The 56,813-nt window shown below is 64.7% G+C and carries 56 protein-coding genes and 1 tRNA gene (1 of these 57 running past the window's edge); 39 read left to right on the top strand and 18 right to left on the bottom strand.

Features of this window, described 5'->3' with window-relative positions:
- The 5 genes in view from MUN23_RS02870 to MUN23_RS02850 are tightly spaced (at most 37 nt apart) and all read left to right on the top strand, a layout consistent with a single transcriptional unit that may run on beyond the window.
- Positions 1-146 carry the final stretch of a hypothetical protein gene (locus MUN23_RS02870; protein WP_248762010.1) on the top strand. Its footprint begins 418 nt before the window's first position, so only the last 146 of its 564 coding nucleotides appear in the window; the start codon falls outside the window, past its left edge; the stop codon is at positions 144-146.
- A gap of 10 nt (positions 147-156) precedes the next feature.
- Positions 157-990 carry an exodeoxyribonuclease III gene (locus MUN23_RS02865; protein ID WP_248762009.1) on the top strand — a complete coding sequence of 278 codons (834 nt, stop codon included), beginning with the start codon at positions 157-159 and terminating at the stop codon, positions 988-990.
- Between the two features lie 20 nt (positions 991-1,010).
- Complete coding sequence (gene trpS, locus MUN23_RS02860; protein ID WP_248762008.1) at positions 1,011-2,054, top strand: tryptophan--tRNA ligase; 1,044 nt, start codon at positions 1,011-1,013, stop codon at positions 2,052-2,054.
- Positions 2,055-2,058: 4 nt separating this feature from the next.
- Positions 2,059-2,655 carry a 2'-5' RNA ligase family protein gene (locus tag MUN23_RS02855; protein ID WP_248762006.1) on the top strand — a complete coding sequence of 199 codons (597 nt, stop codon included), beginning with the start codon at positions 2,059-2,061 and terminating at the stop codon, positions 2,653-2,655.
- 37 nt (positions 2,656-2,692) lie between these two features.
- Entirely contained in the window at positions 2,693-3,775 is a 1,083-nt protein-coding gene (locus MUN23_RS02850; RefSeq protein WP_248763972.1) for a YihY/virulence factor BrkB family protein, read from the top strand.
- Here the strand turns inward: MUN23_RS02850 and MUN23_RS02845 are convergent.
- The 5 genes from MUN23_RS02845 to sdhC form a co-directional block, all read right to left on the bottom strand.
- A complete protein-coding gene (locus MUN23_RS02845) occupies positions 3,732-4,502 on the bottom strand; it encodes a S9 family peptidase (RefSeq protein ID WP_248762004.1) in 771 nt (256 codons plus the stop codon). The two genes, MUN23_RS02850 and MUN23_RS02845, sit on opposite strands and share 44 nt — an antisense overlap.
- A 94-nt stretch (positions 4,503-4,596) precedes the next feature.
- Positions 4,597-5,379, bottom strand: coding sequence for a succinate dehydrogenase iron-sulfur subunit (locus tag MUN23_RS02840; protein WP_058929685.1), 783 nt, complete (start codon positions 5,377-5,379; stop codon positions 4,597-4,599).
- 1 nt (position 5,380) lies between these two features.
- Positions 5,381-7,180 carry a succinate dehydrogenase flavoprotein subunit gene (gene sdhA / locus MUN23_RS02835; protein WP_248762003.1) on the bottom strand — a complete coding sequence of 600 codons (1,800 nt, stop codon included), beginning with the start codon at positions 7,178-7,180 and terminating at the stop codon, positions 5,381-5,383.
- Between the two features lie 104 nt (positions 7,181-7,284).
- Positions 7,285-7,761 (bottom strand): succinate dehydrogenase hydrophobic membrane anchor subunit, encoded by a 477-nt coding sequence (locus tag MUN23_RS02830; RefSeq protein WP_248762002.1) that lies wholly within the window; start codon positions 7,759-7,761, stop codon positions 7,285-7,287.
- Positions 7,762-7,764: 3 nt separating this feature from the next.
- On the bottom strand, positions 7,765-8,145 hold the full coding sequence (gene sdhC, locus MUN23_RS02825) for a succinate dehydrogenase, cytochrome b556 subunit (RefSeq protein WP_082576094.1): 381 nt from the start codon (positions 8,143-8,145) through the stop codon (positions 7,765-7,767).
- A gap of 255 nt (positions 8,146-8,400) precedes the next feature.
- Here sdhC and MUN23_RS02820 point away from each other — a divergent pair, with 255 nt between their 5' ends.
- The 24 genes from MUN23_RS02820 (at position 8,401) to MUN23_RS02705 (ending at position 33,398) form a co-directional block, all read left to right on the top strand.
- Complete coding sequence (locus MUN23_RS02820) at positions 8,401-9,534, top strand: mannose-1-phosphate guanylyltransferase (protein WP_248762001.1); 1,134 nt, start codon at positions 8,401-8,403, stop codon at positions 9,532-9,534.
- Between the two features lie 87 nt (positions 9,535-9,621).
- Positions 9,622-10,821: an amidohydrolase gene (locus MUN23_RS02815; RefSeq protein WP_248762000.1), complete on the top strand. Its 1,200-nt coding sequence runs from the start codon at positions 9,622-9,624 to the stop codon at positions 10,819-10,821.
- A 195-nt stretch (positions 10,822-11,016) separates the two neighbouring features.
- Positions 11,017-11,451, top strand: coding sequence for a MarR family winged helix-turn-helix transcriptional regulator (locus tag MUN23_RS02810; RefSeq protein ID WP_248761999.1), 435 nt, complete (start codon positions 11,017-11,019; stop codon positions 11,449-11,451).
- Positions 11,452-11,496: 45 nt separating this feature from the next.
- Positions 11,497-11,928, top strand: a complete 432-nt coding sequence (locus MUN23_RS02805) for an organic hydroperoxide resistance protein (RefSeq protein ID WP_248761998.1) — start codon at positions 11,497-11,499, stop codon at positions 11,926-11,928.
- A complete protein-coding gene (locus MUN23_RS02800; RefSeq protein WP_248761997.1) occupies positions 11,925-12,947 on the top strand; it encodes an NADP-dependent oxidoreductase in 1,023 nt (340 codons plus the stop codon). Before MUN23_RS02805 ends, MUN23_RS02800 begins: the two co-directional genes overlap by 4 nt.
- A 292-nt stretch (positions 12,948-13,239) precedes the next feature.
- A complete protein-coding gene (locus MUN23_RS02795) occupies positions 13,240-14,346 on the top strand; it encodes a BMP family protein (protein ID WP_248761996.1) in 1,107 nt (368 codons plus the stop codon).
- 177 nt (positions 14,347-14,523) lie between these two features.
- A complete protein-coding gene (locus MUN23_RS02790; protein WP_248761995.1) occupies positions 14,524-16,182 on the top strand; it encodes an ABC transporter ATP-binding protein in 1,659 nt (552 codons plus the stop codon).
- A complete protein-coding gene (locus MUN23_RS02785; RefSeq protein WP_248761994.1) occupies positions 16,175-17,542 on the top strand; it encodes an ABC transporter permease in 1,368 nt (455 codons plus the stop codon). The genes MUN23_RS02790 and MUN23_RS02785 overlap by 8 nt, the downstream gene beginning before the upstream one ends.
- Positions 17,539-18,864, top strand: coding sequence for an ABC transporter permease (locus tag MUN23_RS02780; RefSeq protein ID WP_248761993.1), 1,326 nt, complete (start codon positions 17,539-17,541; stop codon positions 18,862-18,864). Before MUN23_RS02785 ends, MUN23_RS02780 begins: the two co-directional genes overlap by 4 nt.
- A gap of 5 nt (positions 18,865-18,869) precedes the next feature.
- Positions 18,870-19,274: a cytidine deaminase gene (locus MUN23_RS02775; protein ID WP_248761992.1), complete on the top strand. Its 405-nt coding sequence runs from the start codon at positions 18,870-18,872 to the stop codon at positions 19,272-19,274.
- Positions 19,271-20,584, top strand: coding sequence for a thymidine phosphorylase (locus MUN23_RS02770; protein WP_248761991.1), 1,314 nt, complete (start codon positions 19,271-19,273; stop codon positions 20,582-20,584). The genes MUN23_RS02775 and MUN23_RS02770 overlap by 4 nt, the downstream gene beginning before the upstream one ends.
- Positions 20,585-20,589: 5 nt before the next feature.
- The gene (locus MUN23_RS02765) at positions 20,590-21,219 is read left to right on the top strand and encodes a DedA family protein (RefSeq protein ID WP_248761990.1); all 630 of its coding nucleotides are present in this window, start codon (positions 20,590-20,592) and stop codon (positions 21,217-21,219) included.
- A 105-nt stretch (positions 21,220-21,324) separates the two neighbouring features.
- Entirely contained in the window at positions 21,325-22,053 is a 729-nt protein-coding gene (locus MUN23_RS02760; RefSeq protein ID WP_248761989.1) for a DedA family protein, read from the top strand.
- A 39-nt stretch (positions 22,054-22,092) separates the two neighbouring features.
- Positions 22,093-23,238 (top strand): adenosine deaminase, encoded by a 1,146-nt coding sequence (locus MUN23_RS02755; RefSeq protein ID WP_248763971.1) that lies wholly within the window; start codon positions 22,093-22,095, stop codon positions 23,236-23,238.
- On the top strand, positions 23,213-23,878 hold the full coding sequence (locus tag MUN23_RS02750; protein ID WP_371875967.1) for a MazG nucleotide pyrophosphohydrolase domain-containing protein: 666 nt from the start codon (positions 23,213-23,215) through the stop codon (positions 23,876-23,878). The genes MUN23_RS02755 and MUN23_RS02750 overlap by 26 nt, the downstream gene beginning before the upstream one ends.
- 131 nt (positions 23,879-24,009) lie before the next feature.
- Complete coding sequence (gene eno, locus MUN23_RS02745; protein WP_056343550.1) at positions 24,010-25,290, top strand: phosphopyruvate hydratase; 1,281 nt, start codon at positions 24,010-24,012, stop codon at positions 25,288-25,290.
- A 134-nt stretch (positions 25,291-25,424) separates the two neighbouring features.
- The gene (locus MUN23_RS02740) at positions 25,425-26,090 is read left to right on the top strand and encodes a septum formation initiator family protein (protein ID WP_248761988.1); all 666 of its coding nucleotides are present in this window, start codon (positions 25,425-25,427) and stop codon (positions 26,088-26,090) included.
- Positions 26,091-26,118: 28 nt separating this feature from the next.
- Entirely contained in the window at positions 26,119-26,790 is a 672-nt protein-coding gene (locus MUN23_RS02735) for a DUF501 domain-containing protein (RefSeq protein WP_248761987.1), read from the top strand.
- Positions 26,787-27,734 (top strand): Ppx/GppA phosphatase family protein, encoded by a 948-nt coding sequence (locus MUN23_RS02730; protein ID WP_248761986.1) that lies wholly within the window; start codon positions 26,787-26,789, stop codon positions 27,732-27,734. Before MUN23_RS02735 ends, MUN23_RS02730 begins: the two co-directional genes overlap by 4 nt.
- Positions 27,735-27,768: 34 nt before the next feature.
- Positions 27,769-29,145 carry a S8 family serine peptidase gene (locus MUN23_RS02725; RefSeq protein WP_248761985.1) on the top strand — a complete coding sequence of 459 codons (1,377 nt, stop codon included), beginning with the start codon at positions 27,769-27,771 and terminating at the stop codon, positions 29,143-29,145.
- 38 nt (positions 29,146-29,183) lie between these two features.
- A complete protein-coding gene (locus MUN23_RS02720) occupies positions 29,184-30,683 on the top strand; it encodes an NAD(P)/FAD-dependent oxidoreductase (protein WP_248761984.1) in 1,500 nt (499 codons plus the stop codon).
- Between the two features lie 107 nt (positions 30,684-30,790).
- A complete protein-coding gene (locus MUN23_RS02715) occupies positions 30,791-31,735 on the top strand; it encodes an N-acetyltransferase (protein ID WP_248761982.1) in 945 nt (314 codons plus the stop codon).
- 20 nt (positions 31,736-31,755) lie between these two features.
- Positions 31,756-31,829 (top strand) — tRNA-Leu (locus tag MUN23_RS02710).
- 225 nt (positions 31,830-32,054) lie between these two features.
- Positions 32,055-33,398: an ABC transporter substrate-binding protein gene (locus MUN23_RS02705; RefSeq protein WP_248761981.1), complete on the top strand. Its 1,344-nt coding sequence runs from the start codon at positions 32,055-32,057 to the stop codon at positions 33,396-33,398.
- Positions 33,399-33,503: 105 nt separating this feature from the next.
- On the opposite strand, the gene MUN23_RS02700 is transcribed toward MUN23_RS02705, so the two are convergent.
- From MUN23_RS02700 to MUN23_RS02685, 4 genes are read right to left on the bottom strand one after another with little or no spacing between them, the layout of a single operon-like run.
- The gene (locus MUN23_RS02700) at positions 33,504-34,277 is read right to left on the bottom strand and encodes an ABC transporter ATP-binding protein (protein WP_248761980.1); all 774 of its coding nucleotides are present in this window, start codon (positions 34,275-34,277) and stop codon (positions 33,504-33,506) included.
- Positions 34,274-35,266: an ABC transporter ATP-binding protein gene (locus tag MUN23_RS02695; RefSeq protein WP_248761979.1), complete on the bottom strand. Its 993-nt coding sequence runs from the start codon at positions 35,264-35,266 to the stop codon at positions 34,274-34,276. Before MUN23_RS02695 ends, MUN23_RS02700 begins: the two co-directional genes overlap by 4 nt.
- Positions 35,263-36,234, bottom strand: a complete 972-nt coding sequence (locus tag MUN23_RS02690) for a branched-chain amino acid ABC transporter permease (protein ID WP_248761978.1) — start codon at positions 36,232-36,234, stop codon at positions 35,263-35,265. Before MUN23_RS02690 ends, MUN23_RS02695 begins: the two co-directional genes overlap by 4 nt.
- A 12-nt stretch (positions 36,235-36,246) precedes the next feature.
- On the bottom strand, positions 36,247-37,500 hold the full coding sequence (locus MUN23_RS02685) for a branched-chain amino acid ABC transporter permease (RefSeq protein WP_248761977.1): 1,254 nt from the start codon (positions 37,498-37,500) through the stop codon (positions 36,247-36,249).
- 526 nt (positions 37,501-38,026) lie between these two features.
- Between MUN23_RS02685 and MUN23_RS02680 the strand changes: the two genes are divergently transcribed.
- A complete protein-coding gene (locus MUN23_RS02680) occupies positions 38,027-38,911 on the top strand; it encodes a Bax inhibitor-1/YccA family protein (RefSeq protein WP_058929661.1) in 885 nt (294 codons plus the stop codon).
- Between the two features lie 99 nt (positions 38,912-39,010).
- Here the strand turns inward: MUN23_RS02680 and galK are convergent, their stop codons facing one another.
- Together galK and galT are read right to left on the bottom strand one after the other, a co-directional pair.
- The gene (gene galK / locus MUN23_RS02675) at positions 39,011-40,174 is read right to left on the bottom strand and encodes a galactokinase (RefSeq protein WP_371876028.1); all 1,164 of its coding nucleotides are present in this window, start codon (positions 40,172-40,174) and stop codon (positions 39,011-39,013) included.
- A gap of 68 nt (positions 40,175-40,242) precedes the next feature.
- Entirely contained in the window at positions 40,243-41,415 is a 1,173-nt protein-coding gene (galT, locus tag MUN23_RS02670; protein ID WP_248761976.1) for a galactose-1-phosphate uridylyltransferase, read from the bottom strand.
- 151 nt (positions 41,416-41,566) lie between these two features.
- Between galT and MUN23_RS02665 the strand changes: the two genes are divergently transcribed.
- Genes MUN23_RS02665 through MUN23_RS02650 form a run of 4 tightly spaced genes read left to right on the top strand, consistent with a single transcriptional unit; the run spans position 41,567 to position 45,794 of the window.
- Entirely contained in the window at positions 41,567-42,526 is a 960-nt protein-coding gene (locus MUN23_RS02665; RefSeq protein ID WP_248761975.1) for an aldose 1-epimerase family protein, read from the top strand.
- A 40-nt stretch (positions 42,527-42,566) separates the two neighbouring features.
- A complete protein-coding gene (locus tag MUN23_RS02660; protein ID WP_248761974.1) occupies positions 42,567-43,880 on the top strand; it encodes an AI-2E family transporter in 1,314 nt (437 codons plus the stop codon).
- 49 nt (positions 43,881-43,929) lie between these two features.
- Positions 43,930-45,168, top strand: coding sequence for a threonine ammonia-lyase (gene ilvA / locus MUN23_RS02655; RefSeq protein WP_104060985.1), 1,239 nt, complete (start codon positions 43,930-43,932; stop codon positions 45,166-45,168).
- 8 nt (positions 45,169-45,176) lie between these two features.
- Positions 45,177-45,794 (top strand): rhomboid family intramembrane serine protease, encoded by a 618-nt coding sequence (locus tag MUN23_RS02650; RefSeq protein WP_058929658.1) that lies wholly within the window; start codon positions 45,177-45,179, stop codon positions 45,792-45,794.
- A gap of 52 nt (positions 45,795-45,846) precedes the next feature.
- Here MUN23_RS02650 and greA read toward each other — a convergent pair whose 3' ends face one another.
- Positions 45,847-46,341, bottom strand: a complete 495-nt coding sequence (gene greA / locus MUN23_RS02645) for a transcription elongation factor GreA (RefSeq protein ID WP_056343498.1) — start codon at positions 46,339-46,341, stop codon at positions 45,847-45,849.
- A 152-nt stretch (positions 46,342-46,493) separates the two neighbouring features.
- A complete protein-coding gene (locus MUN23_RS02640; RefSeq protein WP_248761972.1) occupies positions 46,494-46,952 on the bottom strand; it encodes a DUF4307 domain-containing protein in 459 nt (152 codons plus the stop codon).
- 144 nt (positions 46,953-47,096) lie between these two features.
- Between MUN23_RS02640 and mca the strand changes: the two genes are divergently transcribed.
- Positions 47,097-48,002 (top strand): mycothiol conjugate amidase Mca, encoded by a 906-nt coding sequence (mca, locus tag MUN23_RS02635; protein ID WP_248761971.1) that lies wholly within the window; start codon positions 47,097-47,099, stop codon positions 48,000-48,002.
- Positions 48,003-48,116: 114 nt separating this feature from the next.
- The gene (locus tag MUN23_RS02630; RefSeq protein WP_248761969.1) at positions 48,117-48,476 is read left to right on the top strand and encodes a hypothetical protein; all 360 of its coding nucleotides are present in this window, start codon (positions 48,117-48,119) and stop codon (positions 48,474-48,476) included.
- 39 nt (positions 48,477-48,515) lie between these two features.
- Here the strand turns inward: MUN23_RS02630 and MUN23_RS02625 are convergent, their stop codons facing one another.
- Positions 48,516-49,238: a hemolysin III family protein gene (locus tag MUN23_RS02625; protein ID WP_371875966.1), complete on the bottom strand. Its 723-nt coding sequence runs from the start codon at positions 49,236-49,238 to the stop codon at positions 48,516-48,518.
- 154 nt (positions 49,239-49,392) lie between these two features.
- Between MUN23_RS02625 and MUN23_RS02620 the strand changes: the two genes are divergently transcribed.
- Together MUN23_RS02620 and MUN23_RS02615 are read left to right on the top strand one after the other, a co-directional pair.
- Positions 49,393-50,154: an isoprenyl transferase gene (locus MUN23_RS02620; RefSeq protein WP_248763967.1), complete on the top strand. Its 762-nt coding sequence runs from the start codon at positions 49,393-49,395 to the stop codon at positions 50,152-50,154.
- Between the two features lie 250 nt (positions 50,155-50,404).
- On the top strand, positions 50,405-51,835 hold the full coding sequence (locus MUN23_RS02615) for a PhoH family protein (RefSeq protein ID WP_248761967.1): 1,431 nt from the start codon (positions 50,405-50,407) through the stop codon (positions 51,833-51,835).
- A gap of 319 nt (positions 51,836-52,154) precedes the next feature.
- Here the strand turns inward: MUN23_RS02615 and MUN23_RS02610 are convergent, their stop codons facing one another.
- Both MUN23_RS02610 and MUN23_RS02605 read right to left on the bottom strand, forming a co-directional pair.
- Positions 52,155-52,802: a GNAT family N-acetyltransferase gene (locus MUN23_RS02610; RefSeq protein WP_248761965.1), complete on the bottom strand. Its 648-nt coding sequence runs from the start codon at positions 52,800-52,802 to the stop codon at positions 52,155-52,157.
- A 72-nt stretch (positions 52,803-52,874) separates the two neighbouring features.
- Positions 52,875-53,669, bottom strand: coding sequence for a hypothetical protein (locus MUN23_RS02605; protein ID WP_248761963.1), 795 nt, complete (start codon positions 53,667-53,669; stop codon positions 52,875-52,877).
- Positions 53,670-53,728: 59 nt separating this feature from the next.
- Between MUN23_RS02605 and MUN23_RS02600 the strand changes: the two genes are divergently transcribed.
- Positions 53,729-54,286 carry an A24 family peptidase gene (locus MUN23_RS02600; protein WP_058929652.1) on the top strand — a complete coding sequence of 186 codons (558 nt, stop codon included), beginning with the start codon at positions 53,729-53,731 and terminating at the stop codon, positions 54,284-54,286.
- A 147-nt stretch (positions 54,287-54,433) separates the two neighbouring features.
- Here MUN23_RS02600 and MUN23_RS02595 read toward each other — a convergent pair whose 3' ends face one another.
- Entirely contained in the window at positions 54,434-56,137 is a 1,704-nt protein-coding gene (locus MUN23_RS02595; protein ID WP_248761961.1) for an MDR family MFS transporter, read from the bottom strand.
- A complete protein-coding gene (locus tag MUN23_RS02590; protein WP_248761960.1) occupies positions 56,134-56,799 on the bottom strand; it encodes a TetR family transcriptional regulator in 666 nt (221 codons plus the stop codon). Before MUN23_RS02590 ends, MUN23_RS02595 begins: the two co-directional genes overlap by 4 nt.
- Positions 56,800-56,813 lie beyond the last annotated feature (14 nt).

Below are 56,813 nucleotides of genomic sequence, written 5' to 3'. Positions count from 1 at the left end.
AGGAACGCGCCAAGGGTGAGGCAGCGGACCAGGACACGATCCGCCGCGCACTGGAGACCATCGAGATCACCGCCACCAACGCCCGCGACATGATCCGCGCTGCCGGCGGCACCGGCGACCCGGTCAGCGGAACCATCATCGACTAGAGTAGTGCGGGTGATCTCGGCATTGAAGAAGGACCACCTTCGCATCGCATCAGTCAACGTCAACGGCCTCCGGGCTGCCTACAAGAACGGCATGGCGGCATGGCTGGAGCCCCGCGAGGTGGACATTCTCTGCCTCCAGGAAGTCCGGGCCCCTGACGCGGTCGTGCGCCAGCTGCTGGGTGACGGCTGGCACATCCTGCACGCCGAAGCCGAGGCCAAAGGCCGCGCCGGCGTCGCCATCGCGTCCCGTGAAGAGCCGCTGGACACCCGCAACGGCATCGGCGATGACTACTTCGCCACCGCCGGACGCTGGGTCGAGGCTGACTTCAGGGTGGCCGACGCCGAGGGGAACCCCGCGCAGCTGACCGTTGCCAGCGCCTACGTGCACTCCGGCGAGGTGGATACCCCGAAGCAGGTGGACAAGTACCGCTTTTTGGATGTCATGAGCACCAGGCTGCCGGAACTGTCCAAGCACAGCGACCACGCACTGGTGGTGGGGGACCTCAACGTGGGCCACACCGAACGGGACATCAGGAACTGGAAGGGCAACGTCAAGAAGGCCGGCTTCCTGCCCGACGAACGTGCCTATTTTGACCGCTTCTTCGGCGAGGACATCGGCTGGAAGGATGTCCACCGTGGCCTGGCGGGCGACGTCGACGGTCCCTACACCTGGTGGTCACAGCGCGGGCAGGCGTTCGACAACGACACCGGTTGGCGCATCGACTACCACATGGCCACCCCGGACCTCGCCGCCGCCGCGTTCTCGGCAGTGGTTGACCGGGCGCCCTCGTGGGACACCCGCTTCTCTGACCATGCCCCGCTGGTAGTGGACTACCAGCTCTAAGCCCCGAAGGTTTTTTCCCCATGACTAGCCCGACTTCCCCGGTGACCAAGAAACGCATCCTCTCCGGCGCCAAGCCCACGGCGGACTCCCTGCACCTCGGCAACTACATTGGCGCTGTCCGCAACTGGGTGGACATGCAGGCCGAATATGATGCCGTCTTCTTCATTCCGGACCTGCACGCCATCACCGTGGACTTCGATCCCGCCGAGCTCGCCAAGCGCACCCGCGTGGTGGCCGCGCAGTACATTGCCGCCGGCATCGACCCGGACAAGAGCATCTTCTTTGTGCAGTCCCACGTCCCCGAGCATGCGCAGCTGGCGTGGGCACTGAACTGCATCACCGGTTTCGGCGAAGCCTCCCGGATGACACAGTTCAAGGACAAGACCCAGAAGTCTGGCGCGGACGCCGCAACACTGGGCCTTTTTGCATACCCCACGCTTATGGCAGCCGACATCCTGCTCTACCAGACGGACCTCGTACCGGTGGGCGAGGACCAGCGGCAGCACCTGGAGCTCACCCGGAACCTGGCCCAGCGCTTCAACACCCGGTACGGCCACACGTTTACCGTGCCGGAGGCCACCATCCTCAAGGCCAGCGCCAAAATCTATGACCTGCAGAACCCCAGCGCCAAGATGTCCAAGACGGGGGAGTCGCCCAACGGATCCATCCAGCTGCTGGAGGACCCCAAGCTCGCTGCGAAGCGCATCAAGTCCGCGGTCACTGACACCGGATCCGAGGTCCGGTTCGATGCCGAAGCCAAGCCCGGGATCTCCAACCTCCTCACCATCTACTCCACGCTCACCGGAAAGTCCGTGGCTGAGCTGGAGACGGAGTACGAGGGCAAGATGTACGGCCACCTGAAAGTGGACCTTGCGGAGATCATGGTGGACTTCATCACGCCGCTGCGGAACCGCACCAACGAACTGATGGCTGACCCGGCCGAGCTGGACCGGCTGCTGGCCCAGGGCGCCGAGCGGGCAAGGGAAATCGCCGCAGTGACCCTTGGTCAGGTCTATGAGCGCATGGGCTTCCTGCCGTCCCTCAGCCTCGCAGGCGTCCGCTAGCTCGATGTCGGCCGCCAGCAATGTCAGTGAAAGAATGAGCGTAGGCGTCATTCTGGGCTTCCCCCCTGCCATCGCCGAGGAACTTCAACGGTGGCGCGCCTCCTTCGGGGACCCGATGGCGGGGGTGGTGCCCGCGCACATCACGCTGGTCACCACCACGCCCACCCAGGACTGGGCAGCCACGCAGGCGCACGTCCGCGACGTGGCGCGGCGGCAGGTACCGTTTATGGTCACCATCGCCGGGACCGGAACGTTCCGGCCGGTCTCCCCGGTGGTTTACATCAACGTGGAGGACGGGTTCGACTCCTGCGTGGAGCTCCACGAAAAACTCCAGGCCGGCCCGCTGCAACGCGAGTTGCCGTTCTCGTACCATCCGCATGTCACGATCGCCCACGATGTCGCGCCCGAAAGCCTGGACGAAGCCGAAACGGTGCTTGAAAGTTACCGGGCATCGTTCCCGGTGGTTAGCATGGGACTCTACGAGCACGATGCCGACGGCATTTGGCAGCTACGGGAAGAGTTGGACTTTGGGACCGAAACTGACGACGGCGGGTCCTTCGCCGCGGACGCCGACGCAAACGGAGCCACCGCTCCCCACTGAACAGGCCCGCCTGAAGCTCGCCGTCATCCAGAAACGGATGGAGTGGGGCAAAACCAGAAGGTCCGACGGCGGCCCGGTGGCCAGCTCGCTGGCGATGCTCCAGTGGCTGCTGGCCAGGCTTAATGCCTTCCGCCCGATGCGCGCGTGGCAGCACTACAACCTCCAGCATGGCCCGTTGATGAGCGCCGGCATCGGCTTCAATATGTTCTTCTCCATCACCGGCCTGTTGGCCACAGGCTTCTCCGTTGCCGGCCTGGTGCTGCGGGGCCAGCCTGCCCTGCTGGACACCATCATCGGCAGCGTGGGCCGGAGTGCGCCCGGACTGCTGAAGGTGGGCGGGGGAGAAGGGTTGGTTGATCCGAATGACCTCCTGAACCCGGACGGCCTCGGCTGGACCGCCGTGATTGCTGCCGTGGTTACGGTCATCACGTCCCTGGGCTGGATCGCCGGGCTCCGCGACGGCCTGCGCGGTGTGGGGCAGTTGCCGCCTCTTAAAATCAACCCGATTGTCCTTAAACTGCGCGACGCCGGCACCCTCCTGCTCCTGGGAGTGGCCCTGGTGATCAGCGCCGGAGCGTCCTTGGTGTTCGGCACGGCGGCTGGCTGGGTCACGGACTTCCTGCAGCTGGATCCGGCGGTGGCCGGTCCGCTGACCACCGTGATCAAGATCGGTGTGCCGCTGACGCTCAACTGGGTCACGGCCGTCATCATGTTCCGGCTGGCCGGTGGGCTCAAGCTCTCCCGGCGGGCACTCCTGGAGGGGACCATCCTTGCCGCGGTGGGCACCACCGTCCTTCAGGTCTTCAGCACTGAACTGCTGGCCGGTGCGGGACGGAACCCCATCCTGGCGCCGTTTGCCATCATCATCGGCCTGCTGATCTGGTTCAACCTGGTCAGCCAGGTCTACCTCGTGTCCGCCGGCTGGTCCACCATCCGTGAAGAGGACATCAGGAGCGAACCCGCCGGCCAGGACAAAACCCTGTGGGGCTCCCGACAGGTCCAGCCCGGCAAAGTACCCGTGGAGGGCCACAGCGACGGAAAGGGCCCCGGCGCCGCGCACCAGGGCAGCCCGGCAGTTACTTCCCGGCGTCGAGGTACTGGTCGGCCCAGGCAGAAATAATCCTGGCGGCCCGGGCTGCCTGGCCCTTGCCGGTCAGCAGGTGGTCGCTGCCTTCGAGTGAGACGAAGTTCCGCGGATGGCGCGCCGTCTGGAAGATGGTGCTGGCGTTCTCGATGCCCACAGTGTTGTCCGTGGGGGAGTGGAGGACCATCAGCGGTTTGTGCAGCTGCCGGATGCAGTCCGTGAGGTCCGCGTTCTCCAGGTCCTCCACAAAGTGCTTCCGGATCTCCACGCGTTTCCCGCCGAGGTCCACTTCCGCGCTGCCCTCGCTGAGGATCTTGTCCAGTGCGGCGTCAAAGACGTGGGCCACGTGCTTGGGTGAGAACGGGGCCGCAACTGTTGCGACGGCGTCGAGCTCCGGGATCTGGCGGGCGGCCGAAAGCACCGCCGCGCCACCGAAGGAGTGTCCCACCAGCAGGGAGATGGCCCTCCCCTGGCTGCGCATGAACTCGGCTGCCACCACGGTGTCCGCCACCTTGTGGCTGAAGGAGCCCTCCGACCAATGGCCGGCTGACTCGCCCAGCCCCAGGTTGTCGAAGCGGAGCATCCCGATGCCGGTGTCGGCCAGGGCCTTGCACATGCGGGACGCCGCCGGGCTGTCCTTGCCCAGGGTGAAGCCGTGTGAGAAGACGCCCCAGCCCCGCACCGGCCCCTCAGGGACGTCGATGATGCCGGACAGGAGCTCGCCGGTGGAACCTTCGAAGCTGACTTTTTCGGAGCGGGACATCGCGTGCTGCTTTCGTTGGTGCCGTCACGTGTTAAACAACGACGGCGCCTATCCCACCTGAGGTGGGTGACGCCGTCGTAAGCAAGAACCTGAATTAGATCTTACGGGAGAGAATTGCCTGCTTGACTTCGGCAATTGCCTGGGTCACCTGGATGCCGCGGGGGCATGCTTCGGAGCAGTTGAAGGTGGTGCGGCAACGCCACACGCCTTCCTTGTCGTTCAGGATTTCCAGGCGCATGTCGCCGGCATCATCACGGGAATCGAAGATGAAGCGGTGGGCGTTGACGATCGCGGCCGGGCCGAAGTACTGGCCATCGGTCCAGAACACCGGGCAGGAGGACGTGCACGCAGCGCAGAGGATGCACTTGGTGGTGTCGTCGAAGCGCTCACGGTCCTCGGCGGACTGCAGGCGTTCCTTGGTGGGCTCGTGGCCCTTGTTGATCAGGAACGGCATGACTTCGCGGAAGGACTGGAAGAACGGCTCCATGTCCACGATCAGGTCCTTCTCCACCGGCAGGCCCTTGATGGGCTCAACGGTGATGGGCTTGGTGGTGTCCAAGTCCTTCAGGAGGGTCTTGCATGCAAGGCGGTTGCGGCCGTTTATGCGCATGGCATCGGAACCGCAGACACCGTGGGCGCAGGAACGGCGGAACGAAACGCTGCCGTCAATTTCCCATTTGACCTTGTGCAGGGCATCCAGCACGCGGTCGGTGCCGTACATCGTCACCTTGAAGTCGTCCCAGGTGGCGTCCTCGGACACCTCAGGGTTGTAACGGCGCACGCGCAGGGTGACGTCGAACGTGGGGATCTCTCCGCCGCCTCCGATGTGTGCGGGCAGTTCGATCTTGGAGGCTGGCTCAGCAAGTTCAGCGGTCATCTTAGTACTTCCTCACCATCGGCTCGTAGCGGGTAAAGACAACCGGTTTGGTGCCCAGACGGATGCCGGCGATTGCCTCTGCCGAGCCGTCGGCCGGGGCGTGGTCATCCTTGTATGCCATGGAGTGCTTCATGAATTTTTCGTCGTCGCGTTCCGGGAAGTCCTCGCGGAAGTGTCCGCCGCGGGATTCCTCACGGTGCAGGGCGGCCACGGTCATGACCTTGGCCAGTTCCAGCAGGAAGCCCAGCTCAACGGCCTCGAGCAGGTCCAGGTTGAAGCGCTTGCCCTTGTCCTGGACGCTGATCTTCTTGTAACGGGCCTCGAAGGACTCGATATCCGTCAGGACCTGGTTCAGCGTGTCAGCCGTACGGAACACCTGCATGTTGGCGTCCATGGTGTCCTGGAGTTCCTTGCGGATCACCGCCACCTTCTCGTCGCCGTTGCCGTTGCGGGCAATATCCAGCAGCTCGATGGTGTAAGCCTCCGGGTCCTCCGGGAGGTCCACGAAGTCAGCAGTCTTGGCGTACTCTGCGGCGGCGATGCCGGCGCGCTTGCCGAACACGTTGATGTCCAGCAGTGAGTTGGTGCCCAGGCGGTTGGAGCCGTGGACCGAAACGCAGGCAACCTCGCCGGCGGCGTAAAGGCCCGGGACCACGGTGTCGTTGTCCTGCAGGACTTCGGTGGTGATGTTGGTGGGGATGCCGCCCATGGCGTAGTGCGCCGTGGGGAACACCGGAACCGGTTCCGTGTACGGTTCCACACCCAGGTAGGTGCGGGCGAACTCGGTGATATCCGGGAGCTTGGCGTCGATGTGAGCCGGCTCCAGGTGGGTCAGGTCCAGGAGGACGTAGTCCTTGTTCGGACCGCAGCCGCGGCCTTCACGGACTTCGTTGGCCATGGAGCGGGCCACGATGTCACGCGGTGCAAGGTCCTTGATGGTGGGGGCGTAGCGCTCCATAAAGCGCTCACCCTCGGAGTTACGCAGGATGGCGCCCTCGCCGCGGGCGGCTTCGGACAGCAGGATGCCCAGGCCGGCCAGGCCTGTCGGGTGGAACTGGAAGAACTCCATGTCCTCCAGCGGAATGCCCTTGCGGAACGCGATGCCCATGCCGTCGCCGGTCAGGGTGTGGGCGTTGGAGGTGGTCTTGAATACCTTGCCTGCGCCGCCGGTAGCGAAGATCACGGACTTGGCCTGGAACACGTGCAGCTCACCGGAGGCGAGGTCGTAGGACACGACGCCGGCAACACGCTTCTGCTTGTACGGTGTGCCGTCCTCGCGGACAGCGTCTTCCTCGACCGTCAGGAGGTCCAGGACGTAGTACTCGTTGTAGAACTCCACGTTGTGCTTGACGCAGTTTTGGTACAGCGTCTGCAGGATCATGTGGCCGGTGCGGTCTGCTGCGTAGCAGGCACGGCGGACGGGCGCCTTGCCGTGGTCGCGGGTGTGGCCACCGAAGCGGCGCTGGTCGATCCGGCCTTCGGGCGTGCGGTTGAACGGCAGGCCCATCTTTTCCAGGTCCAGCACGGCGTCGATGGCTTCCTTCGCCATGACCTCGGCGGCGTCCTGGTCAACCAGGTAGTCGCCGCCCTTAATGGTGTCAAAGGTGTGCCATTCCCAGTTGTCTTCTTCGACATTGGCAAGGGCCGCACACATGCCACCCTGCGCCGCACCGGTGTGCGAGCGGGTGGGGTAGAGCTTGGTCAGTACTGCTGTTCGCGCGCGCTGACCGGACTCGATCGCGGCGCGCATGCCAGCGCCACCGGCGCCGACGATGACTACGTCGTACTTATGGACCTGCATACTTGGGCGCTCTTTCTCTCAAAATTCGCTATAAAACAACGGGCGGGCGTTGCCTGCACCGCAAAATACAGCCTGCGGCTCACCGCGGGCAGCGGATGAACTGGCTACGCGGGGCAGAAGCCGCCGGGCAGCGGAACACCGTCAACCACGGGGCACGGGTTGAAGGTGAAGATCACCAGCGTGCCAAGGACGATGATCACGGTGGTGGCCGCGTAGAGCACGATCTTGAGCCAGAGACGGGTGGAATCCTTTTCGGCGTAGTCGTTGATGATGGTGCGGACGCCGTTGGTGCCGTGCAGCATGGCCAGCCACAGCATGGCGAGGTCCCAGATCTGCCAGAACGGGTCAGCCCACTTGCCGGCGACGAAGCCGAAGTCGATGGCGTGGATGCCTTCGCCCACCAGGAGGTTCACAAAGAGGTGCCCGAAGATGAGCACCACCAGCACTACGCCGGAAAGGCGCATGAACAGCCAGGCGAACATTTCGAAGTTGCCCCGGCTTGCGCCGGTGCGGCGGTACTGGGGGGAGATCCTGCCGCTGCTGTTTTTCCCGCTGCGCGGGTTTTCGATCGTTGCAGTCATGGCTCAGTGACCTCCGAGTGCGAGGGAAAGGTGGCGGATGGAGAAGCCGACCATAACAACTACCCACAGGGCCAGGACGGTCCACAGCATCTGGCGCTGGTATTTGGCGCCCTTCTTCCAGAAGTCGACGGCGATGATCCGCAGGCCGTTAAAGGCGTGGAAGACAATCGCGGCAACCAGGCCCGTTTCACCCAGGGCCATAAGGGGGTTCTTGTAGGCACCGATAACAGCCGTGTAGGCCTCCGGGGACACACGCACCAATGAGGTGTCCAGCACATGGACCAACAAGAAGAAAAAGATCACTACACCGGTAATCCGGTGTCCTACCCAGGACCACATGCCTTCACGGCCGCGGTACAAGGTGCCAGCTGGTTTTGTCGGCACTGATAAACCTCCCTGCAACACAGCGGCGCTGGCATGAGATCCACGCGGGGGGAACGCCTGCTGCGAGAGCAACTCGTAGCTCAGGCCTAAATCTAGGCTTCGCTCACAGCTTATTCAATTTAGGAACTCCTTGGTGACCCCGCATGCCTGCGTTTTGCCCGTAGATGAGACGAACACCACATCATGGCGCGCCCGCGGGGGTTGGCGGAGGGTTCTGAAAGGGCAGTTCACGGCTCGTCAGCTAAAGTAGCCGTGATGAGTACAGACAAAGTGACAAGCCCGGATTCACCCCTGAACCGCTTTATTGCGGTCATTCCGGCAGGCGGAGTGGGGACCCGCCTCTGGCCCCTGTCACGGGCAGCAGCTCCCAAATTCCTGCACGACCTCACGGGGTCCGGCAGTACGTTGTTGCGCGCCACCTACGACCGGCTGGAGCCGCTCGCAGGCAGGCACGTGCTCGTGGTGACCGGCACTGCGCACCGGGCCGCCGTCTGCCGGCAGCTGCCCGAGGTTCAGGAGTCTGACCTGGTCCTGGAGAGCGAGCCCAAGGATTCCGGTGCCGCCATCGGCCTGGCCGCCGCCATCCTGTACGAGCGCGACCCGGACACCATCATGGGTTCCTTCGCCGCGGACCAGGTCATCAGTCCTGACCACCTCTTCCAGGAAGCCGTCCGCGAGGCCATCCACACGGCCGCCGCCGGCAAGATCGTGACCATCGGCATCAAGCCGACGCACCCGTCCACGGGCTTCGGATACATCCGCGCCGGTGAGGCGCTCCACATCAACGGTGCGCCCAGCGCCCAGGCCGTGGTGGAGTTCGTGGAGAAGCCGGACGAGGAAGTTGCCCAGCAGTATGTGGACAGCGGTGAGTATGTCTGGAACGCAGGAATGTTCGTGGCTCCCGTTGCCCTGATGCTGAGGCACCTTGAGGCCAACCAGCCGGAGCTGTTCAAGGGCCTGCAGGAGATCGCCCAGGCCTGGGACACTCCCGAACGTGATGCCGTAACAGCCCGCGTCTGGCCCACGTTGCCCAAGATCGCCATTGACTATGCGGTGGCCGAGCCTGCCGCTGCTGCCGGCGATGTTGCCGTTGTGCCGGGCACCTTCGGATGGGACGACGTCGGGGACTTTGCTTCGGTGGGCCGGCTCAACAGTGCGCGGGAAGTCGATGACGTCACCGTTATCGGTGAAGGCGCCCGGGTTTTCACCGAAAACGCCAGCGGTGTGGTGGTTTCGGACACAAAGCGCGTGATCGCCCTGATCGGCATCAAGGATGTGGTCATCGTCGACACGGGCGATGCCCTCCTGGTGACCACCAAGCAGCACGCGCAGCGGGTCAAGGGAGCCGTTGACGCGCTCAAGGCCAGTGGCGACACCGACGTTCTGTAACCCGGTCGGGAGTGTCCAGGCGCGGCACAATCTGTAACGCGCCCGCCGTGATGACGCTATTCCGTGGACGCTCGCTAGAGTAAATGAGTGCGTAATTACACTACTGAAGCCGAGCCCACCGCATTAGTGCGGCCATGGTTGGAACCCCTCCTGCCGGAGCTGATCGACTTCCGCCGGGATCTGCACGCGCACCCCGAGCTTTCCTTCAAGGAATTCCGCACCACAGACAAGCTGGTGGAGCGGCTCGAAGCCGCCGGACTGGCTCCGCGGCGGCTTGAAGGCACCGGCCTCACGGTCGACATCGGCGAGGGGCCGATCGCCACTGCGCTCCGCGGCGATATTGACGCCCTGCCCATCATCGAGGAAACCGGCCTGCCGTTTGCCTCCAAGAACCATGGGGTCACGCATGCCTGTGGCCACGATGTCCACACCGCCGCCATGCTGGGCGTGGCGTTGGTTCTCCAGCGCATGCACCTGGAAGCCCCCCTTGCCGGCACTGTCCGGATCATTTTCCAGCCGGCGGAGGAGACCATGCCCGGCGGTGCGCTGTCCTGCATCGAGCAAGGTGTCCTGGACGGTGTGCCCCGCATCCTGGCGCTGCACTGCGATCCAAGGATCGACGTCGGACGAATCGGTACTCGCATCGGCGCCATTACTTCCGCCTCGGACACCATCAGGATCGAGCTGAGCGGCCGCGGCGGCCATACCTCCCGCCCGCACCTGACCGAGGACCTCGTGTTCGCCCTGGCACAGATCGCCGTGAATGTTCCGGCCGTGCTGTCCCGCCGCGTTGACGTTCGCAGCGGTGTCTCTGTGGTGTGGGGCCACATCTCCGCCGGATCGGCGCCCAACGCCATTCCCGGCACCGGCTTCATGGCCGGGACCATGCGCTGCCTGGACCGCGATGCCTGGAAGGACGCCGGCGAGCTCCTGGACGAAGTGGTGCATCAGGTGGCCGCGCCCTACGGTGTGGATGTGCGCTTGGAGCACACCAGGGGAGTGCCGCCGGTGGTCAACTCGGAGCACGAGACCGCACTGATCGAGGCCGCGGCGCGCGCGGAAATCGGCGAGGGCGCAGTGGTGCTTACGCCGCAGTCCATGGGCGGCGAAGACTTCGCCTGGTTCCTGGCTGAACGTCCCGGCGCAATGATGCGCCTGGGCACCAAGACCCCCGGCGGCGAAGAGTACGACCTCCACCGCGGTGACTATATCCTGGACGAACGCGCCCTGGGCCTGGGCATCCAGGTCCTCACGGCAGCGGCCCTCCGGACCATCCGCGACCTTTAGCCCCCGCGCCCTCTAACCCCGCGCCCCGACCTACCCAACCCCCTGGCGCGAACGGACGCTTAGGCCCTCGGCCTCCCGCGCGAACTGGCAGATAGCACCCTCAAATCCCGGTTTTGAGGGTGGTATCTGCTCGTTCGCGCGTCTCGTTGGCGCGGTAAGTTGTGCACAATTGAATTGTGGGCTATCGTCCTAGGTATGACTGAAGCCCCCCGCCTCGACCGCCAGGTGTGTTTTGCGCTGTACTCCGCGTCCCGCGCGGCAACAGCGGTCTACCGCCCCGTCCTGGAAGACCTTGGCCTGACGTACCCGCAGTATCTGGTGATGCTGGTCCTCTGGGAATCGGAGCCGAAGGGCGTCAAGGAGCTCGGCGAGGAACTGGGCCTTGACTCCGGCACGCTGTCGCCGCTGCTCAAGAGGCTTGAGGCCATGGGGCTCGTGGAGCGCCGCCGGTCCGGGGAAGATGAGCGCCGTGTTGCAGTCCACCTGACGCCGGCCGGACGCTCGCTCAGCAGCAAGGCCAGCGCGATTCCACGGCACCTTGCGGACGCCGCCGGGTTGTCAGCCGATGAGCTGGAACAGCTTCGCACCACTCTTGAAAGGCTCACAGAAGCCCTTCACCGCGCGCACTGAGCGCCCAAGATTTCCGTTATCCACATCCAACAGGACGGACCACACATGAAGACTCTCTACACTGCCGAGGCCCTGGCTTCCGGCGAAGGCCGCGACGGCAACGCACGCACCAATGACGGCAAGCTGGATGTCAGTCTTGCCAGCCCCGTGGAGCTGGGCGGTGACGGCCAGGGAACCAACCCGGAACAGCTTTTTGCCGCCGGTTACGCGGCCTGCTTCCACTCGGCGCTCCGCCTCGTGGGGCGCAAGGAGCGCGCGGACCTGACCGACTCAGCCGTGGCGGCCAAGATCCACTTTGGCGCGCTGACCGACGGCGTGGGCTACGGCCTCGCCGCTGAACTGGAGATCGCGGTCCCTGCCCTGGATCTGGCCACCGCCGAGTCGCTGGTGGCCAAAGCCCATCAGATCTGCCCATATTCAAACGCCACCCGCGGAAACATCACGGTGGACATCAAGATCCTGGAGTTCGCAGCATGAGCCTGACAACCGCACTTCCAACATCCAGCCGGGAAATCCACCTGGCTTCACGTCCGGTAGGGCGTCCCGTTGCCGAAAACTTCCGGCTGGCAGAGTCACCGCTGCCGGAGCTTCAGGACGGCCAGATCCTGGTCCGCAACCTCTACATCTCCGTGGATCCCTACATGCGCGGCCGCATGAACGACGTCAAGTCGTACTCCGCGCCGTTCGCTCTGGATGAAGCGCTCGACGGCGGCGCCATCGGTGAGGTCATCGCGTCCAGGGCCGAGGGGCGGAACGTGGGGGACGCCGTCGTCCATCAACTGGGCTGGCGCGAATTCGCGGTCCTGGACGCAGACGCAACCTCGGTTGCCCGCACGGACCTTGCGCCGGCGTCGGCGTTCCTTGGCGCGCTGGGCATGACCGGCCTGACGGCGTACGCCGGGCTGCTCAAAGTGGCCGAGTTCAAACCCGGCGATGCCGTGTTCGTGTCAGGTGCGGCGGGTGCCGTGGGCTCTCTTGTGGGCCAGATTGCCAAGGCGATGGGCGCTTCCAGGGTCATCGGCAGCGCGGGAACCGCGGAGAAGGTGGCCCGGCTCCTGGAACTGGGCTTCGACGCCGCGTTCAACTACAACGACGGGCCGGTGCGGGAACAGCTTGTCCAGGCCGCAGGACCCGCAGGGATTGACGTGTATTTCGATAACGTGGGCGGCGATCACCTGGAGGCTGCCCTGGCGGTCCTGAATGTGGGCGGCCGTGTGGCCATGTGCGGCGCGATAGCCCAGTACAACTCCACCGAACCCACGCCGGCGCCGCGGAACCTCGCCCTTGCCATCGGCAAGCAGCTGACCCTGCGGGGGTTCCTGGTCAGCGGACAGCGCCAGCACAGCGCTGAATTCTTCGGCAAGATGTCAGCCTGGCTGGCGGAAGGTTCAGTCCGGTATGACGAGACCGTGGTGGACGGACTCGAGAATGCGCCCCAGGCTTTCATGGACCTGCTCGACGGCGCCAACACCGGCAAGATGCTCGTGCGCCTCTAGCCCCCCACCAGCGCGAACGGACACTTGGAGCCCGGCGGGCCCCAAGTGTCCGTTCGCGCTTAATGAGAGGGGTGCAGCCAAGACGACTTCTACTGGTTGGTAACAAATTCTCAACAATCTTCGGGATCCGGCTTCAATGTGGTAGCGGATGTGTTGCAGCCCACTAATGTTGGTTCTATCAGAGCGCTTCGGCGCAGTGCTGCGGACCGTCAGTGAAAACAGAATTTCAGGGTTGAAACAGACACTCATTGAATTCACGTCGTAGCGCCTCTCTCTTCATCCTGGAGGAATCTTGAAGACATCACTGCGTGCACACATCAAGCGCGGTTCAGTTGCAAGCGTGGCCACCATGGGTGCTACCGCACTCCTGCTGACCAGTTGCGGTGCGCCGCCCGAAGCCGGCAGCCCCACCGCGACGGCCACAGACTACACGGGCTGCATCGTCTCGGACTCCGGCGGATTTGATGACCAGTCGTTCAACCAGTCTTCCTATGATGGCCTGAAGAAGGCCGAGGCTGACCTGGGCATCAAGGTCAACCAGGCCGAGTCCAAGTCCAACAACGACTTTGAGCCAAACCTCCGTGCGATGGTTGCCGCCAACTGCGACCTCACCCTGACCATCGGCTTCCTCCTGGGTGACGCCACCAAGGCCCAGGCCGCGGCAAACCCGGAAAGCCACTTCGCCATCGTCGATTTCGGTTACGACCCGCCCATCAGCAACGTCAAGCCGATCATCTACGACACCGCCCAGGCAGCCTTCCTGGCCGGTTACCTGGCAGCAGGCACCACCAAGACAGGAAGTGTGGCCACGTTCGGCGGCAGGGAGATTCCCACCGTGACCATTTTCATGGATGGGTTTGCCGACGGCGTCAAGTACTACAACGAGCAGAAGGGCAAGGACGTCAAGGTTCTTGGCTGGGACAAGGCGACCCAGGATGGCAGCTTCACGGGCGACTTTGAAAAGCAGGACAAGGGCAAGCAGCTCACCCAAAACTTCCTTGACCAGGGCGCGGACATTGTGATGCCCGTCGCCGGTCCGGTAGGCAAGGGAGCCGGTGCAGCCCTGATGGAGGCGAAAGCGGCCGGCAAGGACGTCAAGATGATCTGGGTTGACTCTGACGGATTCCTGACCGCACCCGAATACAAGGACATCATGCTTTCCTCGGTCATGAAGCTTATGGGCGAAGCCGTTGAAACCGTGGTCAAGGACGACAAGGAAGGCAAGTTCACCAACACGCCCTATGTCGGCACCTTGGCGAACGACGGCGTCCAGCTGGCACCGTTCCACAGCTTCGACTCCCAGGTCCCGTCCGATCTGAAGTCCGAGCTGGACCAGCTCAAGAAAGACATCGTTGACGGCAAGCTGAAGGTCGAGTCAGCGGCAAGTCCAAAGGTATAGTCATCCTCGCCAAGCGCCGCCCCCGGATGGTCATCGACTGCCCGGGAGGTGGCGCTTTGCGTTGGAATTCGCCGTCGGCGAGACCGCCCACGCAGGACTGCACACACTAGGCTGGTGCTGCAGCCACTTATCCCGTCCGGTGGGGAATCACCGGACGCTTCGAGATTGGTCAGAGTTTTGAAACTTGAACTCAGAGGGATCACCAAACGCTTCGGCTCCCTGCTCGCCAACGATCACATCGACGTGGTGGTTGAACCCGGACAGATCCACTGTCTGCTGGGCGAGAACGGGGCCGGCAAGTCCACCCTGATGAATGTGCTGTACGGGCTCTACGAGCCCTCTGAGGGCGAAATCCTCATCGACGACAAACCGGTCTACTTCCGCGGCCCCGGAGACGCCATGGCCGCCGGCATCGGCATGGTGCACCAGCACTTTATGCTCGTTCCCGTGTTTACCGTGGCCGAGAATGTGGCGCTCGGCGCCGAGTCCACCAAAGCCGGCGGTTTCCTCAACCTGGACGACACCCGGCGCAAGATCAAGGAAATCTCTGACCGCTACGGGTTCGACGTCGACCCCGACGCCCTGGTGGAGGACCTCCCGGTGGGCGTCCAGCAGCGGGTGGAAATCATCAAAGCCCTGGTCCGCGACGCCAAGGTCCTCATCCTGGATGAACCCACGGCAGTGCTGACGCCCCAGGAAACCGACGAACTGCTGGACATCATGCGCCAGCTCAAGTCCAACGGAACCTCGATAGTCTTCATCTCGCACAAGCTGCGCGAGGTGAAGGCTGTCTCGGACACCATCACCGTGATCCGGCGGGGCAAGGTTGTTGGTTCGGCGCATCCAGGCGCCTCCACCGCGGAGCTGGCCTCCATGATGGTGGGCCGCGCCGTCAGCCTCACACTCGAGAAGGCACCCGCCACCCCCAAAGAGAAGACTTTCCAGGTCAAAGACCTCACAGTCATCGCCCCGAACGGGCAGCACACCGTGGACGGCCTGAGCTTCGACATTGCCCGCGGAGAGATCCTGGCCGTCGCAGGCGTCCAAGGCAACGGCCAGACCGAACTCACCGAGGCCATCCTCGGGCTCCAGGACCGCGTCCACGGCTCCATCCTCCTGGACGATGTGGAACTTGTTGGCCGCAGTGTGAAGGAGGTGCTTAACGCCGGCGTCGGCTTCGTTCCGGAAGACCGGTCTGTTGACGGCCTCATCGGCACGTTCTCGATCGCCGAAAACCTGATTCTTGACCGGTACGATCAGCCGCCGTTTGCCAAGGGCATCAGCATGAGTCCGGCGAAGGTCCTGGAGAACGCCAAATCACGGATCGACGAGTTCGATGTCCGGACACCCTCGGGCCTGTTGGCGGCCGGCACGCTCTCGGGCGGCAATCAACAGAAGGTGGTCATGGCACGGGAGCTGTCCCGGCCGCTGCGGCTCTTCATTGCCTCACAGCCCACCAGGGGTGTGGACGTCGGGTCCATCGAGTTCCTTCATAAACGGATCGTGGCGGAACGCGACCAGGGCACGCCTGTCATGATCATCTCCACCGAACTGGACGAAGTCATGGAGCTCGCCGACCGCATCGCCGTGCTCTATAAGGGCAAGCTGGTGGGAATCGTTCCGGCAGGGACCGGACGCGGCGTCCTGGGCCTGATGATGGCCGGCATCTCACCGGAGGACGCTGCGAGTGCAGATAAGACGAGCCCTGACAAGACCGGCTCAGGTACCGCGAGCGTAAGCAAGACCGGCGCTGACACATCAGCCGCTGACAAGACGGACTCCGCCGCCGCAGAACGCCGCGGAACCTCCAGCGCCGAAGGAGGCGATCATGCCTGAAGAGCGTCACCCTAAGCATGCGGACCAGCATGCGAAAGCGGACGAGCCAACCCCGGCGGCGGACGAAACCGCCGCCGCGGTGGCCGTGGACACGGCCGGCGGGGCCATCAGCCCTTCAGCCGTACCAGCCAGCGCCCAAAGCGGAAAGCTGCCCGGCGGGCCGGACACGCTGCTCCGGAAGATTTTCACCGGCAGCGGCATGGTCTCAGTCCTGGCGGTGCTGCTGGCCCTTGTGCTGGGCGGACTGTTGATCGCCGCCACGGACGAGCGCGTCAGCACCACCTCGGCGTATCTGTTCGCCCGGCCCACAGACTTCCTCTCCGCAGTCTGGCAGGCCGCCACACAGTCCTACATTGCCTTGTTCCAGGGCTCGGTCTTCAACCCCCGGGGTTCCAGCCTCGCGGTCCAGTTCGCGCCGCTGATGGAAACCCTCACCATCGCCACACCGCTCATCACGGCAGGCCTCGGCGTCGCGCTCGCGTTCCGGGCCGGCCTGTTCAACATTGGCGCCCAGGGCCAGATCATCATGGCCGGCATCCTGGCGGGCTGGGTCGGATTCGCCCTGCACCTTCCGTTGGGCCTGCACCTGTTGCTCGTCCTTGTGGCAGGCATCGTGGGAGGCGCCCTCTGGGGTGGCCTGGTTGGTCTCCTGAAGGCCCGGACAGGAGCCCACGAAGTCATCCTGACCATCATGTTCAACTACATTGCGCTGTACTTACTGGGATACCTGCTGAACACTCCGGCGTTCCAGCGTCCGGGGGAGTCCAACCCGATCTCGCCCATCCTGGACCCAACCGCCGTGTACCCCCAGATTTTCGGCTCCCAGTATCGCCTGCACCTGGGCTTCGTCCTGGCCATCGCGGCCACCGTCCTGGTGTGGTGGCTGCTGAACCGCTCCACCGTCGGCTTTGAATTCCGGGCCGTGGGAGCCAATCCGAAGGCTGCCCTGACCGCCGGAATCAACGTCTCCCGGTCCACCATCCTGGTCATGGCCATCGCCGGTGCGCTGGCGGGAATGTCCGGCGTGGCCCAGGTGGCAGGCACGGAAAAGGTCCTGACCGATGGCGTTGCGGCAACGTACGGGTTTGACGCCATCACGGTGGCGCTGCTGGGACGTTCGACGCCGTGGGGCACCTTCGCTGCCGGCCTGCTGTTCGGCGCCTTCCGCGCCGGTGCCGTGCAGATGCAGATCCAGACCGGAACGCCCATCGACATCGTCCTGGTGGTCCAGTCGCTGATTGTCCTCTTTATCGCGGCACCTCCGCTGGTCCGGGCAGTCTTCGGGCTGAACCCCCGCCGCAAGAAGCCGGCCAGGGCCGGAAAATCCCAGCAGGCAGCAACCACCGGAGGCGCAGCATGAGCGCAACAGCAACTTCGCCCCTGCCGGGACGCGGAACGCCCGGCACAGCGCCCCAGGCCGAGGAGGCCCAGGCAACATCCGGCAAACCGGTTCTCTGGAAAACCCCGGTCCTGCTCTCGGCGCTGGGACTCGTCGCTTTCATTTTCTTCGGCCTGATGGGATCAGCGCAGACCGCAAGGTTCGGAATTTCCACCGGCGGAGATTTTTTCCAGCTGCCCGTGCTGGAAATTCCCGCAATGCCGGGCGGCATCATTCTCTCGGTCTTGATGCTTGGGCTGGCGGCCTACTCCGTCTTCCTGAAGACCAAGGCCCGGCCCACGCCGGCCTGGCTGACCGTCACTTTTACGGTGCTGTTTGTGGCAGCCTTCCTCATCTGGGTGGTGGGCGGTGCCCGGACGCCCAGCATTTCGCTGGCCGGACTCATCGCCGGTTCAGTCACCCTGGCCGTCCCGCTGGTATTCGGCTCTTTGTCCGGCGTACTGTGCGAGCGGGTCGGGGTAGTCAACATCGCCATCGAAGGCCAGCTCCTGGGCGGCGCCTTCACCGCGGCAATCGTGGCCAGCATTACGCAGAACCCCTTCGTGGGCCTGCTTGCGGCCGCTGTGGCCGGCGCGGCGGTATCCATGGTGCTCGCGGTGTTCAGCATCAAGTACCTGGTCAACCAAATCATCGTCGGCGTGGTGCTCAACGTCCTGATTTCCGGCGTCACCGGCTTCCTGTTCAGCACCGTTATGCAGGCGGACAAGGCAAAGTTCAACTCACCGCCCGGCCTGGACATCATCCCGATTCCCATCCTCTCCGGAATCCCGATCCTCGGCCCCATCCTGTTCAAGCAGTCGCTGGTGGGCTACCTGATGTACGTCGCCGTGATCGTTGTGTGGGTTGGCCTGTTCAAGACCAAGTGGGGCCTGCGCGTCCGTGCTGTGGGTGAACACCCGCAGGCCGCCGACACGATGGGCATCAAGGTCAACGCCACGCGTTTCTGGAACGTCACGTTGGGCGGTGCCATCGCAGGAATCGGTGGCTCGTTCTTCACGCTCGTGGCCATCGACAGCTTCACGAAGGAAATCTCCGGCGGACGAGGCTTCATCGCACTCGCAGCGCTGATCTTCGGACGCTGGAACCCGATCGGAGCGTTCTTCGCTGCCCTGCTGTTCGGCTTTGCGGACAACCTGCAGAGCATTGTGACCATCATCGGAACGCCCGTACCGAGCCAGTTCATGGCCATGCTGCCCTACCTGGTGACCGTGCTGGCGGTGGCCGGGCTGGTGGGCCGGTCCAGGCCACCGGCGGCCAGCGGCATCCCGTACGTCAAGGGTTGACGGCCGTGGAACAGAACGCCGTCGACTGGCAGGCGCTGGAGGCCGCGGCTGTCGACGCCATGAAAAACGCCTACGCCCCGTATTCAAAGTTCCCGGTGGGGGCCGCGGCCTTCACCGAGGACGGGCGGCTTGTCAGCGGCTGCAACGTGGAGAACGCCAGCTACGGGCTCTCCCTGTGTGCTGAATGTGCCCTGGTGGGAAACCTGCACATGACCGGCGGCGGGTTGTTGCGCGCGTTCTACTGCGTAGACGCCGCCGGTAACGTGCTCATGCCGTGCGGCCGCTGCCGGCAGCTTCTCTATGAATTCCGCGCGCCTGGCATGGAGCTTATGACCACCCAAGGCATCAAAACCATGGACCAGGTGCTGCCCGACGCATTTGGTCCCCAAAACCTGGAGGATCCAAGGTGACACAGGCAACTGAGGCATTCGACGCCGTCGACATCATCCGCACCAAGCGGGACCGGGGCGCCCTGAGCCCGGAGCAGATCGACTGGACCATTGACGCGTACACCCGCGGGGTCATCGCCGACGAACAGATGGCCGCGTTGAACATGGCCATTCTGCTCAACGGCATGGACCGCGCCGAAATTTCGCGCTGGACGGCGGCGATGATCGCCTCGGGCGAACGGATGGACTTCGGCGGCCTCCGGCGGCCCGACGGCGGCGTGAAGGCCACCAGCGACAAGCACTCCACCGGGGGAGTGGGGGACAAGATCACACTCCCGCTGGCACCCCTGGTGGCAGTGTTCGGCGTGGCCGTGCCGCAGCTGTCGGGCCGCGGGCTGGGCCACACCGGCGGCACCCTGGACAAGCTGGAATCGATCCCCGGTTGGCGGGCGGCCCTGAGCAACGACGAAATGATGGCGCAGCTTCAGGACGTGGGCGCCGTGATCTGCGCTGCCGGGGCGGGGCTGGCGCCGGCGGACAAGAAGCTCTACGCGCTGCGGGACGTCACCGGCACGGTCGAGGCGATCCCGCTGATCGCCTCCTCGATCATGAGCAAGAAGATCGCCGAAGGCACGGGGTCCCTGGTCCTGGACGTGAAGGTGGGCAGCGGAGCCTTTATGAAGGACGAGGCACGGGCACGCGAACTGGCCGAAACCATGGTGGCCCTCGGCAAGGACGCTGGGGTGAACACCGTGGCGCTGCTGACCAACATGAGCACCCCGCTCGGCCTCACCGCAGGCAACGCGATCGAAGTGGAGGAATCCGTGGAGGTCCTGGCCGGCGGCGGCCCGGAAGACGTCGTCGAACTGACCGTCCGGCTGGCCGAAGAGATGCTGGCCTGCGCTGGCGTCCACGACGCCGATCCGCGCGCCGCGTTGAAGGACGGCCGGGCCATGGACGTCTGGAACCGGATGATCGAAGCGCAGGGCGGAGATCCGCGCGCCAAGCTGCCGGTCGCCAAGGAATCCGAGGTCATCTACGCCCCGGCCGACGGTGTCCTGGTGGGGCTCGATGCCTTGGCAGTGGGCGTTGCGGCGTGGCGCCTCGGCGCGGGACGTGCCCGCAAGGAAGACGCCGTCCAGGCCGGTGCAGGGATCCGCATGCATGCAAAGCCCGGTGCCACGGTCCGTGCCGGCGAGCCGCTGATGACGCTGCTCACGGACACGCCGGAGAAGTTCGCCCGTGCCAAGGAAGCCCTGGAGCACGCCGTCACGATCGCCCCGGAAGGGTCGCGCCCGGCCCAGCAGCTCATCATCGACCGAATAGCGTAGGGACAATGCAGGCCATCAATGAATTCATCCTTGCCGCCGCCGGGCAGCCGTGGGTGCTCCTCCTTGTGCTGGCCTGCTGCCTGATTGACGGGTTTTTCCCGCCTATTCCCAGCGAATCCGTGGTGGTGGGCCTGGCCGCGGTTGCCGCCACCGCGGACGTCCCCAATCCCTGGCTGCTGATGGCCGTCGCGGGCCTGGGCGCGTTCTCCGGCGACAACATCGCGTACCTCATCGGACGCCGGGTGGGGACCCGGCGCTGGCACTGGATGCGCGGACCGCGGATGCAAAGTGCCTTCCGCTGGGCAGGCGACGAGCTGAGGAAGCGGCCGGCGTCGCTCATCCTCGTGGCGCGGTTCATCCCTATCGGAAGGGTCGCCGTCAACCTCACGGCGGGCGTGACCCACTATCCGCACTTGCGTTTCGTCGGCCTGACGGTCCTTTCCGCCACGCTCTGGGCCTCCTACTCGGTGGGTATCGGGCTGTTCTTCGGCCAGTGGTTCGAAAACAACCATCTGCTCGGCGCGGCCATCGCAATCGTCTGCGCCGTGGGCCTTGGAATCGTGGTGGATCTGGTCATTAACCGCATCCGGGGAAAGGTTCCTGTGGTGGAGCGGCTGAAGGATCCGGAAGCCTAGGGTTTGCGGCGTCCGTGCGTAGCGGGCAGGGTCCCGGGCATGGGACACTGAAGAGCGACTTACGTCACTTCCGGCTGCATCATTTCGTCTAGGAGCAAGACCCGCGTGGAGTTTATTAATGAGGCCGTGCTCCATGCAGCGGGCCAATGGTGGATCTACCCGGTCCTTCTGGTGTTCTTCTTCATCGACGGCTTTGCCATGGTGGTCCCCAGCGAGACGCTGATTGTGGCGTTGGCCGCGTTTTCCCGGCACAGCGGTGAACCGAATCTCTGGATCCTGGGCGCGACAGCCCTGGTCGGTGCCATCGCCGGTGACAACATGGCCTTTATGCTCGGCCGCAGGATCGGCCTCCACCGCTGGAAGTGGATGCGGCGTCCCAAAGTGCAGAAGGCCTTCGGCTGGGCACGGTATGAACTCGAAAAACGCGGCGCCGTCCTGATCTTCACGGCGCGCTATATTCCCTGGGGCCGGGTGGCGGTCAACTATGTGGCCGGCAGTACCGGCTTCGCGCACCGCCGGTTCTTCCTCCTGGATGCCTTCGCCTGCATCACGTGGGTGGGGTACTCCATCGGCATCGGGATCCTGGCCAGTTCGTTCCCCTGGCTCCACCACAACCCGCTGCTCAGCGCAGGCATTGCCGTGGTGTTCGCGATCGTGCTGGGCATCCTGATCGACCACCTCCTGCGCTGGTGGCACAAGCACCTGGCCCGCAATGACGCCGAAACTGTGGATGAATGGCTCGACGGCGGCCCGGAAGGTTCCGTGCCCGCGCATACCGCGGCGTCGCCGCTGCTGGCGCCCTCCCCGGCTGAGGCGGAGCAGCGCGGACAGTAGCGGCTGGCATAAGCCGCCTGCCGACCCTAAGGTTGGATGGTGACTGAGCCTATTGTTGACGCTGCCCCTGCCATCGATTTCGACCTGAAGAGCCTGCCTAAGGTTTCGCTGCACGACCACCTGGACGGTGGTTTGCGTCCAGCCACCATCATCGAACTGGCCGCGGCCGTTGGCCACACGCTGCCTTCCACGGACCCGGTGGCCCTGGGCGAGTGGTTCCGCGAGTCCGCGGATTCCGGCTCGCTGGTCCGCTACCTGGAGACGTTCGACCACACAGTCGCCGTGATGCAGACCAAGGAAGGCCTCATCCGCGTCGCCAAGGAATTCGTCGAGGACCTCGCGGACGACGGCGTGGTGTACGGCGAAGTGCGCTGGGCGCCGGAGCAGCACCTCCAGAAGGGCCTGTCCCTGGACGAGGTTGTTGAAGCAGTCCAGGAAGGACTCGAAGCCGGCGTCGACGCAGTGAGCGAAAGCGGCCGCGAAATCCAGGTGGGCCAGCTGATCACCGCCATGCGGCACGCGGACCGTGGCCAGGAAATCGCCGAACTGGCTGTCCGCCACCGCAACAAGGGCGCTGTGGGCTTTGACATCGCCGGAGCGGAAGACGGCTTCCTCCCGTCCCGGTTCAAGGACGCCTTCACCTACCTCGCCCAGCACAACTTCCCCGCGACGGTGCACGCCGGCGAGGCCGCCGGACTCGAAAGCATCCAGTCCGCCCTCGTTGACGGCCGGGCTCTGCGTTTGGGCCACGGCGTCCGGATCGCCGAGGACATCATGGTGGATTTCGACGACGACGACGACGCCGCGAGCGACGAGGACAGCATCGGCATGGTCACCCTGGGCGACCTGTCCAGCTGGGTCCGCGATCGGGGCATCGCCCTGGAGATCTGCCCGTCATCGAACCTCCAGACCGGAGCGATCGCCGGATTCGGCGAGGGCATCGAGAGCCACCCGCTGGACATGCTGTACCAGCTGGGCTTCAACGTCACCATCAACACCGACAACCGGCTGATGAGCGGCGTCACCCTGACGGACGAGTTCGAACTCCTCGTGGAGACCTTCGACTACGACCTCGACGATCTGCTGGAGCTCACACTCAACGCTGCCGAGGCATCCTTCCTGCCGCTTGAAGAGAAGGAAGCGTTGGTGGAGTACATCAATGACGCCTACGACAACCTTGGCTGAGCAGGCTCCCATCGACAGGCTGGTCGTTGTCGTAGCCCAGCTGCGCGAGCACTGCCCGTGGATGGGCGCCCTCACCCATGCCTCACTGGTGGAGTACCTCCTGGAGGAGGCCTTCGAGGTTGCCGAGACCATCGAGACCGGCGCGGATGACGCCGAGCTCCGCGGCGAACTGGGCGATGTGCTGCTTCAGGTGGTGCTGCACGCCCGGCTCGCCGAGGAGCGCGGCACGTTCACGTTCGACGACGTCGCGCGCGGGCTGAGTGCCAAAATGGTCCGCCGCAATCCGCATGTCTTCCTGCCCGACGGCACGCTGCAGGACGCGTTCCCTGCCTCGGTGGCGGAGATTGTCCGGAAGTGGGACGCGGTGAAGACTGCGGAACGTCCGGAGCGAACGGGGCCTTTTGAAGGCGTCCCGGACGCACTGCCGGCCCTGGCGAAGGCGCAGAAGTTCCTTGACCGGGCCGAGCGTGCCGGAGCGGTCCTTCCGGTGGGTGAGCTTGGCGAAACCCCGGACGCGCAAACGGAGGAGGAGCTCGGCGACCTGCTGCTCGCCGTCGTCGGCTCCGCACGTGCCAGCGGATTCGACGCCGAACGTGCCCTTCGGGGCGCCATCCGGCGGCAGTTCGCGTCGCCATCATGACGTCCGGGTGATGGATAGGGTTCCGTAACCTGCACCACTCTCGACTAGGCTTGGTCCTGACGAGGACGTCCCAGATTTAACGCTTTTTCCAGCTGTTCGTTCCCCCAAAATCGCCCATAAGGAGCACATCCATGGCGCTTATCGATGCCATCCACGCCCGCGAAATCCTCGATTCCCGCGGAAACCCGACCGTAGAAGTTGAAGTACTGCTCTCCGATGGCCAGATCGGCCGCGCGGCAGTACCCTCCGGTGCCTCCACCGGAGAGCACGAGGCTGTTGAGCTCCGTGACGGAGACAAGGGACGGTACCTCGGCAAGGGTGTCCAGAAGGCCGTTGACGCTGTCATCGACCAGATCGCTCCGGCCCTGACCGGCTTCGACGCCACCGACCAGCGCAGCATCGACCAGGCCATGATCGACCTGGACGGCACCCCCAACAAGGCCAAGCTCGGCGCCAACGCCATCCTGGGCGTTTCGCTGGCCGTGGCCAACGCGGCCGCCGCCTCCGCAGACCTGCCGCTGTACAAGTACCTGGGCGGCCCCAACGCGCACGTCCTGCCGGTTCCGCTGATGAACATCCTCAACGGTGGCTCGCACGCCGACTCCGACGTGGACATCCAGGAATTCATGATCGTCCCGATCGGCGCCGAGACCTTCTCCGAGGGCCTCCGCTGGGGCGTCGAGGTCTACCACAACCTCAAGTCCGTCCTGCAGGCCAAGGGCCTGTCCACCGGCCTGGGTGACGAAGGTGGCTTCGCGCCTAACCTGCCGTCCAACCGTGCTGCGCTGGACCTGATCCAGGAAGCCATCACGAACGCCGGCTACACCCCGGGCAAGGACATCGCCCTGGCGCTGGACGTCGCCTCCTCCGAGTTCTTCAAGGACGGCGCCTACCAGTTCGAGGGCAAGGCACTGTCAGCCACCGAGATGAGCGCCTACTACGCCGAGCTCGTGGCCGACTACCCGCTGGTTTCCATCGAGGATCCCCTGGATGAAAACGACTGGGACGGCTGGAAGACCCTCACCGACAGCATCGGTGACAAGGTCCAGCTCGTCGGCGATGACCTCTTCGTCACCAACCCGGCCATCCTGCAGCGCGGCATCGACACCAAGACCGCCAACTCGCTGCTGGTCAAGGTCAACCAGATCGGTTCACTGACCGAAACGCTGGACGCCGTCAGCCTGGCCCAGCGTGCCGGTTACACCACCATCACCTCGCACCGCTCCGGCGAGACCGAGGACACCACCATCGCCGACATCTCGGTGGCCACCAACGCCGGCCAGATCAAGACCGGTGCCCCGGCACGCTCGGAGCGCGTTGCCAAGTACAACCAGCTCCTGCGCATCGAAGAAGAACTCGACGACGCCGCACGTTACGCCGGCCGCAGCGCTTTCCCGCGTTTCAAGGGCTAGTAGCCGCGTAAACCTCTGACCGGTGGCTATGGTTGAAAGACCATAGCCACCGGTTTTTGTTTAGCCGGCATTGATTGAGCCGGCATCAAGCGCAGAGTTGCGGCCAGAGGCAGGCCGCACGTTTCAGGAGTGTCATGGCCACCCGCCGTCCCAAAGTTCCCAAAGCCGCTTCGAGGCATCAGGCCACCACGGACCCAACCACTGAAGACGCCGGCGTTATCCGCGCCGATTTTGGCGGTGCAGCCGGCAGCGCACAGGGCGGGAGCAAGGGCAAAACCGGCCCCGCATCCAGCGCCGGAACGTCACCAGGCGCCAGGTTCCCGGCCAGCAAAGGTCAGGGGAGCGGCCACAGCGGCGGTAACGCCGCGGGCAAGACGCCGAAGCCTGACACCGCGCCGGATGATACCCAGCCCGTACCCGCCAAGGCGTTCTCCGGCCGCATGCTGGCACTGGCGGTGGTCATGATTGCCATCACCATCATGCTGGCACCCACCGTGAAGATCTTCTTCGACAAACGGGCCGAGCTCGCCGCCCTCAGCGCCGATATTGCCGCCCGCCAGGCCGAGCAGGACGGCCTGCGGCAGCAGATCTCACGGTGGCAGGATCCGAACTACGTGAAACAGCAGGCCCGCGACCGCATTAACATGGTTATGCCGGGTGAATCCGGCTACTGGGTCTTCGGTGGCGATCTGCCGGCCGGAACAAGCAGTAGCCTGACCGCCACAGCAGCACAAGACCCCGCCGATCTGCCGTGGGTGGATTCCCTGTGGGAGTCCATCAGGCGTGCGGCCACAGACTGAACAGCTAGAGGAAGGATGGCCCGCGCCAGTGGAAGAAAACACGGCGACTGCGCCGGAGAAGTCCCGCCAGCCATCAGCACACGATCTTGAAGTACTCAGCAGGCAGTTGGGACGGCCGGTGCGCGATGTGGTGGAGATCCCGGCGCGCTGCGTCTGTGGCAACCCGCACGTCGCCGCCACCGCGCCGCGGCTGAGCAACGGGACGCCGTTTCCCACCACGTTCTATCTGACGCACCCCGTCATCACTTCGGCGGTTTCCCGGCTGGAAGCTGCCGGGCTGATGAACGACATGAATGAACGCCTGAGCGCCGATGAGCCCCTCGCGGCAGCCTACCGTGCAGCGCACGAGGACTATCTCGCCGCCCGCGCGGCGATCGGCGAGCGTTCCGGCATCGGCGCCGTCCCGGAGATTGACGGCATCTCCGCCGGCGGTATGCCCACCCGGGTCAAATGCCTCCACGTCCTGGTGGGCCACTCCCTCGCGGCAGGTCCCGGAGTGAACCCGCTGGGAGATGAGGCCATTGCCGGCATCAGCGAATGGTGGACAACGGACCGCTGCTACTGCGACGGCGCCTGGGACACCGCAGGGGAGGCCCCGTCAAAGGATCTCAGCCGCCACGGACCCCAGGGCCTGCCGGAGATCGTGGGCCGGCCCGCCCCGGTCCGCAAGACAGCAAGCGCTGACGGGGCAGGGGCATGACCCGCGTCGCCGCCATCGACTGCGGCACGAACTCCCTCCGCCTGCTCATCGCCGACATCGACCGCAGCAGCGGGACAGCGAAGCTCACCGACGTTGTCCGCGAGATGCGGGTTGTCCGGCTGGGCCAGGGCGTGGACGCCACCGGCGAACTCGCCCCTGAGGCACTGGAGCGCACGTTCGCGGCCACAGGGGATTACGCAGCCATGATCCGCAAGCACGGCGCCGAGTCCATCCGTTTTGTGGCCACCTCGGCCAGCCGGGACGCGCGCAACCGCCAGGTCTTTGTGGACGGGATCCGGGAACTGCTGGGCGTTGAGCCGGAGGTCATTTCGGGGGATGAAGAAGCTGCCCTGTCCTTTGCCGGGGCCAGCAGCGTCCTGCCCATCCTTGACGGCGAGCAGGTGCTGGTGGTTGACCTCGGCGGCGGCAGCACGGAGTTCGTCCTCGGTACCGCCGGCGGAGTCACGGCCGCCAAGTCCGTGGATGTCGGCTGCGTCCGCCTGACCGAACGGCACCTGCAGGACGATCCGCCCACGGCGGAGCAGATTGCCGCCGCGGAAGCCGACATCGACGCCGCCATCGCCCGGGCGGGGCTGGAGGTTCCGCTGGAACGCGCCACCGCCGTCGTCGGGGTGGCCGGCTCGATCACCACCATCACCGCCCATGCCCTGCGGCTTCCGGAGTATTCGCCGGCGGCGATCCACGGGACGGAACTGGCCATCGGCACCATCACCGAGGCCGCCACCGACCTCCTCCACATGACCAGGCGAGAACGTGCGGAACTGGCGTACATGCACCCCGGCCGCGTCGACGTAATGGGTGCCGGCGGGCTGGTGTGGCGGCGCATCCTGGAGCGGCTGAATGAACTCACCGCGGGCCGGATCGTCACGGCCACGGCCAGCGAACACGATATTCTTGACGGAATTGCCCTGAGCATCCACTAACCAGGCCTTCAGCCAACCAAGCATGGGAACCCACATGACCAGAGCAACAGCACGGTTCCGCCGGGCCGCGTCAGCTCTCCTGGCGATGACCCTCGCAGGCGTCAGCCTGGCCGCAGGACTGACCCTGGCGCCCGCGGCCATGGCCGACGCTGAACGGGACAAGCAGTACTGGCTTGGCGAAGCCGGAATTACGAAGGCCTGGGATGTTTCCAAGGGCGCCGGAGTCAAGATCGCGGTGATCGACAGCGGCGTGGATGCCCAGCACCCCGACCTGAAGGGCGCCGTCACCGGAGGCTTCGACGCGTCCGGGGCCGGCAGCCCCAACGGGCAGAAAAGCCTGGGGGTCAAGCCGGAACACGGGACCCTGGTAGCCACCATCCTTGCCGGCCGCGGCCACCAGCCCGCCGGTGCCACCGCTTCGCCCGGTCCCGGCCCGGCTGCTGCCGCCGGACCGGACGGCATGATCGGCGTTGCTCCTGAAGCCGAGATCCTGTCCGTGTCAACATGGCTGGGATCGGCCAACCCCGCGGGCAAGAGTGATCAGGACCAGATCCCCGAAGCGGTCCGTTGGGCCGTGGACAACGGGGCCAAAGTCATCAACATTTCGCTGGGGAGCGCCACGCCGCAGTGGCCCCAGAGCTGGGACGCTGCCTTCCTCTATGCCGAACAGAAGGATGTGGTGATTGTGGCCGCCGCCGGAAACCGGATAGGCGGCAACCTCCAGGTGGGAGCGCCCGCCACCATCCCCGGCGTCCTCACGGTCGCCGGCCTGGACCGCAAGGGCACAGCGAGCGTCGACTCGTCCTCCCAGGGGATCAGCATCGGTGTGGCGGCCCCGGCTGAAAACCTGCTGGGCGGGCTTCCCGGCGGCGGTTACGCCGAATGGGCGGGAACGTCCGGAGCTGCCCCGATCGTTGCCGGTGTGGCCGCACTCATCCGTTCCAAGTGGCCGGAGATGAGCGCCAAGCAGGTCATCAACCGGATCGTCAGCACGGCCAAGGATGCCGGTCCTGCCGGAAAAGACCCGCTGTACGGCTTTGGCGTGCTGAACGCCGAGGCCGCCCTGAAGGACTCCGTCCCGGAAGCCGCCGCCAACCCGCTCGGATCCATCTCGGACTGGATCCGCGTGCACCGCCGCGGCAACCTTGGTGCGCCGGTACCGGTGCCCACGGACGAGGTGGCCAGTGCCGTTCCCACGCTGCCCGAGCCCACTGTGCCCGCGGCCGAGGCGCCCTCACAGCGTGACAGTGCCGTTGGCGCCGCCGTCGTGATCGGTTCAGTAATCCTCTTTGTGGTGATCATCGGGGCAGCAGTCTTCCAGCTGCGGAGGGCTGCCCGAAACCCCGGAGCGGCGCGCGAGGAACCCGATACCGGCGCGTTCCAAACCGTTGATTCAGGCGGCAAAACGTAGTTAGTGAAGATTTTCACAAACTGTTGTATCCTTAAATCATGGCAACCACCCCAGAGCTCCAGGACCGTCCCAGGGTACTCGTCGTCGGCGGCGGGTACGTCGGCCTGTACGTAGCACTCAAACTGCAGAAGAAGATCGCGAATGCCGGTGGCATCGTCACCCTCGTGGATCCACTGCCCTACATGACTTACCAGCCCTTCCTGCCCGAAGTGGCCGGCGGCAACATCGAGGCCCGCCACGCAGTGGTCTCGCACCGCCAGCACCTGAAGCACACTGAACTCATCCAGGGCAGCGTCACTTCGATCGACCACGCCAACCGCACCGCCGTCGTGGCGCCCGCGGACGGCGGAGAGCACATCGAGATCCCCTACTTCGACATTGTGGTGGCCGCAGGCGCCATCACCCGCACGTTCCCCATCAAGGGCCTCGCGGACAAGGGCATCGGCCTGAAGACCATCGAAGAGGCTGTGGCCCTTCGCAACAAGGTGCTGGAGCGCCTCGAGGCCGCGTCCACCATCGCGGACCCCGCTGCCCGCGCCAAGGCACTGACATTCGTGGTTGTCGGTGGCGGCTTCGCCGGCATCGAATGCATCACCGAAATGGAAGACCTGGCCCGCGCCGCGGTCAAGAACAACCCCCGCATCCGCCAGGAAGAAGTACGCTTCGTCCTGGTTGAAGCCATGGGCCGCATCATGCCCGAGGTCACGGCACCCCAGGCCGAATGGGTTGTGGAGCACCTCCGCAGCCGCGGCATCGAGGTCCTGCTGAACACCTCCCTGGACAGCGCTGAGGGCTCCCTGAAGCTCATCAACCTCCCGGACAAGTCCCTCGCCCAGGAATTCGAAGCCGACACGCTCGTCTGGACTGCCGGCGTGCAGGCCAACCCGATGATCCGCTCCTCCGACTTCCCGCTGGAACCCCGCGGCCGCGTCCGCGTTCTGCCGGACCTCCGCATCGCCGGCGATGAAGGCATCATCGACAACGCCTGGGCCGCCGGCGACATCGCCGCCGTGCCGGACCTCACGGGCAGCGGCCTGCCGGACGGCACCTGCGTCCCGAACGCCCAGCACGCACTTCGCCAGGCCAAGCGCCTCGCCAAGAACTTGTGGGCTTCGCGCTGGGACAAAACGCTCAAGGACTACAAGCACAAGAACCTGGGTGCTGTTGCCGGCTTCGGCGAGTGGAAGGGTGTTGCCAACATCAACATCCTGGGCCGCATCGGCCTCAAGGGCCCGCTCGCCTGGCTGGCACACCGCGGCTACCACGGCATGGCCATGCCCACCATGGAGCGCAAGGTCCGCGTCATCATGGGTTGGATCCTCGCGTTCTTTATGGGCCGCGACACCACCCAGCTGATCGACCTGGACAACCCGCGTGGTGCCTTCGTGGCCGCTGCCACACCTGCTCCCAAGCCGGCTGCGGCTGCTCCCGCCCCGGCGGCCAGCGCGCCCGAGGTATCCGCCGGAGCGGCAAATCCCGGCTCTGCGGAGGCCACCAGCGTGGACCCCAAGCAGTCGGTCACCGCGGACGCCAAGTAACACCGGCATCCCGACGCAGCATTTGTAACGCCCGACGGCGGCTGTCCCCTCGAGGGATAGCCGCCGTTTTGGCGTTTCCCGCCTGGTGTCCCTTCTAGACTGGCAGCATGACTGGCGAAAAGAACCTCCAGACCCTGCTGGCAACACTGAAACCGGTACTGCGGGAGGGGGAGTACGTCTACGTCCTGTGGCCGCATGGCAGGCCGCTTGAGCCCGGCATCGAAGCTGCCGTCCGTGAGGCCGAGGGCCTGACGGTCGTCCTGCCGCGGGAAAGGGCAGACAGCCTGGGGCTGCACTACGACTTTGTGGCGGCCTGGATCACCCTGGAAGTGCATTCTGCGCTGGAGGCTGTTGGCCTGACAGCCGCCGTCGGGAAGGCCCTGACCGACGCCAGGATCAGCTGCAACGTGCTGGCCGGCTTCCACCACGACCACCTGCTGGTGCCGGTGGCGGACGCACCACGCGCCGTCGAAGCCCTGGCTGAGCTGTCAGCGGCCAGCCGGCACGTGCCGCGGCCCGAGCTGCTGCTCAGGAACGAGACGGTTGCGGACAGGGACAAGATCCTCGCGTTGACGGGCGAGGCGTTCGCGGTCTCCCCGGTCACGGGCCTGCCGGTGGACGGGGAGCCCGAGGAGGTGGACGTGCTCCGCAGGCTCTTCGAGTGCGAGGACTACCTGCCCGAGTTCAGCGTGGTGGCGGTGCTCGACGACGAGATAGTCGGCCATGTGATCAGCACACGGGGCTGGGTGGGCGACTACGGGTTGCTGGGCCTCGGGCCCATCGGTGTGACACCAAGGCTGCAGCGCCATGGGATCGGCACTGCCCTCATGAACGACACGATTGCCCGGGCCAACGCGGCGGGGGAGGGCGGGATTGCGTTGCTGGGCAGCACCGATTACTACCCGCGCTTCGGCTTCGTCCCGGCTGCGTCCTTCGGCGTCCTCCCTCCCGACGCGGCCTGGGGGGACCACTTCCAGCTGCTCCCGCTGGCGGTCTGGCCCGGCGGGGTCCACGGGACGTTCCGGTACGCCGGACCGCTTGCGGGCGAATGACGGGATACCATTGACCGGGCGCCCCAGTAGCCCAATTGGCAGAGGCAGCGGACTTAAAATCCGCGTGTTGTGGGTTCGAGTCCCACCTGGGGTACAAATTCTCCCTAGGGAGTTCCTCCTGACGCGCCCTTCCGCGCCCCCCGCGTGACCTCAACAGACCAATCCCGTTCATTGATTTCGCATATGCAACGACTGTTATAAGGATGTGACCTCAGTCACTTATATCCGCCGAAGATATGCATTAGCTTGAAGTTAAATCAGGAACACCTGATCATCCGCGTCAAAGGCCGTTCGCACCTTTCGATCCAGGAGATTGTCAATGATTTCACTCCCCCCGGGGGCACCCCGCGTTGCTAAGCTCACAGCGCTTAGCGTAGGCGTCGCCCTGCTGGCCACGGCCTGTGGTGGTACCTCCACCCCGACGGCGACCACAACAACAACAAAGCCGGCAGGCCTTTCCTGCCCGGCTCCTTCGGAAGGACTCAAGGCACCGGTGATTCCCGCGTCAGGGACAGTGCCCCCGTCCTCAACCACCACTGACACGGCCCTGAAGATCGGCACGCTGTTGCCGACCACCGGCGCGTTGTCCTACCTCGGCCCGCCCGAGATTGCCGGCGTTGAGCTCGCGAAGAATGAAATCAATGCCGCGGGCGGCGTCCTTGGCAAACCTATCGAAGTGACGCACCGGGACTCCGGTGACACCACCACCGATGTCGCCACGCAGTCCGTGACCAACCTGCTGGGCCTGGGTGTCAGCGCCATCATTGGTGCCGCCTCCTCCGGCGTTTCCAAGACTGTCATCAACCAGATCACCGGCGCCGGGGTTGTCCAGTTCTCGCCTGCCAACACTTCCGTGGACTTCACCGCGTGGGATGACAAGGGCCTGTACTGGCGGACCGCCCCGTCCGATGTCCTGCAGGGCTCCGTGCTGGGTAACTACGCGGCCTCCTGTGGCGCACAGACACTGGGCATGCTGGTACTCAACGATTCCTACGGTACCGGGCTTGGCAAGAAGCTCAAGGAGACCTTCGAGAAGGCTGGCGGCAAGGTCGTCGCCGAAGAGCTGTTCAACGAAGGCGACTCCCAGTTCAGCACCCAGGTGGACAAGGTTATCGCCGCGAAGCCGGATGCCGTTGCTGTCATATCCTTCGTTCAGGGCAAGAGCATCATCCCGCTCCTGACCGGCAAGGGCATCAAGGCCGAGCAGATCTTCCTGGTCGACGGCAACACCGTTGACTACAGCAAGGATTTCCAGCCCGGCACGCTCACCAAGGCGCATGGCACGATTCCCGGAACTACTGCCGGTGAAGACTTCAGGAAGTCGCTGCTGGCTGTCGATCCTACCCTGAAGGACTTCATCTACGCCGGTGAGAGCTGGGACGCTGCCAACCTGACCGCGCTCGCGGCAGAGGCCGCCAAGAGCACCAAGGGTGTGGACATCGCCAAGCAGCTGCAGGCCGTGTCAAAGGATGGCGAGAAATGCTATAGCTTCGCCAACTGCGTGACTCTGCTGCGCGAAGGCAAGGACATTGACTACGACGGCCAGTCCGGTCCGGTCACTTTCGCCGACAGTGGCGATCCCTCCGAAGCAACCATCGGTGTCTACGAGTACAAGGAAGACAACAAGATCGCCCTCGTCAAGGAAGAGTTCGGCAAGCTCTAGAGCCTGTTCCTCCGCTGACACAGAAGACCCCCGCCCGGGGAACCGGACGGGGGTCTTCTTCGTGGGTACTGCCTTTGGCGGAACGGACTAGTCCTGGCCGGCCGATCAGTTCTGGTCGGCCAGCGTACCCAGATAGAGCTGGATGACCTTCGGATCCTTCATCAGGTCGCGTCCCGTGCCCGTGTACGCGTCCTTGCCCTGGTCCAGGACATAGCCGCGATCACAGATCTGCAGGCAGCGCCGGGCGTTCTGCTCCACCATGATGACCGAGACGCCGGCCCTGTTGATCTCGTGCACGCGGAGGAACGTCTCGTCCTGCCTGACGGGGGAGAGGCCTGCCGAGGGCTCATCAAGCAGCAGCACGGCGGGATCCATCATCAGGGCCCGGCCCATCGCCACCATCTGGCGCTCACCGCCGGACAACGAACCCGCACGCTGCGCGCGCCGTTTGCCAAGTTCGGGGAACAGGCCGGTCACGAAATCAAACCGCTCGGCAAAAGCCTTCGGCCTCTGGAACATCCCCATCTGCAGGTTCTCTTCGATGGTCAGCGCCGCGAACACGTTGTTTGTCTGCGGCACGAATCCCACGCCCTGGCTAACCAGCTTGTTCGCCTTGAGGCCGGTGATGTCCTTGCCGCGGACCACCACGGTCCCCGAGTGGACTTTGACCAATCCGAACATTGCCTTCAGCAGAGTGGACTTTCCGGCACCATTGGGGCCGATTATTCCGATCAGTTCTCCTTTGCGGGCCTCAATGCTGCAGCCGTTGAGGATGTTCACGCCCGGGAGATAGCCGGCCACAAGGTTCTTTACCGAAACGACTGCGTCGTTGGCATGTGCCGGACTTTCTGCCGGGGCCGCTGCGCTGGCTGCGCTCATTTTCCGTCCTTCTTGTCGAGTCCCGAGACCACTATTTCCGGGGCAATAATGCCGGCGTCTTCGGTGCCGACCACCGATTCCTCGTCTGCCTCAAGTTCGGCTTCGAGTTCCCTGATGCCTTCGGCGTCGCCGAGATCCACATCGTGATGGGCGCCCAGGTAGGCGTCAATCACGGCAGGGTTCTTCATGACTTCGCCAGGAGGCCCTTCGGCCACGATCTTGCCTTCGGCCATCACCACCACCCAGTCGGCGATGTGCCGCACCATGTTCATGTCGTGTTCGACGAACAATACGGTCATGCCCTCGGACTTGAGGTTCTTGATGTGGTCCAGCAGGGACTGCGTGAGCGCGGGATTCACGCCGGCCATGGGCTCATCCAGCATGACCAGCTTGGGTCGGACCATAAGCGAGCGTGCCATCTCGAGGAGCTTGCGCTGGCCGCCGGACAAGGACGCCGCGTAGTCGGCTTTTTTTGCGTCCAGCTTGAATTTCTCCAGCAGGACATCGGCTTGCGCGGTGATTTCCTTCTCCCGGCTTCCCCAGAGCCTCTTGAAGAGAGCCTTTGAGAGGCGTTCGCCGGGCTGGTCGGAGGCACCGAGTCGCATGTTTTCCATAACGGTGAGCTTGCCCATGACCTTGGTCAGCTGGAATGTCCTCACCATGCCCATGCGGGCAACCTTGTAGGGGGAAACGCCCGCTATGCTTTGGCCTTCAAACTGCCACTTGCCGGAGTTGGGATGGTCGAATCCGGTCAGGAGGTTGAACAACGTGGTTTTGCCGGCCCCGTTCGGTCCGATCAGGGCCGTGATCTTATGCCGCGGAATTTCGAGGTACTCGACATCCACAGCATTGATGCCACCGAAGCTCCGTGTGACGTTTTCCGCCACAACGATGGGATCGCGCTTCTTGCAACCTGGTTCATTGCCGCCCACCGCGATGGGGCGGGCGTCGGTCATGTAGTCGATGTTCTCTTCACGCCGTTCACTCATGCGAATGCCAGCTCCTTCTTATTGCCAAAGACACCTTGGGGCCGGAAGATCATCAGGAGCATCAGGGCAACACCGACAAGGATGAATCGGAGCTGGCCCGCCTGGATGGTGGTCAGCCAGGTGATGATCCCGGACTCGATCAGCCCGCTCAGGATGCCCTGAGTAAGCGAGAGCACAACCCAGAACATCATTGCCCCGATGACCGGCCCGAGGACGGTGGCCATTCCGCCCAGCAGGAGACACGTCCAGAGGAAGAACGTCAGCTCCGTGCCGTAGTTGGCTGGTTGGATTGCGCCGCGGGGGAGCGTAAAGATCATCCCGGCCAGGGCGCCCAGCACACCGCCGATGATCAGGGCCTGCATCTTGTAGGCGTAGACGTTCTTGCCGAGCGACCGCACGGCGTTTTCATCTTCACGGATGCCCTTGAGGACCCTGCCCCACGGGCTGCGCATCAGCAGCCACACGAGGATGCCAGCCACGATGACCAGCGTCCATCCCACGATCCGGATGAAGAAGTCCCGGTTGTTCATGCCCAGTGGGTACGAGCCAGGCGGGAACGGGTTCATCTCGTAGAACCCGCCCTCGAAGGCTGCCAGGCCGTTGGCTGAGCCCGTGACCGCCGTCCAGCCGTTGGTGGTGACGAGGTACCGGACAATTTCGGCCGCCGCAATGGTGACGATCGCCAGGTAGTCGGCCCTGAGGCGCAGCGTCGGAATGCCCAGAATCATCGCAAAAATCGCTGCTGCGACGACGGCGATGAGCAGAGCCACGAAGAACGGCGCCTTGAAGGTCAGTGTGGAGATGGCGAAGCCGTAGGCGCCCACTGCCATGAAGCCTGCCTGGCCGAAGTTCAGCAGGCCGGAGTAGCCGAAGTGGACCGCGAGGCCCAGCGCCGCCAAGGCGTAGGCGGCGGTGGTGGGGCTGATGAGTTCGCCGAAGGCGTTGGAAAGAATTGCTGCAAAATCCATGATTGGTCCTTCCTATCCCACGCGCTCGCGGCGGCCCAGAATGCCTTGCGGCCGGATGAGCAGGACGATGATCATGACGCCCAGGGGTATGACGTATTTGAGGTCTGCGGGGGCCCCGAAGACAGTGGTCAGTTCAGTGAAGATACCAACGACCACGGAGCCAACGAGGGCTCCGAAAACGGTCCCGAGACCGCCCAGGGTGACTCCGGCGAAGATCAGGAGCAAGATCTGCGAACCCATGTTGAACGAGACGCCGGGGCGGTAGTAAGCCCACAGAATGCCGCCGAGGGAGGCGAGCACGCCGCCGACAATCCACACGATGCGGATGACGCCGTCAACGTCGATGCCGGAGGCTGCGGCCAGTGCGGGGTTGTCAGCGACGGCCCGGGTGGCCTTGCCGAGCCTGGTCTTCATCAGCACGAGGCCCACGATCAGGATGACAATGGCGCTGATGATGAGGGACCACAGATTATTCGGGGAGATGGAAATCGGCCCGAGCTGGATCTCGGCACTTTGAGCTCCGGGAAGCTGCTCGGTACCCCCGCCGAAGTAAAACTGGATCACATAGCGGGCGGCGAGGGCCAGTCCGATGCTGACGATCATCATGGGAACGAGTCCGGTGCCGCGGCCTCGCAGGGGCTTCCATAGCCAGGTGTCCTGCGCATAGCCCACTAAGCCTCCGCCCAGCAGTGCGACGACGATGGCCAGCCAGAACGGCGCTCCCACGGCATTGAGAACAAAAACCAGGACGGCACCCAGCGTGACCATCTCGCCATGGGCAAAGTTGGTGAGGCCTGTGGTGCCGAAAATGAGTGAGAGGCCAACGGCAGCCAGTGCCAGCAGGAGGCCGAAGCTGAGCCCAGCGACGAGCCTGTTCGTCAGGTCCTGCGCGAAATTGCCCTGCTGGACGACGATCCCTTCGCCGAAAGCGAAGATGGTGGTCTGGTTGGAGGTCTGGCCGAATGTCAGCTGGCGGGGGTTCTCCTGGCCATCTGCCAGTTTGATTCCCTCGGGAAGAGTTCCTTCATCCAGTTCGATTTCGTACGTACCCGATTGCGGGACGCTGATCGACCAAGATCCGTTGGCCGCCGACGTGGCGGAACCTTCGAACCCTTGGCCAGTGACACTGATTTTGACATCGGCCAGTGGGGCCCCTGCGTTGCGGAGGAATCCGCTGATGCTGAACGGCGAACTGGTAGCCGACGGGGATGGTGTCGGAGACGGCGAAGTGGCCTGTGATGCCGGGGCGACGACGAGCAAGATCATCAGGACAGAGGCAAAGACGGCCCCTATCACTTTCAGCAATCCGCCCGGCCGTCTGTGCGGCGAGCCTTTGGGTGTACTTCTCAAAATGAAAATCCTCCACTTGGGTGGGGTGGCCAGGGATGCGCCATTGCAACCGCTGCAAACGTCACGGGACGGATGGTGATGCTGTCGTGCAGGTTGGGGGCCTGGTTGTGATATCCGTCACCGCGTGTGGCCTATGTTACAGCTCGTCAGGGCCAAATTTTAGGCCGCGGGCAGGCGCTCTGGTAGCGATCGCATAACAACTGCGTTACAGCCATGGCGCATTGGCAAAGTGTTCGCAAAGAAACTTCTGTTGATCAGCAGTATTCCCCAGGGGGCGGCCGGGCCTACGCGCGGCCCCGCGGCGCGTGCGACCGTCCTATCGGATGCATCACGGTTGCGTTTCGGCGCCATGGACGGGGAACTTATTGGGGCGTGAGCACGTAGATATTGGTAGCGTGGGTCGTAAGTCACGACTCAACTCTTTACTTGGAGGACACCAGCAATGGCACTTGGCGGAAACCCGATCTTCAACGGAAAGAATTTCCGTGGAGCAACGCAGGCACCGCGTGTCCCGCAGGCACCCTACGGACAGGCGCAGTATGGCCAGCGGGCTCCCGGCCAGGTCATGGATCCCCAGAACGGTTGGGGCCAGCAGCAGAACATGACCGATGAGCAGCTGCGCCAGATGTACAACCAGCCGGCCGCAGGTCCCGCGGACACCGGCCGGATGACCTACGACGACGTCATCGTTAAGACAGCGGCGTGCCTCGGAGTCCTGCTGGCCGGGGCCGCGGTGACGCTGTTCGTCAGCATGGGGCTGGCCAGCATCCTGATGATCGTCGGTGCGCTGGGCGGCTTCGTCCTGGCACTGGTCAACACGTTCAAGAAGCAGCCTTCACCGGCCCTGATCCTGGCCTATGCCGGGCTCGAAGGCCTGTTCCTCGGCGGCCTCACCCGCGTGCTCGATCTGATGTACCCGGGAGTCGGCCTGCAGGCCGTCATCGGCACGCTGTCCGTGTTCACCGTGACGCTGCTCCTGTTCAAGAGCGGCAAGGTGCGCGCCTCTCCCAAGGCAATGAAGTTCTTTATGATCGCCCTGGTGGGTTACGGCCTGTTCTCCGTGGTCAACCTGGTCATGATGATGACGGGTATGACGACGGAACCCTTCGGCCTGCGCAGCGGCATCATTGGTGTTGTCATCGGCATCCTCGCCATTGGCCTGGCCGCGTTCTCCCTGGTCATGGACTTCACCAGCATCGAAGCCGGCGTGCAGAGCGGCGCACCGCAGCGCTTCTCCTGGACCGCGGCCTTCGGCCTGACGGTCACCCTGGTCTGGCTCTACGTGGAGATCATCCGCGTCCTGGCCATCCTCCGCGGCGAGGACTGACAAAAAACCCGGCATCCGCCGTCGTAATCCCACTCACAAGAAGAGGGCCCCACCGATGCATTTCGCATCAGGCGGGGCCCTCTTTTTCCGGTATCCGCGCTACGAAATGCGCATGGCTCCCGCTGCCGGGGTCACCGTGAAGATGTCAGGGGCCGTATAGCCGGCTTCTTCGAAGGCACGCACGACGGCGGCGCGCACCTGCTGCTCCGACGTCACAGGGGTGAGCGCGATGGCGGCCCCGCCGAAGCCACCGCCGGTCATCCGGGCGCCGATTGCGCCGTTGGCGCGGGAGATGGCCACCGCCAGATCCAGCTCCGGGCAGGAGATCTCGAAATCGTCCCGCATGGAAACGTGGCTGGCGTCCAGCAGTTTGCCGATGGAACCGGGGCCCGCACTGGCCAGCAGCTCCACGGTCTGCAGCACGCGGTCGTTTTCGGTCACGATATGGCGCACGCGCCGGTAGGTGACCTCGTCCAGGAGGCCGGCGGCTTCTTCCAGGTCCTCCATCCGGACGTCACGCAGTGCCTTGACGCCCAGGACCTCGGCGCCCAGTTCGCAGGACGCGCGGCGGGAGGCATACCCGCCGTCGGCATGGGAGTGGGAGACGTTGGTATCGATCACCAGCATCACCAGCCCTGCAGGTTCTGTTTCGAAGGGAACCAGCTGAGCGCTCTGGTCGCGGCAGTCCAGGAAGACCGCGTGCCCCTTGGATCCGCGCAGCGACGCTGACTGGTCCATGATGCCCGTGGGGGCGCCGACAAAGTCGTTCTCGGCGCGCTGGGTGGCGAGGACCATCTCCTCGGGTTCAAGCCCCGCTCCCGTCAAATCGTTCAGGGCTGAGATGACCGCGCATTCGATGGCGTGCGATGAGGACAGGCCGGCGCCCAGGGGGACGTTGGAATCGAGCAGCAGGTCCACCCCCGGAACGGTGATGCCCTGCTGCTGCAACGCCCACATCACACCGAGCGGATACTTCGTCCAGCCCTTGGCGGAAGCCGCGTCCAAGGAGCCGAGGTCGGCGGTGACCATGCCGTGGTCACCATACGTGGACAGGAGCCTGACCATGGAGTCCGGACGGACTGCGACAGCCACCCGGGCGGTCTTGTCGATCGCGAACGGGAGCACATAACCCTCGTTGTAGTCGGTGTGCTCGCCGATAAGGTTAACGCGTCCCGGTGCCTGCCAGACGCCGTCGGGAAGCCTGCCGAACTCCCGCCCAAAGCGGGCGGCCAGGTCCGCGGTGCCGGGCTGCGCTGTGTCCAGGTCCTCAGTGCCCGGTTCCGCCGGGTTGGTCAGAGGGGTCCGGGTAGTCAACGGGTCAGGGGAGGCGCTCACGCGTGTACTCCTTCAGGCAGGGCCCCCAGCGCAGCAGGGGCGGTTGCTGCACGGACGGGGCTGGACTCCGGAACCACACCGGCACGGAGCCGTTCCGCCACGCTTTCCGGGGTGGTGTCATTGATAAAGGCGCCCATGGCGGCTTCGGAGCCGGCCAGGAACTTGAGCTTGTCCGCTGCCCGGCGGGGCGACGTCAGCTGGAGGTGCAGGTAGCTGGCGGGGCGCAGGAGGTCGTCAAGAGGGGCCTGGTGCCAGGCGGAGATGTAGGGCGTCGGCGTCGGATACAGGGCATCGAGCCGTTGGAGCAGGTCAAGGTAGACATGGGCCAGTTCATCCTTTTCCTCACCGCTCAAGGCGGCCAGGTCGGGTACCTGCCGGTGCGGCACCAGGTGGATTTCCAGCGGCCAGCGGGCAGCGAACGGCACGTAGGCGCTGAAATTCTCACCCTCCATCACCATTCGGCTCCCGTCCTCGCGTTCCGCCCGCAGCAGCGAGCCCGTGAGCGTCTGCCGCCCATCGGACCCATCATAGAACTTGCGTGCGGCCGCTCCGATGACCCCCGCCCGGGGCGTGACGTAGGGGTACGCATAGATCTGGCCGTGCGGGTGGTGGAGGGTGACGCCGATGTCGGCCCCGCGGTTTTCGAACGGGAACACCTGCCTGATCCCCGGCAGTTTGCTGAGGACTTCGGTGCGGTGCGCCCACGCCTCAACCACAGTCCGGGCGCGGGCCTCACCCAGGCCACTGAACGATCCCGTGTGCTCGGGAGTGAACGCCACTACTTCGCAGCGTCCGTACGCGGGTCCGGTAGTGCCCCAGGCCGGAGTGGACGGCACTGGCCCCACAGCCGGGCCCAGCGACGGGAAGCGGTTTTCAAACACCACAACGTCGTAGTCGAGTGCGGGGATCTCGGAGGGGTTGTTCGCTGTGGTGGGGCAGATGGGGCACTGGTCGGCAGGCGGGAGGTGGGTGCGGGCCTGCCGATGCGCCGCGACGGCCACCCACTCGTCAGTGAGGGCATCGAAGCGTACTTCGCCAGGCTCGCCGCGTTCGGGCAAGGGCCGGTGATCGGTGGTGGTGGCCGCCGTGCGGGGCTTGGCAGCGGCGCCGTCGTCGAAATAAATCAGCTCCCGGCCATCGGCGAGCGTGGTGGTAGTGATACCTGTCATGGCGGGGGTCCTTTGCGTGCTGGTGCCGGAGGTGCCGGGCATCCGTTGTCTCGATCATCCCATATTTCGCTCAAAAAAGAAGAGTTTCACACAAAAGATAACATTTTGCGGTGATGGCAGGCAGTCCCTGCCCCCTGTTACGGTGGTGCTCATGACTTCGAGCGCAACCCCGGACGCGAGCATTCCCGCCGGATTCCAGACCTACGCCACCGGCCGGCAGTACGAACTCCGCAGGGGTGACGCGTTCGCAGTTGTGACTGAGTTGGCGGCCGGCCTGCGGCTTTACAGTCGCGCCGGTGTCCAGCTCACCGAGACCTATGGCGACGCCGAGATTTCCCCCGGCGCCGCCGGGATCACCCTCGCCCCCTGGGCAAACAGGGTGGAGGACGGGGTCTGGTACCTGGACGGTAAGAAGCAGCAACTGGACATCACGGAGGTTTCCCGGAACAACGCCAGTCATGGACTGCTCCGCAACTCCGCCTACAGCCTGGTTGATGAATCGCAATATTCCGTGACCCTCGAGGCGACGGTCTTCCCGCAGCATGGCTACCCCTTCCTGGTGCGCCACCGGGTCCAGTATCTTCTCGCTGAGGACCTTGGCCTGGAAGTCCGCCAGACGCTGATCAACGATTCCAACGCGCCAGCGCCGTTCGTCCTGGGCGCCCACCCATACCTGCGGCTGGGCGACGCGGAGGTGGACCAGCTCACCCTGACCGTCGCCGCCGGCACCCGCCTGGTGGCGGACCAGCGCCTGATCCCGCGGAGCTCGGAGCCCGTCAGCGGGGACAGTGACTTCCGCAGCGGCCAAAGAGTTGGGGACCTTGAGATCGATGTAGCCCTCACTGACCTGACGTTCGACGGCGGTGCGGCCCGCCATGTGCTCAGCGCACCTGACGGCCGCAGTGTCACGTTGTGGCAGGACGAATCCTGCGGCTACGTCCACATCTTTGTGACAACTGAGCTGCCCGGCAGGCCCAGGGCGGTGGCCATCGAACCCATGACCGGTCCGGCCAACGCCTTCAACTCGGGTGACGGGCTGCGGTGGCTTTCGGCCGGGGAAGCGTTCACGATGGCCTGGGGGATCGATGCTGTCCTGGTCGGGGCCGGGTAGCCGTTTCGCATAAGGGGCGATGCTGAGGAAGTATTAGGCTATGACGCCAGCCGAGGACGCCACCCCATCCGATTCAAAGCCCACAGGCACGGCGCCGGATACCGTCCGGCCGGTGGAAACTGTCCGCCCGGCCCGGGTGCGCGCGGACCGGGAGCTTGAGCAGGACATTCCCTACGGTATCCGGATCGCTGCGTCGTGGGCCTGGCGGCTCGGTCTCATCCTTCTTGTGGCCAGCGCCCTGATTTGGCTGCTCAGCCGGATCAGCTTCCTGATTATCCCCGTGATGGTGGCCGCACTGCTGGCCGGGCTGCTGAGCCCGGTAGTGCGCTGGCTGCGGAGCAGGCGCCTGCCAAACGGAGCCGCGGTGGCCATCACGGTGCTGGGGTTCATCGGTGTTATTGCCGGCGCCCTTGCCCTGGTGGGACGCCAGCTGGCTTCAGGTTTCGGCGAATTGTGGTCCCAGGCGCTGACCGGCGTGAAGCAGATCCAGGACTGGCTGGCCGAAGGACCCCTGCACCTCACCGCCGACCAGATCGACCAGTACCTCAAGGAAGCATCCGCCGCACTCCAGAACAACAGCAGCAGCATCCTCAGCGGTGCGTTGTCCTTCGGCAGCACCGCGGGCCACTTCGCCGCGGGAATGGTGCTGGCCCTGTTCATCCTGATCTTCTTCCTGCTCGAAGGCGACAGGATCTGGGCCTTCCTGGTCCGCCTCCTCCCGAAGAAAGCGCGTGCGGCAACGTTCGGTGCCGGACGCAAGGGCTGGGCTTCCATGGTCAGCTACGCACGGATCCAGATGTTTGTTGCGTTTGTTGACGCGGTAGGCATCGGCGCCGGCGCGGCCATCATCGGGGTGCCGCTGGCCCTGCCCCTGAGCGTGCTTGTGTTCATCGGTTCCTTTATCCCGGTAGTCGGTGCCCTGGTGACCGGGGCCATCGCCGTACTCCTGGCCCTGGTGGCCAACGGGCCGGTCAACGCCCTGATCATGCTGGCTATCGTCCTGCTGGTCCAGCAGCTGGAGAGCCACATCCTGCAACCTCTCGTGATGGGCAAGGCCGTGGCCCTGCACCCGGTGGCGGTCATCCTCTCTGTGGCGGCGGGTTCGTACCTTGCGGGCATCCCCGGCGCGCTGTTCTCAGTCCCCATCCTCGCCGTAGCAAACTCCGCAATTCGCTACATCGCGGCCAGAACGTGGGAACATGAACAGGTGCTGGCAACCCCCGGAGGGCCGGTGACGCCAGGCCCGGACCATGATGACTCCATCAGGGACGTCCGGTTGCCGGGCTTCAAGCCCAAGCGCGGCAAGGACGCCGCAGCCAGCACAGAAGCAGCCAATCCGGACGCCCAGGCCTGAAACATGAGCCAAGGCGCCGGAGCCGTATCCACCCGAGGAGAATAAGTCCGTGAACACCCTTGAAACCCTTCCCGTCACGCTGGACGATGTCCTGGAGGCGCAGAAGCTGCTCGAGGGGATTATTATGCGGACCCCGGTGGAATCGTCACGGGCCCTGGGCGGGATGGTTGGCGGTGACGTCTTCTTCAAGTGCGAAAACCTGCAGCGGGCCGGGTCGTTCAAGGTCCGCGGTGCCTATGTGCGCATGGCCAAGCTCTCGGCCGAGGATAAAAAACGCGGTGTTGTGGCCGCATCAGCCGGAAACCACGCCCAGGGCGTGGCCGTAGCCGCCAAAAGCCTGGGCATCAAAGCCCGCATCTACATGCCGCTGGGCGTAGCCCTTCCGAAGCTGGCGGCCACCCGCAGCCACGGTGCGGAAGTCATCCTCCACGGCCACAACGTGGATGAGGCTCTCGCCGAGGCGCAGCGCTACGCCGACGAATCCGGTATGGTCTTTGTGCACCCCTTCGACAACGTGGATGTGGTGTCCGGCCAGGGAACCATCGGCCTGGAGATTCTCGAGCAGATCCCCAATGTGGACACCATCCTGATGGGTGTGGGCGGCGGCGGGCTGCTGGCCGGCGTCGCTGTAGCCGTCAAGGCCCGGGCCAGGGAACTTGGCCGGGAAATCCGCATCATCGGTGTCCAGGCCGAAAATGCTGCGGCTTATCCGCCGTCACTCGCCGCCGACGCCCTGGTTCCGCTGAAGAAAGTGTCCACGATGGCTGACGGCATCGCCGTGGGCCGGCCCGGACAGCTGCCCTTCAGCATCATCCGTGAGCTCGTGGACGATGTTGTCACCGTCAGCGAGGATTCCCTGGCGCGGGCCCTGATCTTCCTGCTGGAACGGGCCAAGATGGTGGTGGAACCCGCCGGAGCGGTGGGGGTTGCCGCCTTGATGGACGGCAAGATCGAAAACCCCGGCACCACGGCCGTGATCCTGTCCGGCGGCAACATCGATCCGATGCTGATGCTCAAAGTCATCCAGCGGGGCCTGTCCGCCGCGGGGCGCTACATGACCGTCCGGATGATGCTGGATGACCGGCCCGGTTCGCTGGCCACCATCGCCCGCATCATCGCCGAAAACGATGCGAACGTCACGGGCCTGGACCACACCCGTGTTGGCGGCTCCATCAGCATGGGCGACGTTTCCATCACCGTAAACCTCGAAACCAAGGGCCACGAACATTGCGAGCAGGTCCTCGGCGCCCTTCGTGCCGAGGGTTTCCAGCCCATTGTGGTGCATTAGGAGCAGCCATGCTTGACGCGACGGGGGACGGAAAGCCGCGGAACCGGGAAACCACAGCCTCGCGGGCGAAAGGCGGATTGTTGGTGGCCGGCGGCTTTGTGGCCGTGCTCTTTGTGATCGAACTGATCAACATGCTGACCCTGCATGCCCTGAACCGGACTTTCGGGCTCCGGCCCCGGTCCGCGGACGGGCTTCTGGACATCCTGACGTTCCCGCTGCTGCACGCCAATCTGAACCACCTGCTGTCCAATGCCCTGCCTCTGATCGTCTTCGGCTTCCTGGTGTTCCTCTCCGGCGTGAGGGTGTTCCTGACGGCCCTCGGGTTCAGCTGGCTGGGCTCCGGACTGACAGTGTGGCTGATTGGCGACGGCGGCATCACCATTGGCGCCTCCGGCCTGGTTTTCGGATTGTTCGCCTTCCTCCTGGTGCGGGGTTTCTTCAACCACAGCTGGCGCCAGATTCTGCTCGCCGTGGTGCTGTTTATGGTCTATGGCGGCATCCTGCTGGGGGTGCTGCCCATCATGGGCAGCTACATCTCCTGGCAGGCGCACCTCGGCGGAGCGGCAGGCGGAGTTGTCGCTGCCCTGTTGCTGCGCCCCAAGCACGCAAGAACGCCGGCCCCCTGACGGGGACCGGCGTTGGCCAGGCTTGGTTGGCCTGAACGATCAGTGTGAAGCGTCAGCCTGCGTAAGGCTTGGCGGAGAGGATCTCCACCGTGATGTCCTTGCCGTTCGGAGCCGTGTAGCTGAGCTTCGCGCCCTCTTTGTGGCCGACGATTGCGGCGCCGAGGGGTGACTTCTCACTGAACACGTCCAGGTCTGAATCGCCGGCGATTTCGCGGGACCCCAGCAGGAATGTCTCTTCGTCGCCTGCGATCCGGGCAACAACGAGCATGCCGGGTTCCACAATGCCGTCGTCAGCGGGGGACTCGCCCACGTGGGCATCGCGCAGAAGGGCCGTCAGCTGGCGGATCCGGGCTTCGATCTTGCCCTGCTCTTCTTTGGCCGCATGGTAGCCGCCATTTTCCTTCAGGTCGCCCTCCTGCCGGGCAGCTTCAATCTTCTGGACAATCTCCGCACGGCCAGGGCCGGAAAGGTGGTCCAGCTCTGCCTTCAGGCGGTCAAAAGCTTCCTGGGTGAGCCAGGCTGCAGGCGCGCTGTTGGTGGTAGACACGGACTTCTCCTAATGGTCGTACATGCAAAAGACCCCGCAACGGTGGCCACTTATGGAACTCAGCAACCAGCTCAGCGGGGTAAAGGTATTGACCCATTGTAGTCAAAACTCTGGACATACCCAACCCGGGATGGGGCATAGATCACACGGCGCTACGTCCCGGCACCCGGAATCCAGCAGTCGTCCACCACGCCGGAAACGGACAGGGACTCCGTGCGGAGTGTCACGCGCTGCGAAACTGTCCTGCCGCCGTCGGCCGTTCCGTCAGCTTCCCCGGGCGGGATGTCCACTACTTTCCAGCCCACCACGGCGAACTTGGAGTCGAGGGCCTTGACGGCGCACTTGACGGCCGTCCCCGGTTCCCTGGTGACCTGAAAATCAACCTCGGCCGCCGTGGCATCGATGGTGCTGAAACCGATGTCCTTGAACGTTACGTCAGAGCCGGCTGAGGACGTGGAGACCCAGGCCATAAACCCCACTCCGGCCGCCAGCGCCGCTACGGCAATGCCACGTTTGACCGCACGCGGGAGGGGCTGCTTTTTACTGCCATAACGATTGGCTAGGCTAGTGTCTGCAGGCGGGGACACGGCGGGCTGATCCTGGGTAGTCACCAGTCCAGTTTAGTTCGATTCCAGGCCGTGGCCGTCCGGGCCGGATCAGCCCCTCCCCGGCACAGCTGTCCCGTCCGTCCAGTCATGCAGTCCTCAGTCCAGTGGCCGCCACAGCAGCCGCAGAAGAATAAGGAGCCGTCCTCGATGACAGCGTCCACCAATACCCCGGCAACGCTGAGGCTGCTAGCCGTGCACGCGCACCCGGACGACGAGTCCAGCAAGGGTGCCGCGACCATGGCCATGTACGCTGCCGCCGGAGTGGAAGTCATGGTTGCCACCTGCACCGACGGATCCCGCGGAGACATCCAGAACCCTGCCGTGGAAGGCGAACCGCATCCCAAACGGGATATGGCCGGGGCGCGCCGGCTGGAAATGGACCAGGCGGCCAAGGTACTGGGCATCAAGCAGCGCTGGTTGGGATTCACGGACTCCGGGCTGCCCGAGGGCGATCCGCTGCCGCCGCTGCCGGCCGGATCCTTCGCCGTCCAGCCGCTGGAGCGCGCCGCGGCGCCGCTGGTGCGGCTGGTCCGGGACTTCAAACCGCAGGTGATCGTCAGCTACGACGAAAACGGCGGATACCCGCACCCGGACCACATCATGGCGCACCGCGTGGCAGTGGAGGCATTTGCGGCCGCTGGTGACCCCAGCAGGTATCCCGACGCCGGAGCGGCCTGGGAACCCAGCAAGCTCTATTACGACAGGGCCTTCAGCCCGGACCGGTTCCGCGCACTGCATTTTGCCCTGGAAGAAGCAGGCCTGCAGTCCCCGTACGCCCAGCGCCTGGCAGCGTGGCTGGAAACGGACGCGGAAGGCCACACCCCGCCGCAGGGTGCCCATGCCACCACCACGCAGATCGACTGCGGGGACTTTTTTGAGGCCCGCGACGACGCACTCCGCGCGCACCGGACGCAGGTTGATCCGTTGGGGTTCTTCTTTGCCGTGTCGGCCGAGATGCAGCGCCGCGTGTGGCCGTGGGAAGACTACTCCCTGATCGAGTCCAGGGTCCCCGCGGCATTGCCCGAAAAGGACCTTTTCGCCGGGCTAAGATAGAGCGGCAGAATATTCTATGCCGTGTAGAAAAGCTGTGGGCTGGTCCGGGTCCCGCGGACCCGCGTCCGGAATCCCCGGCCGGCTGCCCATCAGTTTCCACAGAAGGTATGAACCGTGCACCACTTGCTCCTCGCCCTGACAACCACCCCCTCGCCGCTGCCGACGCCCGGCCTGCGTGAGGGCATCTCCGAGGACCAGATCACCCCGGGCCTGTGGGGCTTCATCATGACCGCTTTCTTTGTGCTGGCCACCACGCTGCTGATTGTGGACATGGTCCGCCGCATCCGCCGCGTCCGCTACCGGGCGCAGGTGGAAGAGGAACGCCAGGCAGCGGCCGAGGCCGCGGACATTGAAGCTGCGGACGGCCACGACGGCCTCGGTGTTGCCGGCGACACGGATGCGTCCGGCGACAAGGAAGGCCTCGAAGACAACGGCCACGGCCAGGCCGCCGACCGGCCCCAGCCCCGCGACTGAAGCGGGCCGGACCCCCGCGTTCCTACCGGCCTCAACAGTTCAGCTGAGGACTGCGATGGCGATCGCCGTGAAATGTGCTGCGAAGGCCAGGACCGTCAGGGCATGGAAGAGTTCGTGGAAGCCAAAGTGTTCGTAGCTGAAGTTGGGTTTCTTCAGCGCGTAGAACACGGCGCCGGTGATGTACAGGACGCCGCCCACGCAGATGAGGACGGCGGCGGGGACGCTGGCCGCGAAGAACTCAGGCAGGTAGAACAGCGACCCGCAGCCCAGTGCGATGTAGATGGGCACGTATAGCCAGCGCGGCGCGTCCGTCCACAGCAGCCGGAACAGGACGCCGAGAATGGCCCCGGACCAGATGACCCAGAGCAGCAGGACCGCCTTGGGCTGTTCCAGCAGCGACCAGGCCAGGGGCGTATAGCTGCCGGCGATGACCAGCATGATGTTGGTGTGGTCCAGGCGTTTGAGGACAATCTTCACGCCCGGCGACCAGTTGCCGCGGTGGTAGATGGCACTGATGCCAAAAAGCAGGACGCCGGTGGCGGCGTAGATGGCCGAGGTGATCTTGCGGTCCGTAGTGGGGGCGAGGACCACGAGGACGAGGCCCGCTACCAGGGCCAACGGAGCCGTGACGGTGTGGATCCAGCCGCGCCACTTGGGCTTGATCATCAGGAGCTCGGCCAGCCGGACGGCGGCGTCGTTCATGGGACTGTGGCCGTGGTCCGCCGAGGGCGCGTGCGGGCCGTCAGGAGTCTGGCTGTTCATGGCTTCAGAATATCCTCTCTTTGGATAAGTTACTCATGGGTAACAATCATGGCAGGTCATCCGGGAACGTCCCGTCACGCCGGTCCCGGTCCCGGGCGGTAGCCTAGGATGTGCAATGCCGTCGAACAGCAACGGAAGTCAGGTGAGTCTCCTCGTGGAATTGCGCGGGTTCCTTTATGGCTTCTACGAGAGGCGGCTGCTCAGCGAGCTGGCCGGCGGCCGCATTCCCAATCACATCGGCGTGATGGTGGATGGCAACCGCCGCTGGGCCAAACAGTTCAACGCACCCACCAGCCAGGGCCACCAGGCCGGCGCGGACAAGATCCATGAATTCCTCGGATGGTGCCAGGAGCTTGGGGTCAAGGTGGTCACGCTCTACATGCTGTCCACGGACAACATGAGCCGGTCCAGCGAGGAGCTGGACCTTCTGATGGGGATCATTGCCAACACCCTGGACCGCCTGGACGATGACGCCAACATCTCGGTCAACGCCATGGGCGCCCCCGAGCTCTTGCCCGACTACCTGGCGGAACGGCTCAACAAGCTCACTGCCCGCACTCCGGTACGCGAAAAGATCCATGTCAACGTTGCGGTGGGCTACGGCGGACGCCGCGAAATCGTTGACGCCGTGCGGGAGTTGCTTCACGACGCCGTCGCCAAGGGCTCTGACATGTCGGCGCTCGCTGACACCCTGTCCGTTGACGATATTTCCCGTTTCCTCTACACGCGCGGCCAGCCGGATCCGGACCTGGTGATCAGGACCTCCGGGGAGCAGCGGCTGTCCGGGTTCCTGATGTGGCAGAGCGCGTACAGCGAGTTCTACTTCTGCGAGGCCTTGTGGCCCGCCTTCCGAAAAGTGGACTTCCTCCGCGCCCTTCGGGACTACGCCGGCAGGCAGCGGCGCTTCGGGACCTGAGCCTCATCACGGGTCCGCCCCCGTTCATCCGGAATTCACAAGCCGGCAACAGGAATCGCCGACGGATGGCACCGGAAATTACTGGGCAGGGAATTACGTTGTATCCATCAGCAGGCAAAAACGCCGGCTGATCGGGGAGGCCAGTACATGGAGCGAATTTCGCACCGGTTGTATGGGAGGCCGGACCCGGCCTCCAGGCCGAGCCGCCTCACCAATAACAATTCCGGGCGTGCCCGGGGCTGGAGTCGATGTGGCTAATTCTGAACAACTGCCCGAAGCCGTTTTTGACCAGGGACAGAAAGCTACCTCTCGCGCCACGCGAGCCACCTCACAAACCGGTGCAGCAGACGAAACATCTGCGGCCGGTTTTGCTGTCTCCGGAAGGGACGCCACCATTAGCACGTTCGTCATTGACACCTCCGTCCTGCTCTCGGATCCACGGGCGCTGCTGCGCTTCGCCGAGCACGAAGTCATTGTTCCGATCGTTGTCATCACGGAACTTGAGGGGAAACGGCACGACCCCGAACTGGGCTACTTTGCCCGCAAGGCGCTCCGGCTGCTCGATGATCTCCGGGTGAAACACGGTGGCTTGAGCAAACCCATCCCCATCGGAAACGAGGGCGGCACCCTCCTGGTGGAGCTGAACCACATTTCCGCCGACGTGCTCCCCTTGGGTTTCCGCAGTGGCGACAACGACAGCCGCATCCTGGCTGTGGCCAAGAACCTGGCCAATGAAGGCCGGAACGTCACCGTGGTTTCGAAGGATCTCCCGATGCGGGTCAAGGCCTCCGCCATGGGACTCACTGCCGACGAATACCGCAACGAACTGGTCAAGGATTCGGGCTGGACCGGCGTGGCGGAGGTCGAGGCCAGTGAGGACGAAATTTCCACCCTGTACGGCCACGAGCCCGTCTTCATTCCCGCAGCCGCGGAAATGCCGGTCAACACCGGGCTGGTGATCCTCTCCAACCGGGGCTCAGCCCTGGGCCGGGTGGGCGCTGACAAGCAGGTGCGGCTGGTCAAGGGGGACCGGGACGTATTCGGGCTCCACGGACGATCGGCGGAACAGCGGCTCGCCATCGACATGCTGATGGATCCCGCCGTCGGAATCGTTTCGGTTGGCGGACGGGCCGGCACCGGCAAATCGGCGCTGGCCCTGTGTGCCGGCCTGGAAGCCGTGCTGGAACGCCGCGAGCACCGCAAGGTGATCGTATTCCGCCCGCTCTACGCCGTGGGTGGACAGGAACTTGGCTACCTGCCCGGCTCCGAGTCGGAAAAGATGAACCCCTGGGCCCAGGCGGTCTTTGACACGCTCGGCGCCCTGGTCAGCCAGGAGGTCGTGGAAGAAGTCATGGACCGCGGCATGCTCGAGGTCATGCCGCTGACCCACATCCGCGGCCGTTCCCTGCACGACGCCTTCGTGATCGTCGACGAGGCCCAGTCACTCGAGAAGAACGTCCTCCTCACCGTGATGAGCCGCATCGGCCAGAACTCCAAGATCGTCCTCACCCACGACGTCGCCCAGCGTGACAACCTGCGCGTCGGCCGGCACGACGGAATCGCCGCCGTCGTCGAAACCCTGAAAGGACACCCCCTCTTCGGCCACATCACCCTCACCCGCTCAGAAAGGTCACCCATCGCAGCCCTGGTAACAGAGCTCCTCGAGGGCGCCGAAATCTAGCCCTACGTTTCGGGTTCGCGAAGGGCCGTGGTTCCGTTCGTCGGGCCACGGCCCTTCTCCGTCGCTTAGACACCTCCCGCCGCTTTGCTACGGTCGCTGGGCGACCTTCGCGCCGCTTTGGTCGGCGATGCGCTCCTACGAGAAGGCCCGCGGCCCTCCTTGAACGGCGGTAACCGGCGCACACGTCAGGTGGGGGGTTCTTCGCGTAGGAGCGCATCGCGGCGCATCGGGCCCAGAGGTCGCTTAGCGACCGGCGGAGCCCCTGTGCGTCGTGTCTAAGCGACGGCGAAGGACCTCTACCTGGCGGACCCAACCACCCTCAGCCGACGCCGAGGTGCTTAGCTGCTGCTTCGTGGCCTTTGACGTCGAGGGTCCAGTCGGGGCGTTTGAATGTTGCGGGGGTGAGGCGCACTTTTTGGACTTCGACGGCCTTGCCGCCCCAGGATTGCCTGTTGGTACCGTTGAGTTCGTAGCCGAGGGAGCGGGACACGCCCAGGGAGGCGGCGTTCCAGGCGGCGGCTTCGGATTCGGCCACTTCGGCGCCGAGCCAGTCGAACGCGTAAAGCGCGACGGCGGCCCGCATCTCTGTGCCGAGCCCTTGGCCGTGGAGAGAATGCTTGAGCCAGGATCCAGTGCTGACGGTTTTGAGGGTGGCAAAGTCCTTGGCGCCGATGTCCTGGCAGCCGATGAATTCGTCCTGGTACCAGATGCCCAGGAGTAGGGTCCAGTCCTCGGGTGTGGACTGGCCGCGGCAGCGCCAGTACCACTGCGCCATGTTGTGCCCTAATGCTTCCGCCGGCAGTTCCGTCCATGGAGTGCTGAAGGGGCTCAATCCAGGTTCGTGGACTCCGCTGGCGGCCGCTGCAACTGCGGCGGGAATATCGGCGTCGGTTATGGGACGCAGCACCAGTCGGGGAGTGGTCAGCTTGAGGCCAAAGAGGGGCCAGATGGAAGTCAGCGCGGTCATCAGGGAAGCCTAGCCCAGGGCGGGCCACGGGAGTCTGTCAAACGCCGGTGATGCCTGGAGCAGGAACTGTGATCAGGCGCGGATGTCCCAGCTGATGTGGCGGCGGACGTCCGTAAGGTTCATGGACTCGGCCACGAACAGGTCGTCCAGCATGTATTCGTCCACCGCGAGGATCCGGATCCAGTGCCCGTAATCCGGGGTTGCCGCTTCCATTGACTGGCTGGCTACGCAGACGCCGGTTTCCAGGTCGATCCGCACCCGGTTGCTGCCGGGCAGGCAGAGCGGAGCGGCAGGTTCCGCGGGCCGGTAGGACGCGGAAGGCGTCACGGTTGCCTCCAGCGCCGGCCGGCCATCGTGTTCGGCGCGGCGAACGGCGTCGACGTCCACGGCGTTGGTTCCCGGGAACTCGATGGGGACCGGTGCGTTCCCGGCCAGTTCCACGGGATCGAGGGCAGCCGAGAAACGGCCGTTCCCGAACCCTGGTTCGCCGTATGCTGCCTCCGGCCGGCGCCTGACCAGGCCGCCGTCGTCGTAAACGGGCGCTACGAGGTGGGGCGGCAGCAGCCAGGACTTCCGGGTGGCGCTGACGTACAACCCGTCCTTGGAATCGTTGATGCCGGTGGTGCTGTGGAGGACAAGCCGGTCGGCGGTTTCCAGGCGCAGCGCCCCGGGCCGGCGCAGCCAGGCGCGGACCAGGGGAGCGGCCGGGTCGGGGACGTCGGAAAACGGTTCATCCCAGTATTCAAAGCGCAGTGACTGCCATTTCCAGGGGGAAGACCGGCAAAGGTTCCGGAACATGGTGCTCAGGTCTGCAGCGGCGGCGCTGCCCTCCGGATCCGGCCGGCGCCTGGTGTCCCATGTCGACATATCCACAGTTTACGCGTGGGCTCTGCGGGGCGGCGCGCGAATCCAGTAGCATCCGAGGGGTGATCCGACGACTCGATGGACTGTGGGACGCCACCCCGCTGGCGTTCTGGCTGGTGCTGGCCGCATGTGCCTACTTTTTGGTTATGGCGGCCCGGCTGACGGTGATTGACGTTCGCCACCATCTGCTGCCCAACCGGATTGTTTTCCCGTCCTACGGTGTGGCGGGGGTCCTGTTGCTCGCGGCGGCCTTGGTGCACGTGATCGCCGGTCCTGCCGCGCTCGTGGGGTCACCCGACGGGGCCGCCGAGCTCCTGGGGATCCCGGCGCTGCGCATCCTGGCGGGGGGAGCGGTCCTGTGGGCTTTCTATTTTGTCCTGCGGATGGTTTACCCGCCCGGCATGGGCTTTGGCGACGTGAAGCTGGCCGGCGTCCTGGGGATGTACCTTGGCTATCTCGGCTGGGGGCACGTTTTTGCCGGGACATTCGCAGCTTTCCTGCTGGGAGGCCTCTGGTCCATGGCCCTGCTGGCGGCCCGCCGCGGCACGTTGAAGTCTTCCATCCCGTTCGGCCCGTTTATGCTCGCCGGCGCCACTGCCGCCATGCTGCTGCCCGCCTAGACGCTTCAGCGCGAGAGGACGCTTGCGGCCCCGGTCCGCAGGCGCGACGAAAACAACAGGGGCGCCGTAACCCCCAAGATCGCGGCGCCCCTGCAGGCTTTGTTACTGCGGCTTCCGCCGTTATGGCTTACAGCCGTACGACGCCGGTCAGCGGCGCTGGGAGACCAGCTCGCCGTCGTCGTCCTTCAGGCTGTCCGCGGGGTCAGGGACGGCGGCGGGCTCCTTCTCCGTGCCGTCGTTCAGCAGGGCCAGGTGCTCTGCTTCCAGGCGTTCTGCTTCCTCGCCGCCGATGGCCTCGCCCCGGGCCACCATGCCGGCGGTGTCCGAGAGCGGGATCTGCTTCAGGGTGATGGCCAGGATCAGCGCGAGGGCGATGAACGGCACCAGATACCAGAAGACCGGGGCGAGGGAGTCCGCGTAGGCGTTCACGATTGCGTCGCGCAGCTGGTCCGGCAACTGGCTCAATGCCTGCGGGTCCAGGGTGCTGGTGGACTGCGAGGCCTGCTCCGCGGACGCTCCGGCGCCGGTGAACGCGCTGGTCAGTGACTCGGAGAGCCGGTTGGTGAAAATCGCGCCGAACACTGCCACGCCCAGGGACGCGCCGACTTCGCGGAAGTAGTTGTTGGTGCTGGTTGCTGTGCCGATCTGATCGGCGGGAACGGAATTCTGCACCACCAGGACGATGACCTGCATGATCGAACCCAGGCCTGCGCCGAACACGAACAGCTGGACGCAGATGACCCAGATGGGGGTTTCGGCGGTCAGGGTGGTGAGCCACAGCATCGCCGCGATGGTCAGGGAGGCACCGAGGATGGGGAACATCTTGTACTTGCCGGTCTTGGAGATCCGGATCCCCGAATAGATTGCCATGCCCATGAGGCCCACCATCATGGGCAGCATCAGGAGCCCGGATTCAGCCGCAGAGGTCCCGGAGGACATCTGCAGGAACGTGGGGACGAAGGCGATGGCGGCGAACATGCCCAGGCCCAGGGTAAAACCGATGGCCGTGGCGTTGACGAAGATCCGGTTTTTGAACAGGCTGAGCGGGATGATGGGATCCTCCGCGCGGCGCTCCACCATAACGAAAGCCGCGGCGGAGATGAGCATTCCGGCGCCGAACGCCCATGTCAGCGGTGAATCCCAGCCCTCATCCTTCTTGCCGCCGAAGTCGGTGAAGAAGATCAGGCAGGTGGTGGCTGCGGACAGCAGGATCACGCCCAGGATATCGATCCGCTTTTCGGCCTTCTTGTTGGGCAGTGTCAGCGTGAACCAGGCGGTGAGGAAGGCGGCGATGCCGATGGGGATGTTGATGTAGAAGACCCATTCCCACGTCATGTGGTCCACGAAGAATCCGCCGAGCAGCGGACCGGCCACGGCGGAAAGACCGAAGATGGCGCCCAGGGGACCCATGTACTTGCCGCGGTCCTTCGCCGGGACGATGTCCGCGATGATTGCCTGCGAGAGGATCATCAGTCCGCCGCCGCCCAGGCCCTGGATGGCGCGGAAGATGACAAAGCCCCAGAAATCGGTGGCCAGGGCGCAGCCCACTGAGGCGAGGGTAAACAGGGCGATGGCCACAAGGAACAGGTTCCGGCGGCCCAGGACGTCACCGAACTTGCCGTAGATCGGCATCACGATGGTGGTGGCCAGCAGGTAGGCGGTGGTGATCCAGGCCTGGTGCTCCACACCGCCGAGTTTGCCCACGATGGTGGGCATGGCCGTGGAGACGATGGTCTGGTCGAGGCTGGACAGCAGCATTCCTGCAATAAGCGCCGAAAAGATGATCCAGATGCGTTTCTGGGTCAGCAGCAGCGGGCCGGCTGCTGCCTTGGGGCTGGCAGTGGTGCTCATGAGTGTCCTTCTGCGGGTACGGGTTCGTCGAAGTGTTGGGAGAAAAGTTGGCGGGCGGCTGCGATGTTTTCGAGCAGCAGCTCCTGGTAGGGGCGTGTGTTGCCCTCGGAGAAATAGGCCATGCTGCTCTTCCTGGCGATGTTTCCGAGCAGGGCAACGGCCATCTGGACCACGGGATGGTCCGGCGAAACGCCCTCGCGGGCGGCGAGGACACGGGCGAACTCCGCCTCGCGTTCCTCGGTGGCGCCGATGATGCGGAGCATCAGCTGGGGTTCCTTCTTGATCACGCCGATCAGCTGACGGGTCTCTTCTTCGGAGGCGGCCATGTTTTCGGACAGTTTCAGGGAGAGCCCGATCAGGTCCTGGAAAAGGGTCGCGGAGATCTCCCCGGACGGGGATGACGCGCCGCCGGCAATGAACCCCTCGATGACATCCCGGGGTATTTCGTCGTCCACATGGCCGAGGATGGCGTCTTCCTTGGTGGGGAAGTAGTTGAAGAACGTGCGGCGCGAGATCTCTGCCAGCTCGCAGACTTCCTCCACGGTGTAGCCGTTCAGGCCGCGCTCCGCTGTCAGTTTCCGGGCGACGCCGGTGATCGAGGCCCGAGTGGCGGCGCGCTTGCGCTCGCGGAGACCGCCTTCATTTTCTGCACTATCATTCACAAAGTAAAGTTTTG

Source organism: Pseudarthrobacter sp. SSS035 (assembly GCF_023273875.1).
Taxonomy (GTDB): domain Bacteria; phylum Actinomycetota; class Actinomycetes; order Actinomycetales; family Micrococcaceae; genus Arthrobacter.
The sequence above is the reverse complement of the archived record's forward strand: the minus strand, read 5'-3'. Positions and strand labels throughout refer to the sequence as shown.

Coding starts and splice junctions, on each gene's coding strand:
- MUN23_RS02765 (WP_248761990.1), top strand. CDS start 20,590: ATGCAGGCCATCAATGAATTCATCCTTGCCGCCGCCGGGCAGCCGTGG.
- MUN23_RS02805 (WP_248761998.1), top strand. CDS start 11,497: ATGAAGACTCTCTACACTGCCGAGGCCCTGGCTTCCGGCGAAGGCCGC.
- MUN23_RS02605 (WP_248761963.1), bottom strand. CDS start 53,669: ATGTCGACATGGGACACCAGGCGCCGGCCGGATCCGGAGGGCAGCGCC.
- MUN23_RS02810 (WP_248761999.1), top strand. CDS start 11,017: ATGACTGAAGCCCCCCGCCTCGACCGCCAGGTGTGTTTTGCGCTGTAC.
- MUN23_RS02650 (WP_058929658.1), top strand. CDS start 45,177: ATGCTTGACGCGACGGGGGACGGAAAGCCGCGGAACCGGGAAACCACA.
- MUN23_RS02685 (WP_248761977.1), bottom strand. CDS start 37,500: ATGATCTTGCTCGTCGTCGCCCCGGCATCACAGGCCACTTCGCCGTCT.
- galT (WP_248761976.1), bottom strand. CDS start 41,415: ATGACAGGTATCACTACCACCACGCTCGCCGATGGCCGGGAGCTGATT.
- MUN23_RS02595 (WP_248761961.1), bottom strand. CDS start 56,137: ATGAGCACCACTGCCAGCCCCAAGGCAGCAGCCGGCCCGCTGCTGCTG.
- MUN23_RS02840 (WP_058929685.1), bottom strand. CDS start 5,379: ATGACCGCTGAACTTGCTGAGCCAGCCTCCAAGATCGAACTGCCCGCA.
- MUN23_RS02665 (WP_248761975.1), top strand. CDS start 41,567: ATGACTTCGAGCGCAACCCCGGACGCGAGCATTCCCGCCGGATTCCAG.
- mca (WP_248761971.1), top strand. CDS start 47,097: ATGACAGCGTCCACCAATACCCCGGCAACGCTGAGGCTGCTAGCCGTG.
- MUN23_RS02705 (WP_248761981.1), top strand. CDS start 32,055: ATGATTTCACTCCCCCCGGGGGCACCCCGCGTTGCTAAGCTCACAGCG.
- MUN23_RS02695 (WP_248761979.1), bottom strand. CDS start 35,266: ATGAGTGAACGGCGTGAAGAGAACATCGACTACATGACCGACGCCCGC.
- MUN23_RS02800 (WP_248761997.1), top strand. CDS start 11,925: ATGAGCCTGACAACCGCACTTCCAACATCCAGCCGGGAAATCCACCTG.
- MUN23_RS02715 (WP_248761982.1), top strand. CDS start 30,791: ATGACTGGCGAAAAGAACCTCCAGACCCTGCTGGCAACACTGAAACCG.
- MUN23_RS02740 (WP_248761988.1), top strand. CDS start 25,425: ATGGCCACCCGCCGTCCCAAAGTTCCCAAAGCCGCTTCGAGGCATCAG.
- MUN23_RS02830 (WP_248762002.1), bottom strand. CDS start 7,761: ATGACTGCAACGATCGAAAACCCGCGCAGCGGGAAAAACAGCAGCGGC.
- MUN23_RS02845 (WP_248762004.1), bottom strand. CDS start 4,502: ATGTCCCGCTCCGAAAAAGTCAGCTTCGAAGGTTCCACCGGCGAGCTC.
- MUN23_RS02625 (WP_371875966.1), bottom strand. CDS start 49,238: ATGAACAGCCAGACTCCTGACGGCCCGCACGCGCCCTCGGCGGACCAC.
- MUN23_RS02855 (WP_248762006.1), top strand. CDS start 2,059: ATGTCGGCCGCCAGCAATGTCAGTGAAAGAATGAGCGTAGGCGTCATT.
- MUN23_RS02850 (WP_248763972.1), top strand. CDS start 2,693: ATGGAGTGGGGCAAAACCAGAAGGTCCGACGGCGGCCCGGTGGCCAGC.
- MUN23_RS02660 (WP_248761974.1), top strand. CDS start 42,567: ATGACGCCAGCCGAGGACGCCACCCCATCCGATTCAAAGCCCACAGGC.
- sdhA (WP_248762003.1), bottom strand. CDS start 7,180: ATGCAGGTCCATAAGTACGACGTAGTCATCGTCGGCGCCGGTGGCGCT.
- MUN23_RS02780 (WP_248761993.1), top strand. CDS start 17,539: ATGAGCGCAACAGCAACTTCGCCCCTGCCGGGACGCGGAACGCCCGGC.
- eno (WP_056343550.1), top strand. CDS start 24,010: ATGGCGCTTATCGATGCCATCCACGCCCGCGAAATCCTCGATTCCCGC.
- MUN23_RS02785 (WP_248761994.1), top strand. CDS start 16,175: ATGCCTGAAGAGCGTCACCCTAAGCATGCGGACCAGCATGCGAAAGCG.
- MUN23_RS02820 (WP_248762001.1), top strand. CDS start 8,401: ATGAGTACAGACAAAGTGACAAGCCCGGATTCACCCCTGAACCGCTTT.
- MUN23_RS02700 (WP_248761980.1), bottom strand. CDS start 34,277: ATGAGCGCAGCCAGCGCAGCGGCCCCGGCAGAAAGTCCGGCACATGCC.
- MUN23_RS02690 (WP_248761978.1), bottom strand. CDS start 36,234: ATGGATTTTGCAGCAATTCTTTCCAACGCCTTCGGCGAACTCATCAGC.
- trpS (WP_248762008.1), top strand. CDS start 1,011: ATGACTAGCCCGACTTCCCCGGTGACCAAGAAACGCATCCTCTCCGGC.
- MUN23_RS02610 (WP_248761965.1), bottom strand. CDS start 52,802: ATGACCGCGCTGACTTCCATCTGGCCCCTCTTTGGCCTCAAGCTGACC.
- MUN23_RS02730 (WP_248761986.1), top strand. CDS start 26,787: ATGACCCGCGTCGCCGCCATCGACTGCGGCACGAACTCCCTCCGCCTG.
- MUN23_RS02725 (WP_248761985.1), top strand. CDS start 27,769: ATGACCAGAGCAACAGCACGGTTCCGCCGGGCCGCGTCAGCTCTCCTG.
- MUN23_RS02750 (WP_371875967.1), top strand. CDS start 23,213: ATGACGCCTACGACAACCTTGGCTGAGCAGGCTCCCATCGACAGGCTG.
- MUN23_RS02720 (WP_248761984.1), top strand. CDS start 29,184: ATGGCAACCACCCCAGAGCTCCAGGACCGTCCCAGGGTACTCGTCGTC.
- MUN23_RS02680 (WP_058929661.1), top strand. CDS start 38,027: ATGGCACTTGGCGGAAACCCGATCTTCAACGGAAAGAATTTCCGTGGA.